At 51.6% G+C, this 57,038-nt stretch carries 58 protein-coding genes, 3 tRNA genes and 2 pseudogenes (1 of these 63 only partly in view); 16 read left to right on the forward strand and 47 right to left on the reverse strand.

The window, feature by feature from the left end; translation table 11 throughout:
* Positions 1–92: 92 nt before the first annotated feature.
* The 4 genes and pseudogenes from ACJHWT_RS07360 to fklB form a co-directional block, all read right to left on the reverse strand.
* Positions 93–1,160 carry a hypothetical protein gene (locus ACJHWT_RS07360; RefSeq protein WP_065203307.1) on the reverse strand — a complete coding sequence of 356 codons (1,068 nt, stop codon included), beginning with the start codon at positions 1,158–1,160 and terminating at the stop codon, positions 93–95.
* Positions 1,161–1,264: 104 nt separating this feature from the next.
* A pseudogene (locus tag ACJHWT_RS07365) lies at positions 1,265–1,693 on the reverse strand (hypothetical protein); the annotation flags it as partial.
* A gap of 134 nt (positions 1,694–1,827) precedes the next feature.
* Positions 1,828–3,231: a D-serine/D-alanine/glycine transporter gene (gene cycA / locus ACJHWT_RS07370; RefSeq protein WP_000228376.1), complete on the reverse strand. Its 1,404-nt coding sequence runs from the start codon at positions 3,229–3,231 to the stop codon at positions 1,828–1,830.
* A gap of 308 nt (positions 3,232–3,539) precedes the next feature.
* The gene (gene fklB, locus ACJHWT_RS07375; RefSeq protein WP_000211225.1) at positions 3,540–4,160 is read right to left on the reverse strand and encodes an FKBP-type peptidyl-prolyl cis-trans isomerase; all 621 of its coding nucleotides are present in this window, start codon (positions 4,158–4,160) and stop codon (positions 3,540–3,542) included.
* 217 nt (positions 4,161–4,377) lie between these two features.
* Between fklB and ytfB the strand changes: the two genes are divergently transcribed.
* The gene (ytfB, locus tag ACJHWT_RS07380; protein ID WP_001119479.1) at positions 4,378–5,016 is read left to right on the forward strand and encodes a cell division protein YtfB; all 639 of its coding nucleotides are present in this window, start codon (positions 4,378–4,380) and stop codon (positions 5,014–5,016) included.
* On the opposite strand, the gene ACJHWT_RS07385 is transcribed toward ytfB, so the two are convergent.
* A complete protein-coding gene (locus ACJHWT_RS07385; protein WP_001317585.1) occupies positions 5,000–5,647 on the reverse strand; it encodes a TetR/AcrR family transcriptional regulator in 648 nt (215 codons plus the stop codon). The two genes, ytfB and ACJHWT_RS07385, sit on opposite strands and share 17 nt — an antisense overlap.
* 212 nt (positions 5,648–5,859) lie before the next feature.
* Between ACJHWT_RS07385 and ACJHWT_RS07390 the strand changes: the two genes are divergently transcribed.
* The 6 genes from ACJHWT_RS07390 (at position 5,860) to ACJHWT_RS07415 (ending at position 13,279) form a co-directional block, all read left to right on the forward strand.
* Positions 5,860–6,651: a 3-ketoacyl-ACP reductase gene (locus ACJHWT_RS07390; RefSeq protein ID WP_000843404.1), complete on the forward strand. Its 792-nt coding sequence runs from the start codon at positions 5,860–5,862 to the stop codon at positions 6,649–6,651.
* 9 nt (positions 6,652–6,660) lie between these two features.
* A complete protein-coding gene (locus tag ACJHWT_RS07395; protein WP_001205231.1) occupies positions 6,661–7,503 on the forward strand; it encodes a sugar phosphate isomerase/epimerase family protein in 843 nt (280 codons plus the stop codon).
* A 9-nt stretch (positions 7,504–7,512) separates the two neighbouring features.
* A complete protein-coding gene (locus tag ACJHWT_RS07400; RefSeq protein ID WP_001283557.1) occupies positions 7,513–8,289 on the forward strand; it encodes an enoyl-CoA hydratase/isomerase family protein in 777 nt (258 codons plus the stop codon).
* A gap of 9 nt (positions 8,290–8,298) precedes the next feature.
* On the forward strand, positions 8,299–9,840 hold the full coding sequence (locus tag ACJHWT_RS07405; RefSeq protein WP_001228949.1) for an acyl CoA:acetate/3-ketoacid CoA transferase: 1,542 nt from the start codon (positions 8,299–8,301) through the stop codon (positions 9,838–9,840).
* Complete coding sequence (locus ACJHWT_RS07410) at positions 9,837–11,909, forward strand: FAD-binding protein (RefSeq protein ID WP_065203308.1); 2,073 nt, start codon at positions 9,837–9,839, stop codon at positions 11,907–11,909. Before ACJHWT_RS07405 ends, ACJHWT_RS07410 begins: the two co-directional genes overlap by 4 nt.
* 92 nt (positions 11,910–12,001) lie before the next feature.
* Positions 12,002–13,279 (forward strand): MFS transporter, encoded by a 1,278-nt coding sequence (locus ACJHWT_RS07415; RefSeq protein ID WP_001033622.1) that lies wholly within the window; start codon positions 12,002–12,004, stop codon positions 13,277–13,279.
* 137 nt (positions 13,280–13,416) lie between these two features.
* On the opposite strand, the pseudogene ACJHWT_RS07420 reads toward ACJHWT_RS07415, so the two are convergent.
* The 6 genes and pseudogenes from ACJHWT_RS07420 to rpsF all read right to left on the reverse strand — a co-directional run bounded on the left by ACJHWT_RS07420 (position 13,417) and on the right by rpsF (position 17,019).
* Positions 13,417–14,684: pseudogene (locus tag ACJHWT_RS07420) on the reverse strand (type II toxin-antitoxin system HipA family toxin).
* Positions 14,685–14,686: 2 nt separating this feature from the next.
* Positions 14,687–15,178 carry a helix-turn-helix domain-containing protein gene (locus ACJHWT_RS07425; RefSeq protein ID WP_000516891.1) on the reverse strand — a complete coding sequence of 164 codons (492 nt, stop codon included), beginning with the start codon at positions 15,176–15,178 and terminating at the stop codon, positions 14,687–14,689.
* A 401-nt stretch (positions 15,179–15,579) separates the two neighbouring features.
* Positions 15,580–16,029, reverse strand: a complete 450-nt coding sequence (rplI, locus tag ACJHWT_RS07430; RefSeq protein WP_001196062.1) for a 50S ribosomal protein L9 — start codon at positions 16,027–16,029, stop codon at positions 15,580–15,582.
* 41 nt (positions 16,030–16,070) lie between these two features.
* A complete protein-coding gene (gene rpsR / locus ACJHWT_RS07435) occupies positions 16,071–16,298 on the reverse strand; it encodes a 30S ribosomal protein S18 (protein WP_000135199.1) in 228 nt (75 codons plus the stop codon).
* Between the two features lie 4 nt (positions 16,299–16,302).
* The gene (gene priB, locus ACJHWT_RS07440; RefSeq protein WP_001296681.1) at positions 16,303–16,617 is read right to left on the reverse strand and encodes a primosomal replication protein N; all 315 of its coding nucleotides are present in this window, start codon (positions 16,615–16,617) and stop codon (positions 16,303–16,305) included.
* 6 nt (positions 16,618–16,623) lie between these two features.
* Positions 16,624–17,019 carry a 30S ribosomal protein S6 gene (rpsF, locus tag ACJHWT_RS07445; protein ID WP_001216676.1) on the reverse strand — a complete coding sequence of 132 codons (396 nt, stop codon included), beginning with the start codon at positions 17,017–17,019 and terminating at the stop codon, positions 16,624–16,626.
* Between the two features lie 327 nt (positions 17,020–17,346).
* On the opposite strand from rpsF, the gene yjfY reads away from it, so the two are divergent.
* Positions 17,347–17,622, forward strand: a complete 276-nt coding sequence (yjfY, locus tag ACJHWT_RS07450; RefSeq protein ID WP_065203309.1) for a DUF1471 family protein YjfY — start codon at positions 17,347–17,349, stop codon at positions 17,620–17,622.
* 128 nt (positions 17,623–17,750) lie between these two features.
* Here yjfY and ulaF read toward each other — a convergent pair whose 3' ends face one another.
* Genes ulaF through ulaA form a run of 6 tightly spaced genes read right to left on the reverse strand, consistent with a single transcriptional unit; the run spans position 17,751 to position 22,157 of the window.
* Entirely contained in the window at positions 17,751–18,437 is a 687-nt protein-coding gene (ulaF, locus tag ACJHWT_RS07455) for an L-ribulose-5-phosphate 4-epimerase UlaF (protein ID WP_001170804.1), read from the reverse strand.
* A complete protein-coding gene (gene ulaE, locus ACJHWT_RS07460; protein WP_000949490.1) occupies positions 18,437–19,291 on the reverse strand; it encodes an L-ribulose-5-phosphate 3-epimerase UlaE in 855 nt (284 codons plus the stop codon). Before ulaE ends, ulaF begins: the two co-directional genes overlap by 1 nt.
* A 9-nt stretch (positions 19,292–19,300) precedes the next feature.
* Complete coding sequence (gene ulaD / locus ACJHWT_RS07465) at positions 19,301–19,951, reverse strand: 3-keto-L-gulonate-6-phosphate decarboxylase UlaD (protein WP_000056749.1); 651 nt, start codon at positions 19,949–19,951, stop codon at positions 19,301–19,303.
* 13 nt (positions 19,952–19,964) lie between these two features.
* Positions 19,965–20,429, reverse strand: a complete 465-nt coding sequence (ulaC, locus tag ACJHWT_RS07470; protein ID WP_000776505.1) for a PTS ascorbate transporter subunit IIA — start codon at positions 20,427–20,429, stop codon at positions 19,965–19,967.
* 9 nt (positions 20,430–20,438) lie between these two features.
* Entirely contained in the window at positions 20,439–20,744 is a 306-nt protein-coding gene (ulaB, locus tag ACJHWT_RS07475) for a PTS ascorbate transporter subunit IIB (protein ID WP_000218362.1), read from the reverse strand.
* A 15-nt stretch (positions 20,745–20,759) separates the two neighbouring features.
* Positions 20,760–22,157 (reverse strand): PTS ascorbate transporter subunit IIC, encoded by a 1,398-nt coding sequence (ulaA, locus tag ACJHWT_RS07480; RefSeq protein ID WP_000404886.1) that lies wholly within the window; start codon positions 22,155–22,157, stop codon positions 20,760–20,762.
* 354 nt (positions 22,158–22,511) lie between these two features.
* On the opposite strand from ulaA, the gene ulaG reads away from it, so the two are divergent.
* Together ulaG and ulaR are read left to right on the forward strand one after the other, a co-directional pair.
* Positions 22,512–23,576, forward strand: coding sequence for an L-ascorbate 6-phosphate lactonase (gene ulaG, locus ACJHWT_RS07485; RefSeq protein ID WP_001317584.1), 1,065 nt, complete (start codon positions 22,512–22,514; stop codon positions 23,574–23,576).
* A 107-nt stretch (positions 23,577–23,683) separates the two neighbouring features.
* Positions 23,684–24,439, forward strand: coding sequence for an HTH-type transcriptional regulator UlaR (gene ulaR / locus ACJHWT_RS07490; RefSeq protein WP_000133631.1), 756 nt, complete (start codon positions 23,684–23,686; stop codon positions 24,437–24,439).
* On the opposite strand, the gene yjfP is transcribed toward ulaR, so the two are convergent.
* Positions 24,436–25,185 (reverse strand): esterase, encoded by a 750-nt coding sequence (yjfP, locus tag ACJHWT_RS07495; RefSeq protein WP_000569686.1) that lies wholly within the window; start codon positions 25,183–25,185, stop codon positions 24,436–24,438. The genes ulaR and yjfP overlap by 4 nt on opposite strands.
* 181 nt (positions 25,186–25,366) lie before the next feature.
* Between yjfP and bsmA the strand changes: the two genes are divergently transcribed.
* A complete protein-coding gene (gene bsmA / locus ACJHWT_RS07500) occupies positions 25,367–25,696 on the forward strand; it encodes a biofilm peroxide resistance protein BsmA (protein WP_000254636.1) in 330 nt (109 codons plus the stop codon).
* 148 nt (positions 25,697–25,844) lie between these two features.
* A complete protein-coding gene (yjfN, locus tag ACJHWT_RS07505) occupies positions 25,845–26,120 on the forward strand; it encodes a DUF1471 family protease activator YjfN (RefSeq protein WP_001696457.1) in 276 nt (91 codons plus the stop codon).
* 107 nt (positions 26,121–26,227) lie between these two features.
* Here the strand turns inward: yjfN and ACJHWT_RS07510 are convergent, their stop codons facing one another.
* From ACJHWT_RS07510 to nnr, 21 genes are all read right to left on the reverse strand, one after another.
* Positions 26,228–27,853: an isovaleryl-CoA dehydrogenase gene (locus tag ACJHWT_RS07510; RefSeq protein ID WP_001317582.1), complete on the reverse strand. Its 1,626-nt coding sequence runs from the start codon at positions 27,851–27,853 to the stop codon at positions 26,228–26,230.
* Positions 27,854–27,936: 83 nt separating this feature from the next.
* Positions 27,937–29,100, reverse strand: coding sequence for a glutathionylspermidine synthase family protein (locus ACJHWT_RS07515; RefSeq protein WP_000943967.1), 1,164 nt, complete (start codon positions 29,098–29,100; stop codon positions 27,937–27,939).
* Between the two features lie 2 nt (positions 29,101–29,102).
* Positions 29,103–29,741, reverse strand: coding sequence for a DUF1190 domain-containing protein (locus ACJHWT_RS07520; protein ID WP_000101636.1), 639 nt, complete (start codon positions 29,739–29,741; stop codon positions 29,103–29,105).
* Between the two features lie 9 nt (positions 29,742–29,750).
* Positions 29,751–30,149 carry a DUF350 domain-containing protein gene (locus ACJHWT_RS07525; RefSeq protein WP_000547742.1) on the reverse strand — a complete coding sequence of 133 codons (399 nt, stop codon included), beginning with the start codon at positions 30,147–30,149 and terminating at the stop codon, positions 29,751–29,753.
* Positions 30,150–30,166: 17 nt separating this feature from the next.
* The gene (locus ACJHWT_RS07530) at positions 30,167–30,826 is read right to left on the reverse strand and encodes a YjfK family protein (protein WP_000012565.1); all 660 of its coding nucleotides are present in this window, start codon (positions 30,824–30,826) and stop codon (positions 30,167–30,169) included.
* A 49-nt stretch (positions 30,827–30,875) separates the two neighbouring features.
* Positions 30,876–31,574, reverse strand: coding sequence for a PspA/IM30 family protein (locus tag ACJHWT_RS07535; protein ID WP_000511955.1), 699 nt, complete (start codon positions 31,572–31,574; stop codon positions 30,876–30,878).
* 18 nt (positions 31,575–31,592) lie between these two features.
* Positions 31,593–31,994 carry a YjfI family protein gene (locus tag ACJHWT_RS07540; protein WP_000220125.1) on the reverse strand — a complete coding sequence of 134 codons (402 nt, stop codon included), beginning with the start codon at positions 31,992–31,994 and terminating at the stop codon, positions 31,593–31,595.
* Positions 31,995–32,120: 126 nt separating this feature from the next.
* Positions 32,121–32,852, reverse strand: coding sequence for a 23S rRNA (guanosine(2251)-2'-O)-methyltransferase RlmB (gene rlmB, locus ACJHWT_RS07545; protein WP_001293282.1), 732 nt, complete (start codon positions 32,850–32,852; stop codon positions 32,121–32,123).
* Positions 32,853–32,942: 90 nt separating this feature from the next.
* Positions 32,943–35,384: a ribonuclease R gene (gene rnr / locus ACJHWT_RS07550; protein WP_000076289.1), complete on the reverse strand. Its 2,442-nt coding sequence runs from the start codon at positions 35,382–35,384 to the stop codon at positions 32,943–32,945.
* A 38-nt stretch (positions 35,385–35,422) separates the two neighbouring features.
* Positions 35,423–35,848, reverse strand: a complete 426-nt coding sequence (gene nsrR, locus ACJHWT_RS07555; protein ID WP_001177639.1) for a nitric oxide-sensing transcriptional repressor NsrR — start codon at positions 35,846–35,848, stop codon at positions 35,423–35,425.
* Positions 35,849–36,052: 204 nt separating this feature from the next.
* Positions 36,053–37,351, reverse strand: a complete 1,299-nt coding sequence (gene purA, locus ACJHWT_RS07560; RefSeq protein ID WP_000527955.1) for an adenylosuccinate synthase — start codon at positions 37,349–37,351, stop codon at positions 36,053–36,055.
* 103 nt (positions 37,352–37,454) lie between these two features.
* On the reverse strand, positions 37,455–37,652 hold the full coding sequence (locus ACJHWT_RS07565) for a DUF2065 domain-containing protein (RefSeq protein ID WP_001089295.1): 198 nt from the start codon (positions 37,650–37,652) through the stop codon (positions 37,455–37,457).
* A gap of 81 nt (positions 37,653–37,733) precedes the next feature.
* Positions 37,734–38,738, reverse strand: coding sequence for a protease modulator HflC (gene hflC, locus ACJHWT_RS07570; protein WP_001232414.1), 1,005 nt, complete (start codon positions 38,736–38,738; stop codon positions 37,734–37,736).
* A 2-nt stretch (positions 38,739–38,740) separates the two neighbouring features.
* Entirely contained in the window at positions 38,741–40,000 is a 1,260-nt protein-coding gene (hflK, locus tag ACJHWT_RS07575) for an FtsH protease activity modulator HflK (protein ID WP_000312479.1), read from the reverse strand.
* Positions 40,001–40,085: 85 nt separating this feature from the next.
* Positions 40,086–41,366 (reverse strand): ribosome rescue GTPase HflX, encoded by a 1,281-nt coding sequence (gene hflX / locus ACJHWT_RS07580; RefSeq protein WP_000460360.1) that lies wholly within the window; start codon positions 41,364–41,366, stop codon positions 40,086–40,088.
* A gap of 76 nt (positions 41,367–41,442) precedes the next feature.
* A complete protein-coding gene (gene hfq, locus ACJHWT_RS07585; RefSeq protein WP_001051883.1) occupies positions 41,443–41,751 on the reverse strand; it encodes an RNA chaperone Hfq in 309 nt (102 codons plus the stop codon).
* A gap of 85 nt (positions 41,752–41,836) precedes the next feature.
* A complete protein-coding gene (gene miaA, locus ACJHWT_RS07590; RefSeq protein WP_001280339.1) occupies positions 41,837–42,787 on the reverse strand; it encodes a tRNA (adenosine(37)-N6)-dimethylallyltransferase MiaA in 951 nt (316 codons plus the stop codon).
* Positions 42,780–44,627 carry a DNA mismatch repair endonuclease MutL gene (mutL, locus tag ACJHWT_RS07595; RefSeq protein ID WP_001122460.1) on the reverse strand — a complete coding sequence of 616 codons (1,848 nt, stop codon included), beginning with the start codon at positions 44,625–44,627 and terminating at the stop codon, positions 42,780–42,782. The genes miaA and mutL overlap by 8 nt, the downstream gene beginning before the upstream one ends.
* A gap of 9 nt (positions 44,628–44,636) precedes the next feature.
* Positions 44,637–45,974, reverse strand: coding sequence for an N-acetylmuramoyl-L-alanine amidase AmiB (amiB, locus tag ACJHWT_RS07600; protein WP_000990273.1), 1,338 nt, complete (start codon positions 45,972–45,974; stop codon positions 44,637–44,639).
* An 18-nt stretch (positions 45,975–45,992) separates the two neighbouring features.
* Complete coding sequence (gene tsaE, locus ACJHWT_RS07605; RefSeq protein ID WP_000981977.1) at positions 45,993–46,454, reverse strand: tRNA (adenosine(37)-N6)-threonylcarbamoyltransferase complex ATPase subunit type 1 TsaE; 462 nt, start codon at positions 46,452–46,454, stop codon at positions 45,993–45,995.
* Positions 46,426–47,973 carry a bifunctional ADP-dependent NAD(P)H-hydrate dehydratase/NAD(P)H-hydrate epimerase gene (gene nnr / locus ACJHWT_RS07610; RefSeq protein WP_001317581.1) on the reverse strand — a complete coding sequence of 516 codons (1,548 nt, stop codon included), beginning with the start codon at positions 47,971–47,973 and terminating at the stop codon, positions 46,426–46,428. Before nnr ends, tsaE begins: the two co-directional genes overlap by 29 nt.
* On the opposite strand from nnr, the gene queG reads away from it, so the two are divergent.
* The gene (gene queG / locus ACJHWT_RS07615; RefSeq protein WP_001294246.1) at positions 47,972–49,111 is read left to right on the forward strand and encodes a tRNA epoxyqueuosine(34) reductase QueG; all 1,140 of its coding nucleotides are present in this window, start codon (positions 47,972–47,974) and stop codon (positions 49,109–49,111) included. The two genes, nnr and queG, sit on opposite strands and share 2 nt — an antisense overlap.
* Here queG and ACJHWT_RS07620 read toward each other — a convergent pair.
* The 5 genes from ACJHWT_RS07620 to orn all read right to left on the reverse strand — a co-directional run bounded on the left by ACJHWT_RS07620 (position 49,094) and on the right by orn (position 50,556).
* The gene (locus ACJHWT_RS07620; protein ID WP_010723271.1) at positions 49,094–49,147 is read right to left on the reverse strand and encodes a hypothetical protein; all 54 of its coding nucleotides are present in this window, start codon (positions 49,145–49,147) and stop codon (positions 49,094–49,096) included. The genes queG and ACJHWT_RS07620 overlap by 18 nt on opposite strands.
* Before the next feature lie 233 nt (positions 49,148–49,380).
* Positions 49,381–49,456, reverse strand: a tRNA-Gly gene (locus tag ACJHWT_RS07625).
* Between the two features lie 35 nt (positions 49,457–49,491).
* Positions 49,492–49,567: transfer RNA gene (locus ACJHWT_RS07630), tRNA-Gly, on the reverse strand.
* 157 nt (positions 49,568–49,724) lie between these two features.
* Positions 49,725–49,800: transfer RNA gene (locus tag ACJHWT_RS07635), tRNA-Gly, on the reverse strand.
* Positions 49,801–50,010: 210 nt separating this feature from the next.
* A complete protein-coding gene (orn, locus tag ACJHWT_RS07640) occupies positions 50,011–50,556 on the reverse strand; it encodes an oligoribonuclease (RefSeq protein ID WP_001295188.1) in 546 nt (181 codons plus the stop codon).
* Positions 50,557–50,650: 94 nt separating this feature from the next.
* Between orn and rsgA the strand changes: the two genes are divergently transcribed.
* From rsgA to mscM, 3 genes are all read left to right on the forward strand, one after another.
* Positions 50,651–51,703: a small ribosomal subunit biogenesis GTPase RsgA gene (rsgA, locus tag ACJHWT_RS07645; RefSeq protein WP_000041976.1), complete on the forward strand. Its 1,053-nt coding sequence runs from the start codon at positions 50,651–50,653 to the stop codon at positions 51,701–51,703.
* A gap of 96 nt (positions 51,704–51,799) precedes the next feature.
* The gene (gene asd, locus ACJHWT_RS07650) at positions 51,800–52,768 is read left to right on the forward strand and encodes an archaetidylserine decarboxylase (protein ID WP_000934906.1); all 969 of its coding nucleotides are present in this window, start codon (positions 51,800–51,802) and stop codon (positions 52,766–52,768) included.
* Between the two features lie 21 nt (positions 52,769–52,789).
* Positions 52,790–56,113: a miniconductance mechanosensitive channel MscM gene (gene mscM, locus ACJHWT_RS07655; protein ID WP_001236793.1), complete on the forward strand. Its 3,324-nt coding sequence runs from the start codon at positions 52,790–52,792 to the stop codon at positions 56,111–56,113.
* A 30-nt stretch (positions 56,114–56,143) separates the two neighbouring features.
* Here the strand turns inward: mscM and ACJHWT_RS07660 are convergent, their stop codons facing one another.
* From ACJHWT_RS07660 to yjeM, 3 genes are all read right to left on the reverse strand, one after another.
* Positions 56,144–56,458 (reverse strand): YjeO family protein, encoded by a 315-nt coding sequence (locus ACJHWT_RS07660; protein WP_001276173.1) that lies wholly within the window; start codon positions 56,456–56,458, stop codon positions 56,144–56,146.
* Entirely contained in the window at positions 56,455–56,769 is a 315-nt protein-coding gene (gene yjeN / locus ACJHWT_RS07665; RefSeq protein WP_000340723.1) for a protein YjeN, read from the reverse strand. Before yjeN ends, ACJHWT_RS07660 begins: the two co-directional genes overlap by 4 nt.
* A gap of 62 nt (positions 56,770–56,831) precedes the next feature.
* A protein-coding gene (gene yjeM, locus ACJHWT_RS07670) for a glutamate/gamma-aminobutyrate family transporter YjeM (protein WP_001317580.1) crosses the window boundary here: on the reverse strand, positions 56,832–57,038 show its end. Its footprint extends 1,296 nt past the window's final position; only the last 207 of its 1,503 coding nucleotides appear in the window; the start codon falls outside the window, past its right edge; it ends in the stop codon at positions 56,832–56,834.

Raw genomic sequence — 57,038 nt, forward strand, 5'->3', positions numbered from 1 at the left:
TTTTCATTAATATAATTACTTATTCATCGCTCCTGTATAAGCCAGAATAAAATCACCCATTCCCTAGTTTTTACGTGTACATCCAGCTACCGCTACGCTTCCACCCACACCGACCCGCCATCATGGCGGTTCATCAGCGACCACAGCACATGGAATTTCTCGCCTCTTTTATACTCCCCCTCCATTTTCCTGTCCGTCCATTCTGGCATCTGCTCTCCCTGCTCCAGTGTCACCGTCGCTTGTCTACCTTCTACAAAAATCGACCACTCCCCGCTATGAGGACAAGCTTCACCGCTAAAGGCCGCTATCCGCTGCCAGTCTGTAACATACTGCGCTTCGCGCTGTGGCCAGTTGTACAACTCCTCCGGCATGCCCTGTGGGAAAAATCCCTCCGGCGGCACATTGATAAATCGGTTTGCCACCCGCCGTATACGTTTCCAATTGCATTTTGCCCACGCCCCGCTTTCCCAGTAATATTCTTGTATCCCAGCCTCGTTGACATACTTCGTTCGTACCCGCCCCTGCCAAGCCTCGGGAATATGTTCACTCCGGTACAACAGTTGGGCGCTGGCATCTGGGATATCCGGCAGATACAGGCCAGCCACCGTTACCGGGTCATCCTCACGCAGGTATACGCTACTATCCAGCTCATACAACGGTAATTGCATCGGCAGGGCCAGCGGGCCGTGCAGACTTTCCTCATAATAATAAGTCAGTTCGCCGTCATACCAGTATCCGCCCGAGGTACGTCTGATTAAATTATTATAATGTGCACCTCGCCATTTCAGTCTGTCATACTGTTTTTGCGCGGCGAGTGACATCCAGTCCGACGGATAATCAATTAGTCCTTTCATATCACTGCTAATATTGCCCCCGGATTGCAGTACCCGCAGGTCCCCCTGCTGTAGCTGAATAAAGTCATACTGTACCGACTTTAAAGTACTGCGGATATTGGGCAACACTCGCCCGCCCCAGACGACGTCAATCTGCTCGCACAGCGGACGACGGCGCACATCCAGCGGCATGGCCTTGCTCCACTCTGCCACCTGTCGCTCGCACAGCTCGACAAACTCCTGCCACCCCTCAAAACGACGCCGATAATATTCCGGCGACATTATTCTTTCCAGCAACCAGCACTCCTGTGGATGTAATATAGCCACTTTATCTCCTGATTTATTAATTAATTGTCTATTGATACTTTTATTTCGGTACATAAATATTTGTTTGCAACTGAGACACAGCTATATACATATCCACTTCATCTATCATCGGTACGCTGACCGTCAAAATAGACGCTGCGTTTATCGGCAGCGAAAGCGCCGAATGCCTGAAAACTGGCGGCATCAACATTAGGTTCACCGGATGGATTTTTCAGGACTTTGCCTGCCCAAAGGACAGAACGTCCATCGGTGAGTCAGGTATGCTGGCAATCCCCCTCATCATCGCAATCGAACTTATCGGGATTAAAATCGGACAGTAACCGGGAATCTTGTTTATTGGCTAAATTGGCAATGCGCCAGAGGCGGGACAAATTAACGTCCGGCAGTTCGGAGAGGATCTCATCTTTTTTCCCCTTCTGTTCGGCAACGTAAACAGTGCCTTTCTCCTGCTGGCGGTAATAAAAATCCGCGCCCCAGGAAGGTGAAATGGAGAGAGGTAATGCGGCGATTAATAACCAACTGCGCTTAACCATAATGAACTCTGCAATGAGTGGCAAAGATTCACGGTAAGCCCGCGCCTGGGGGGATGTCGATGACGGTAAGTTTTTTTAGGAATGTATAAAGACAAAGGCACCCGCAGGTGCCTTTCAGAGTGATAAACGCGGCATTACTTCGCCATGCGTTTTTTACCAATAAACAACCAGCCCAGCCCCAGCAAGATAAACCATAACGGGGTAACTATCAGCGCCTGGCGAGTGTCATCTTCCAGTGTCAGCAGCACGATCACGAACACAAAGAACGCCATACATACCCAGCACATCAGCTTACCGAGCGGCATCTTGTAGATTGATTTCTCATGCAGGTGCGGACGCTGTTTGCGATACACCAGGTACGAGCAAAGGATAATCGTCCAGACGAACATAAACAGGATCGCGGAAACCGTCGTGATCATCGTGAACGCACCAATCACGCTGGGATTCACATACAACATCACCACGCCGCCGAGCAGACAGATGCAGGAGAAGGTCAGCCCTTTCGCGGGTACTGCGCGCTTAGAGAGTTTAGCGAACGCTTTCGGTGCCACACCTTCCTGCGCCAGACCAAACAGCATACGGCTGGTAGAGAAGACGCCACTGTTAGCGGAAGACGCCGCAGACGTCAGCACCACAAAGTTAATCACGCTTGCGGCAGCAGGCAGACCTACCAATACAAACAGTTCAACAAACGGGCTTTTCTCCGCGACCACCGAACTCCACGGCGTCACAGACATAATCACAATCAGCGCGAAGACGTAGAACATAATGATACGGATCGGAATGGAGTTAATCGCGCGTGGCAGTGATTTCTCCGGATCTTTGGTTTCCGCAGCTGTTGTACCTACCAGCTCAATCCCCACGAAAGCGAAAACCGCTATCTGGAATCCGGCAAAGAAGCCACTTAAACCTTTCGGGAACCAGCCGCCATCATTCCACAAATGCGTGAATGACGCTTCCACGCCAGTCGGTGACTGGAAGTGCATCATCACCATGATCAAACCAACGACAATCAGTGACACGATGGCGACAATTTTGATCATCGCAAACCAGAACTCCATCTCACCGAACATTTTTACCGTGGCGAGGTTTAGAACCAGTAACAGAATGATCACGGATAACGAAGCAACCCAGTCAGAAAGCCCAGGGAACCAGAATTGCGCATATGCGGTAATGGCAACGACATCTGCCATCCCGGTTACTACCCAACAGAACCAGTAGGTCCAACCAGTAAAATACCCTGCCCACGGCCCCAGTAGATCGGAAGCGAAGTCACTAAAAGATTTGTATTCCAGATTCGAAAGCAGCAATTCCCCCATTGCTCGCATCACGAAAAAGAGCATAAAACCGATGATCATATAAACGAAGATGATCGACGGTCCGGCAAGACTGATTGTTTTACCGGAACCCATAAACAGCCCCGTACCAATGGCCCCACCAATGGCAATAAGCTGGATATGTCGGTTTGTGAGATTGCGCCGTAGCGACTGTTCAGCCGGAGCCTGTTCTTCGGCAACGACTTTTACCTGATCTACCATGTTTTTTTCTTCCTGTACCTGTCTGTGTTGTTCAGGCTCTGCGGCCTTTTGTACGTCTATGATACGACGAATCTGTATCGGGACTCATCGATATTAGGTAAGAATAAGCGGGATGAATACTAAGATTTAAATATTATGTTAATTACATGTTGAATTTGAGGGTCATATCACTCTGGTAACGCGAAACAGCTCACAAAAATAACCGCAACAGAGCCATTTGCAACATAAAATATCGACAGTAAGCAAATTCTAGTTTTTACGCTCTGTTGTCCATTCCCCTCAAATCTGAGGGGAACAGAATGCGCTGCTTAGAGGATTTCCAGCAGTTCGACTTCAAACACCAGGGTGCTGAACGGAGGGATGGACGCGCCTGCGCCACGCTCGCCATATGCCAGTTCCTGCGGGATAGTCAGTTCCCATTTAGAACCTACCGGCATCAGAGTCAGTGCTTCAATCCAGCCAGGGATCACGCCATTAACCGGGAATTCAGCTGGCTCGCCGCGAGCAACGGAGCTGTCAAACACGGTGCCGTCGATCAGTTTTCCGGTGTAATGAACACGAACGCGGTCGGTACGTGCCGGAATTGCGCCTTCACCCTGGTTGATCACGCGGAATTGCAGGCCAGATTCGGTGCTATTTACACCTTCTTTTTTGGCGTTTTCTTCCAGGTATTTCACACCTTCAGCAGCCATCGCCTGGAAACGCTGACGACGAACGGCATCGGCGCGTTCGTGGATTTCACGCAGCGCGCGGTGCACCACATCAACCGGAACAGCCGGATGTTTGCCTTCCAGCGCATCGGCAATGCCTGCAACCAGTGCTTCTGGCAGCAGCCCTTCCAGGCCAGATTCACTCAGTTGTTGCCCTACCTGCAAACCAATGCCGTAGCTTGCTTGCGCTTCGATGGTGTCAAAAGTTGGGGTGGTCATCGTATTTCCTTTCTTAGGGTATAAAGTAGCGGGCAGCATATCAGCCACACTTCTTTGGGTAAAACTTTGTCGCGGGAATGATGACAAATCCCGGGGAAAAAGAAACAATAGCAATATCCCGTATGAATATAATAAAGGCGGGTTTACCACGGACATCATAGCGTTAGCTTATTCATAGGCTATGATTGAGGAACAAGACGCGGAGCAGGAGGAAACCATGCCCGGGCGCTTTGAACTAAAACCAACCCTGGAGAAAGTCTGGCACGCGCCGGACAATTTTCGCTTCATGGACCCGCTGCCGCCGATGCATCGTCGGGGGATCATTATTGCCGCCATTGTATTGGTGGTCGGATTTCTGCTTCCATCTGATGATACGCCCAACGCGCCGGTGGTGACGCGTGAAGCACAGTTAGATATTCAGTCGCAATCACAACCACCGACAGAAGAACAGCTGCGGGCGCAATTAGTTACGCCACAAAATGATCCTGATCAGGTGGCTCCGGTCGCTCCAGAACCAATACAGGAAGGCCAGCCAGAAGAACAGCCGCAAACCACCCAAACGCAACCATTCCAGTCAGATAGCGGAATTGATAATCAATGGCGCTCCTATCGTGTCGAACCAGGTAAAACGATGGCGCAACTGTTCCGCGACCACGGACTGCCCGCTACCGATGTCTATGCCATGGCGCAGGTAGAAGGCGCGGATAAGCCACTGAGTAATTTGCAAAACGGGCAGATGGTGAAAATCCGCCAGAACGCCAGCGGCGTGGTGACGGGCTTAACCATTGATACGGGGAATAATCAACAGGTCCTGTTTACCCGCCAGCCGGATGGCAGTTTTATTCGTGCGCGGTAGATGAAGGGTCAACCAAAAGCCAGCTAAGGATTGTCTCTTTGATGACCTTACGTCTGGCTTCCAGTGCCTGGGGTGAAACCATACTGATGTGATAAACCAGGCCAAGCGTATGCTGGTTGATCAAATAATATCCCCCAAGCGCAGCAATATTAATATTCACCTGCAATGGGTCGATATCTGGCTTAAAAATATTGTGTTTCTTCCCTTCATCCAATAAGGATTCCATTAACTGCAAGTGCGCATGGTTAATTTCTAAGAGACGCTGTGATTTTGCATAATGCACACCTTTACTTTGATTTTCACTATGCACAATTTTTAAAAACCAGGGATTAGAAATATAATAATCCCATGTAAAATCGATTATTTTCTCAATGGCTTTCTGTGGCGGAAGATCTGAGAAATCAAGGGCCTTTTCTTTTTGTCGAATATCGTTCCAGGTATATTCCAGTACTTCGATAAATAAATTTTCTTTATTACCAAAGTGGTGATAAACCGTCTGTTTACTGCACCCCGCGGCCTTGACGATATTATCGACTCTGGCCCCTTCGTAACCATATTCGGCAAATTCATTAACCGCGCATAACAGCAGCTTTTCTTTCAGGCTCTGTACGTTGCTGGTATCAAGATACATAACGCTTCCCCACGACCTCTTCGTGGTGACTATCATAACCTGATTTGATTTCAGCTTCAGAAAAAAGGGCAAAAACTTGTACTTTCATCAGGTTATCAAATGTCCTGTGATCGCCATCGCATATCAACCAACTAGATGGTTGATCTTTTTATCCTCCAGTCGCAAGCTAATCATCACTAAGGAAACAAAATTCAAAAAAAGAGAGCTATTGTATGAAATCCACTCGTCCTGTTGCCGTGATTACCGGAGCCGCACGTGGTATTGGAAAGGGCTGTGCGCTGGAGCTTGCGCGTGGCGGATTTAATCTGCTGATTAATGATCGTCCGGATACCGATAGCGTAGAAAAATTACATGCCACACAACAAGAATGTCTGGCGGAAGGCGTGGAAGTGATTTGCTTCCCTGCTGATGTTGGCGATCTCTCCCTGCATGAAGAGATGCTCGACGCAGCGCAAAACCAGTGGGGACGTCTGGACTGCCTGCTCAACAACGCAGGCATTTCAGTGAAAAAACGCGGTGATCTTCTCGACCTCGAACCAGACAGCTTCGACCAAAATATTGCCATTAACACCCGCGCACCGTTCTTCCTCGCTCAGGCATTCAGTAAGCGCTTACTGGCACAGCCGAAACCGGAAGCAGAACTGCCGCACCGCTCGATTATTTTCGTCAGTTCCATCAACGCCATCATGCTGGCGATGAATCGCGGCGAATATACCATTGCCAAAACTGCCGTCTCTGCCGCTGCTCGTCTGTTTGCTGCTCGCCTTTGTAATGAACAAATTGGCGTTTATGAAGTGCGTCCTGGTCTCATCAAAACCGATATGACTATTCCGGCAACGGCCTATTACGACGAACTGATTGCCAAAGGTCTGGTGCCGTGGGGACGTTGGGGTTATCCGGCTGATATTGCTTCCACTGTCCGCGCGATGGCGGAAGGTAAACTGATTTACACCTGTGGTCAGGCGGTCGCCATCGACGGCGGCTTAAGTATGCCGCGCTTCTGAGGCTGAATCATGAGAGATCTGTTACAACGCCCGGATTTATTCAGTATCAATACCGCGACACTGGGCTATAAAACGCCGCTGCCCGCCATTATTGATGCCTGCGCCGCACGCGGTATTGGCGCCATTGCCCCCTGGCGCAGGGAGTTGCAGGGTGAAGATCTCCAGCAAATCGCCCGCCAGCTTGCTGCCAGTAACATAAACGTTTCCGGTTTGTGCCGTAGCACCTACTACACCGCACCGACGCTGGCGGAGCGCAAACTGGCGATTGACGATAACCGCCGGGCGCTGGACGACGCCGCTGTACTGAACGCCGCCTGTTATATGCAGGTGGTTGGCGGTCTGCCAATGGGAACAAAAGATCTGTATGAAGCGCGGGAACAAGTGAAACAAGGGATTCGCCAGTTACTGCCACATTCGAAAGAGGTCGGCGTGCCGATTGCGCTGGAGCCGCTACACCCGATGACCGCAGCCGATCGTTCCTGTTTGTGCACGTTACGTCAGGCGCTGGACTGGTGTGATGAACTCGATCCCGATGGCGAATTTGGCCTCGGCGTGGCGGTAGATGTCTACCATGTCTGGTGGGACCCGGATCTCGCCAGTCAGATCCTGCGTGCCGGAAAACGCATCCTCGCGTTTCATGTTTCCGACTGGTTAGTGCCGACCACCGATCTGGTCAATGACCGTGGAATGCCGGGAGATGGTGTCATCAATATTCCGTCAATTCGTCGGCTGGTTGAAAACGCCGGATTTAATGGCGCTATTGAACTGGAAATATTCTCACCGTACTGGTGGCAGAAAGATATTAACAGCACGCTGGATATTAGCGTCGATCGCATCGCACATTATTGTTAAGGAATAATCATGAGTGACCAACCCGTTCTGTTCAGCAGAGCGGCGGCTTCTTGCCGCCTGACATTGAACCGTGAAGATAAATGTCATGCTATTAATGAAGAAATGATCGAATCTCTCGACCATTATTTAAATGAAATTGAAAACGACACCACATTACGATTAGTCGAATTAACGGCAACCGGCGATAAATTCTTTTGTGCGGGCGGCGATATTAAATCGTGGTCGGCCTATTCGCCATTAGATATGGGCAGAAAATGGATTAAACGCGGTAACGAGGTTTTTAATCGCCTGCGCAACTTACCCCAATTAACCGTTGCGAATCTCAACGGTCATACCATCGGTGGCGGTATTGAACTTGCCTTGTGCTGCGATATTCGTATCGCTCGCCCCGGCGCGAAATTCTCTAACCCGGAAGTGATGCTCGGCATGGTGCCTGGCTGGATGGGCATTGAACGCGTGCTTAATCAGGTTGGCCCGGTGGTCGGTCGCCAGATGCTGATGCTGGGTAAACGCCTGACGGCGCAGGAAGCTCAGGTGGCGAATTTAATTGATGAAGTGGTAGAAAAAGAACAGGTGGAAAGCTGGATGGCGAACCAGTTAGCGCAGCTGGAAAAATGTGGTCCGGTGGCACTGGCACATATTAAGCAACTGATTCTGGCGCTGGAAAATAAACACGCCGATTACTCCCACCAGTTACTGGCTGGATTAATGTCCGCCACTCAGGATTGCCAACAGGCGACGCACGCATTTGCCGAAAAAGCCGGCGTGAGCTTCCACAATCAATAAGGAAATTGTATGCGTAAGTTATCAACCGCCGAGACACTGGCGGCGCAAATTCAGGACGGCGCAACCATTGCCATTAGCGGCAACGGCGGCGGCATGGTGGAAGCTGACCATATTCTGGCCGCCATTGAAGCGCGCTTTCTGCAAACCGGACACCCGCGCGATCTGACATTAATCCACTCGCTGGGTATTGGCGATCGCGACAGCAAAGGCACTAACCGTTTTGCTCACGCCGAAATGCTCAAACGCATTATTGCCGGACATTTTACCTGGTCGCCCAAGATGCAGGAACTGGTGAAAAGCAATGCTATTGAAGCCTACTGTTTCCCTGGTGGCGTAATTCAGGCACTGCTGCGGGAGATCGGTGCCGGACGTCCGGGGCTTTTTACCCACGTTGGGCTGGGATCGTTTGTTGATCCACGCAATGGTGGCGGTAAGTCGAATGAATGCACGACCGACGACCTGGTAGAACTGATTGAAATCGACGGTGAAACCAAACTCCGCTATCGCCCTTTCAAAGTGGACTACGCGATTTTGCGCGGCACCTATGCCGATCCGCGTGGCAACGTTAGCCTCGAAGAAGAAGCGATTGATATGGATAGCTATTCGATGGCGCTGGCAGCACACAACAGTGGCGGCAAAGTGTTTGTACAGGTGCGCGATGTACTGGAAGCTGGCGCCATTGAACCTCGCAAGGTCAAGCTACCGGGGATTCTGGTCGATGGTATCGTTGAACACCGCGAACAACCGCAAACCTATCTTGGCGGTTACGACCTGACCATCAGCGGTCAGCATCGCCGTCTAAGTTCTAACGACGCTATTGAACTGGTTAGTCATCCGGTGCGTCGCCTGATTGCCCGTCGGGCAGCGCGGGAACTGGCGGCAGGTGCTTCAACCAACTTTGGCTTTGGTATTCCCGGCGGTATTCCTGGGGTTGCACTGCGCGAAGGCGTGCCTTATCAAAGTTTGTGGCTGAGTGTAGAACAGGGTGTACATAACGGCATGATGCTGGATGATGCTCTGTTCGGCTGCGCCCGTAACGCCGATGCCATTATTCCATCACTCGATCAATTCGAATTCTACAGTGGCGGCGGTATCGATATCACCTTCCTCGGCATGGGAGAGATGGATCGGTACGGTAACGTCAACGTATCCCATCTCAATGGCAATCTCATTGGCCCCGGCGGCTTCCTCGAAATTGCGCAAAACGCCCGTAAAGTGGTGTTCTGCGGTACGTTCGACGCTAAAGGCAGCAAGATTGATGTAACGCCTGATGGCCTGCATATCGCCCAGTCAGGTCAAATCCCCAAACTGGTTACCCAGGTGGAAAAAATTACTTTTAGCGCCGCATACGCACAGCAAAGCAGTCAGGAAGTGCTGTATATCACCGAACGTGCGGTATTCCAGTTAACGGCAGAAGGCGTTGAATTAATTGAGATCGCCCCTGGCGTAGAGATTGACCGCGACATTCTGCCGTATATGGCCTTCCGTCCGATTATCAGGCACCCACGCCTGATGGAAAGTAGCCTGTTTACGCCAATGGAGGATGCATGAGTCAGCTTGATGAGGCCATCCTTGATGCACTGACACACGTTACTTTCCCAAAGGGTTTTGCACAGGCAGAACCCGCATGGGTTGTCACGGTAGACGGTGTTGATTACCCACTCTGGAAAACAGATGCCCTGGTAGTCGGCAGTGGTGCAGCCGGGCTACGTGCAGCTGTGGAACTTAAACGCCGCCAGCAAAATGTGTTAATCGCCACCGCCGGGTTATATATGGGGACATCGGCATGTTCTGGCTCTGATAAACAAACACTGTTTACCGCCGCTACCGCGGGCAACGGCGACAACTTCGCCAAACTGGCAGAGGCACTGGCGAGCGGTGGGGCGATGGATCACGACACCGCTTATGTCGAAGCGGTAGGTTCTCTGCACACTCTTGGCGGGTTGCAATATCTTGGTCTGGAATTACCGGAAGATCGCTATGGCGCGATTCTTCGTTATCAAACCGACCATGACGAAGCCGGGCGTGCAACCTCGTGTGGGCCGCGTACCTCAAGGTTAATGGTGAAAGTGCTGCTGGAAGAAGTACAGCGTCTTGCTATCCCAATGTTGACCAGTGCAACAGTGATTAAACTGCTGCATCAGCGTGACGAAAACGGTGAAGACCGTGTGGCGGGGGCAATCCTCGCGACCGGTCATCGCGCCCATAACCCATGGGGGCTGGCAATTGTGACTGCGCCCAATGTGGTACTGGCAACAGGAGGGCCTAGCGAGCTTTATCGCGACAGTGTGTATCCACACAAATGTTTCGGCTCGCTGGGGCTGGCGCTGGAGGAAGGTCTGACGCTAACCAATCTGACTGAAAGCCAGTTTGGTATCGGCACACCGCGCAGCACGTTTCCGTGGAATTTGTCCGGCACCTATGTGCAGGTGATCCCGTATATCTATTCCGTGGATGCCGAGGGCAACGAGTATAACTTCCTCGCGGATTACTATCGCACCACCCAAGAGCTGGCTTCAAACATTTTCCGTAAAGGCTATCAGTGGCCGTTCCACGCCACGCGGGTAATGGATTTTGGCTCCAGCTTGTTAGATATGGCGGTGGCGCAAGAGCAGCAACATGGTCGCCAGGTGTTTATGGATTTCAATCGCAATCCTGAAGTGGTGCCGGGTGACCTGCCCTTCTCATTAGATCGACTGGACGACGACGTTCGCGCGTATCTGGAAAATAACGACGCTCTGGCACCATCGCCCATCGAACGACTGCAACGAATGAATCCGCTGTCTATCTCGCTGTATAAGATGCACGGTTACGATCTCACCACGCAGCCATTGCAGTTTGCCATGAATAATCAGCATATGAATGGCGGCATTGAAGTGGATATCTGGGGACAAACATCTCTGCCCGGTTGTTTTGCTGTGGGGGAAGTTGCTGGCACACACGGCGTCACCCGACCTGGCGGTGCGGCATTGAATGCCGGGCAGGTTTTTGCTGTTCGTCTGGCACGTTTTATTGGTTGCACGCAAAAGCGGAATATTGATGGAGATATAGCACAGCTGGCAGCTCCGGCACTGGCTTCTATAAGAGAGATCATTACTCAGGCGCACGATAACGGAACCGGGATGCCGTTGTCGGTTGTGAGGGAAAAAATTCAGGCACGAATGTCTGACCATGCGGGATTTATTTGTCATGCCGATAAAGTCCGACGCGCCACTCGTGATGCCCTGCTATTGAGTGAATTTGTGCAACGGCATGGATTGGCAATCAAACATGTGGGTGAAGTTGCCGAGCTGTTTATGTGGCGGCATATGGCGCTGACTTCTGCCGCGGTATTAACACAATTAACGCATTATATTGATGCTGGTGGTGGTAGCCGTGGGGCGCGTATGGTTATAGATCCACAAGGCAAATGCCTACCACAAACTCGTCGCGGCGCAAAAGAAGAATGGCGTTTTCGCTCTGAACTCGCTGAAGACAAAAATCACAAATTAACAATTCAATATTCGCAAGGTTCTTTTATTACCGAAGTAAAGTCTTTACGTATTCAACCGTGTATTAACGGTATTTACTTTGAAAAAAACTGGCCAGACTTTTTAAAGGGAGACATTTACACACAATAATTTCCAATATTTCCTCTGTACCTGATTTTTATTGCCTATTACATGGAAATACCAACAACCAGGGTTTATTAATATAATTAAAAGGTTTAAAAATGAATAAAATAAAGAATTATCGATGGTATATGATTGCCCTCGTATGCTTTATCACTGTAATCAATTATCTGGACAGAACGGCGTTAGGTATTGCGGCTCCAACGATTATGGAGACAACCGGAATAACCAAAGAACAATATTCATGGATTGTCAGTGCATTCCAGTTGGCCTATACATTAGGGCAACCGGTAATGGGCTTCTTTATTGATACCGTGGGTCTGAAGTTAAGTTTTGCGATATGTGCCGCAATTTGGGGCCTGGCGACAATGGGCCATGCACTAACCGGAACGTGGTCTGGTCTGGCATTTATGCGCGCCCTGATGGGTTTCAGCGAAGCGTCGGCAATTCCGGCGGGTGTAAAAACCGCATCAACATGGTTCCCGGCAAAAGAGCGTGGCGTGGCGACAGGTGTTTTCAATATGGGCACCTCACTCGGCGCGATGCTTGCTCCACCGTTGATTGCCTGGTGCATTATGTTTCATAGCTGGCAATTTGCGTTTATTGTTTCAGGTAGCCTTGCTTTGCTCGCGGCTTTATTTTGGTTCTTTTGTTATAAAGATCCGAAAGATGCCAAACGCCTTTCTGATGAAGAGCGCCACTATATTGAATCAGGACAAGAACAGCATCTTAAAACAGATAAGAAAGAAAAAACGTCAATCAAGCATATCCTCAGCCAACGTAATTTCTGGGGGATTGGCATCGCGCGTTTTCTCGCAGACCCGGCATGGGGAACCATTAACTTCTGGGTGCCGATTTTCTTCGTCGAAACGCTGCATTTTAGCCTGAAAGAAATTGCCATGTTCGTCTGGCTGCCTTTCCTGCTGGGCGATCTCGGCTGTTTAGCCAGTGGTTTTGTCGCGAAGTTCTTCCACGATCGCGGCGTGAGTTTAATTAACTCACGAAGAATTACCTTCACTATTGCAGCCGTCATTATGATGACGATTGGCCTGGTGAGTATTGTCGAAAATCCCTACATTGCCGTATTACTGATTAGTATTGGCGCGTTCTCGCATCAATGCCTTTCTACTGTAGCAGCAACTCTGGGTGGCGATCTGTTCAAAAAAGACGAAGTAGCTACCGCAGTGGGTATGGCAGGAGCCTGTGCGTGGAGCGGTCAGTTGATTTTCAACCTGTTCATCGGGGCATTCGTTCACATTATCGGCTTCGCGCCGTTCTTTATTGCCCTGGCTTTCTTTGACATTATTGGCGCCATTGCGCTGTGGATGCTTATCAAAGTTAAAGACGAAGAACTACAAGTACAGTTAGCGACAAGCTAATTATTTTACATAGAAACGCTATAATTTAGCTTTGTAGCGTTTCTATTTTTCTCATAAATTAAACGTCTCTTCCAAAACGTTCAGTATCTACTGGCATTGCTTCGCAAATTTATGATTTAGATATCAAAATAACTATTCTAAATTGCCCCCCTGAATGCCTCTGCCATTAACTCTTGCTCACGACCAGGTAATCGAAGACGCTCGGCAATGATTCGCCACTGACTGACAATCCCTCTAAAATTAGCAATAATGTCATCTGCTTCTGTCAAACCAAGTCGAAAATACTCCGCAACTTCTCGAGCTAATTCCAAATCAAGTGCATTATCATTTCTGTAATATTGAGTTTTAGACCGTCAGACCTGGCAACAGGATTCAAATCATATGCCTCAGAAAGCCGCCAACCTTTTCCCGGTATCAAGATATATCCATGATTACGTAAATGGTCATCGGTATTAGAAACAAGAATATTAAAAACAATCCTGGACCAGAGTTCCTTAAGGTCAGTATTAGTCTGCGCTCCATGTCTGATAAGAACATCTGCTAATTCCAGATAACTCACACCTGTAGAGGCATCTTCACCATCCTGATGCCTGGTTAGTGTCATAGCCGAAGCAAAATGCAGACGCCTTCCCGCATTAGTGCGGTCAAAACGACGAACCATAAAACAATGGTAATTGCTGGCAAATTTATGCGCCTGAGCAGGTGCAACATTCAGTCCACAGCCAACAGCAAGTGCATTAACGACCATTTCCCATCCACCAACATCATACTCATCTTTTACACTGGGAAATTTAGCGATGTAGAGATGCCCAGCTTCATCAACAACACTGGCTTTCGGACGTGCCCCCCCTAATGATCCCCCCGGAGCGATTAGCATTCTTAACCATTTTTGCCCCATTAGCTCTTTATTATCAGGATCTTCTTCAATTGCCCGGCTAGCCCTTTCCAGACTCGCTATTTCGGTAAATGGTGGGGCTGCAACATCAATGCGATTATCAAGAAACTCTCCAGCGTCTTCACGTTTGTATCGAAGAGCCCCAACCCGATAAAGATCATGAACACCTAGTAGATAATCAGACTCATAAAGGTGGGAGTCTTTATCACATAACCCGTCTCGAATATCCCTCTCAAAACGACGCTTCATTAGCATACGCCCCCAACGATCCGGGCAGGAATCACTAAATGCACCAAATTTATCCTTTGGAGGAATTGGGTACTGTGCTCCCTCATACAACATTATTTCAGGATCTAACTGAATGAAATTAAGTGAAGGATCTGCAAGCGCCTTTTTATCGTACTCAAACTCAAATATCTCACGCGTCCGAGTGCGGCGACTGTGTAAATAACCAATCCGCTCCGGACCATCCAGGCCTTCCCAATCCGCATACACTCCGATTAATGCCATAATTAATTTCCTTTTAACGGTTTTTTTATCGGTTTTAATAGTGCTGCAAGAGAGGTTGATGTTTCTCCTGTAATAGATGGCGTCGAGCCTTCTGCCAGTGCTGTTAAATCCGTGGTGAGATGACCTTCTTTCTCGTGCCTCATCTGCAATGAGGCTGTCTGAGAACCTTCTTCATTCTTACTTGATGCACGAGAAAGCCCTCTTTTTTTAATCAAACGGGAATCCTGGAGCTGACGCCCTAAGTCGTCTTCAGCTGCAAGCTTATTTAAATCCGTTTCCAGGCCCAAAACCTGCATCACAGACAAATATGCCCCTATCGTGACCCCTGCACTTCCTGACTCCAGAGAGCGCAATGTTATTGGCGACATCCCAGCACGTTCAGCAACTTGCTTTGCGGTAAGCCTGCGTCGTAAACGAGCAAGTTTCAGCCGCTCACCAAATTCACTAAGCATCTGATTCGTATAAGGGAGTAACGGTGCTGTTTTTTTACCCATAGTGATAATATTTTATCTTTTTATGGCTATGATAGCCATAATATTAGCATTTATTGGATTGAACGCACCTGCAAAGCGTTCAAGATTACGAAAGTGATGGTATTTTATCTTTTTATATATAAAAACAATAAAATAACAGCACATTCATATATAACATATTGTTTTTATTATCATACAAGTGAGACGATCGCTGTATTGATGCTTTTGTCGTGTTTTACGCGTAAAAAACATGACACGAACTACCAGCGGCGAGGCTGGGGGCCAGGTATGGGTACTGCGAACTTTTTATAAAAGGAATAGCAAGAGATTTATGGAGGGAACGTCTGTTTCTGCGGTTTTTATCACTTAAAAGCAAAACGCCGACCACTGGTCGGCGTTTTTACGTCTCGTTGAATAACGAATTATTCAGCTACTACGTTTACGATCACTTTCGCGAATACTTCGCTGTGAACCTGGAAGCTCACTTCGTGTTCGCCAGTGGTACGCAGAACGCCGTTCGGCAGACGAACTTCGCTCTTAGCCACTTCAACGCCAGCTGCAGTTACAGCGTCAGCGATGTCGCGAGTACCGATGGAACCGAACAGTTTACCTTCGTCGCCAGCTTTAGACGCGATGGTAACAGTTTCCAGTGCATTGATTTTCTCAGCGCGAGCATTAGCTGCTGCCAGAACTTCAGCCAGTTTAGCTTCCAGTTCAGCGCGACGTGCTTCGAAGAATTCAATGTTTTTCTTGGTAGCTGGAACAGCTTTACCCTGCGGTACCAGGAAGTTACGAGCATAGCCCGCTTTAACGTTTACCTGATCACCCAGGCTACCCAGGTTTGCTACTTTATCAAGCAGAATAACTTGCATTACCTTATCCTCTCAAAGTCGTATTAATGGACCGTGACCGATTACTGATGGCGATCAGTGTACGGCAGCAGGGACAGGTAGCGAGCGCGTTTGATAGCGCGAGCCAGCTGACGCTGGTATTTTGCACGGGTACCGGTGATACGGCTTGGGACAATCTTACCGCTTTCGGTGATGTAGTTTTTCAGCGTAGCGATATCTTTATAGTCGATCTCTTGAACGCCTTCCGCGGTGAAACGGCAGAACTTGCGACGACGGAAATAACGTGCCATATGGCTAGTCTCCAGAATCTATCAATTCAATCTGCTCGGCATGCAAAACCATTTTGCTCAGTCCGTTCTTTGCCTTATGGCATGAAATGAACCCCTGAACGGTTATGCGACTGCCGACCGTTATACTGTGAGTAATGGCCTGGTTTTCGTGTCCGCTAACAATAACGGGCATTTGGCACCATGCCTGCCGGTGAAAGCCGGCTTCCTCCTGCACAGAACGATGCTCAAGCACGAACTGGCAGTGAGGAATTCCTGATGGACTGACCTTTCGAAGGGGAGTCCTGCACACGGTGCCGGACAACACCAGACGGTTGGTCATCAGAAATTACTCTTCAGAATCCCCAGCTTCAGCATCATCAGCGGTTTCGTTTGCGAAATCATCGCGACGCTCACGGCGCTCGTCTTTCGCTTTAACCATCGGAGATGCTTCGGTAACAGCGTGCTTGGTACGCATAACCATGCTGCGGATAACGGCATCGTTGAAGCGGAAGGTAGTTTCCAGCTCATCGATCACTTCCTGCGGAGCTTCAACGTTCATCAGAACGTAGTGTGCTTTGTGCAGTTTGTTGATCGGGTAAGCCAGCTGACGGCGGCCCCAGTCTTCCAGACGGTGGATCTTGCCTTCTGCACCAGTGATGGCAGCAGTGTAGCGCTCGATCATGCCCGGAACCTGTTCGCTCTGGTCAGGATGGACCATAAAAACGATTTCGTAATGACGCATCGAATTGCTCCTTACGGATTATTCAGCCTCCTGTCTGGGTCAGCCGAATCCCGGGGAGGCAAGGAACGTGTTAAAGGTCGGCTGAAAAATGACGCGTTATAGTACTGACATACCCCGCTAAACTCAAGGCCAGCCGACAAATAAATCTCATCCTTCACCAAATCGTACTAACACGCTGATTTGAAGTTCATCACACTTCATCATGGTGTTTTTTTGAACAACTGCATCAGAAATGGTCACCATCCACTTCTTTATCATTGATTAAAATTAAATCAGAAGATCACCACAAGAGGAGAGCACACAAAGTCAGCCGTCGAGGAGGTATCTATGTTCAGCCGTGTTTTAGCCATTCTGGCTGTGCTTTTGCTAAGTGCAAATACATGGGCAGCCATTGAAATTAATAACCACCAGGCCAGAAATATGGACGATGTGCAAAGCTTAGGCGTGATTTATATCAATCATAATTTCGCCACTGAAAGCGAAGCGCGTCAGGCATTAAATGAAGAGACAGATGCGCAGGGCGCAACGTACTACCACGTGATTCTGATGCGGGAACCGGGGAGTAACGGCAATATGCACGCCAGCGCGGATATTTATCGCTAGCACCAGGTATAACCAACGAAACATTGCCATAGTTTGCTTTGCCCCCTTTTCAGGGGGCTTTTTTTGAAAAACGGCTGCGGACTTAGACCAGTTATCTCCCGAAGAAGGAAATCTCCGCAGCGCGTGTTTTACTTCTGCCCGTAATAGGCGTTGGGACCGTGCTTACGCATGAAGTGTTTATTCATGAGATAGCTGTCGATGTGATTCAGTTGCGGGTTAATGCCGCGGGCAATCCACGCCATTTTCGCCACTTCTTCCATCACCACCGCGTTATGCACCGCATCGTGAGCATCTTTCCCCCAGGCGAATGGCCCGTGCTGATACACCACAATTCCCGGCGTATGCAGCGGCTCGGCGTCACCCAGCGTTTCGATAATCACTTTGCCAGTGTTTAGCTCGTATTCCCCCTGCACTTCTTCTTCGCTTAACCCGCGCGTACAGGGGATATCGCCAAAGAAGTAGTCAGCGTGCGTGGTGCCTAATGCCGGGATAGCCAGCCCCGCCTGCGCCCATGCGGTGGCATGCGTGGAATGGGTATGGACAATGCCGCCAAGCGACGGATAACGGCGGTAGAGTTCAAGATGCGTCGCGGTGTCGGAAGACGGACGATACTCCCCTTCCACCACCTTGCCGCTCATATCAACCACCACCATATCGTCTGCTTTCATGGTTTCGTAGGCAACGCCGCTGGGCTTGATCACCACCAGCCCGCGTTCGCGGTCAATGGCGCTGACGTTGCCCCAGGTAAAGGTCACCAGCCCGTAGCGCGGCAGATCCATATTGGCTTCAAATACCTGCTGTTTTAGCTTTTGCATTATGCCGCCTCCACCATGCCGGCTTTGGCCATGCGCGCTTTCACCCAATCACGCGCTTTCGCCACTTCTGCCGCCGGGTCTTCCGCCGTTTCGCTCCACATCTCAATCAGGTACGGCCCGCAATAACCACTCTGTTTGAGCGTTTCGAAGCAACGTTCGAAATCCACTACACCTTCGCCAAACGGGACGTTTTTGAAGACGCCTGGTTTGGTGTCTTTCACATGCACCGCGACGATATGCCCGATCCCGGCCTGCAACTCCATCTGCACGTCGTTGTCCCACGCCGACAAGTTGCCGATATCCGGGTAGAGCTGGAACCACGGGTTGTTAAGATAGTGCGCGTAACCCAGCGCCTTGCTGATGGAGTTCATCAACGGGTAATCCATGATCTCCATCGCCAGCGTCACCTGCGCGCGGCTTGCCATCTCAACGCTCTCTTTCAGGCCGTCACGGAAACGACGACGCGTTTCGTTATTGGCTTCCTGATAGTAAACGTCGTAGCCCGCCAGTTGGATCACGCGAATACCGACATCCTGGGCGAACTGGATAGCTTTGCGCATAATCTCCAGCCCCTGCGCCCGCACTGCGTCATCTTCGCTGCCCAGCGGGAAACGACGATGAGCAGAAAGGCACATGGACGGCACGCGCACGCCGGTTTCAACAATCGCGTTCACCAGCGCCAGACGCTGCTCGCGGCTCCAGTCGAGGCGCGACAGGCGATCGTCCGTTTCATCTACCGAAATCTCGACAAAATCGAAGCCTAACGTTTTTGCCAGTTGCAGCCGTTCCAGCCAGCACTCCCCGGCGGGGAGCGCTTTTTCATAGATGCCAAGCGGGATTTGTTTGGACAACATATCCGCTCCTTAGCCCCACAGTTCAGCGATGGAACGTTTGAACTGACGTGCGGCCTCCACCGGAGAAGCGGCATCACGAATGCTGCGACCAGCGATAAACACATGAATCGGAATGCCTTTAAACAACGGCAGATCTTCCAGCGCCAGACCACCGGTGACGGTGACTTTGAAGCCCATATCGGAAAGACGTTTGATCGCGGTAATGTCCGCTTCGCCCCACGCCACACCTGCGGCCTGTGCGTCACGGCTGCGGTGATAAACCACCTGCCCAATGCCTGCGTCGCGCCACTGTTGCGCCTGTTCCCAGGTCCAGTAACCGGTCAGTTCGATCTGCACGTCGCCGTTAAACTCTTTTGCCACGTCCAGCGCACCTTTAGCTGTGTTGATATCCGCACAGCAAATCACGGTCACCCAGTCAGCGTTAGCTTCGAAGCACATACGAGAAAGGATTTTGCCCGCATCGGCAATTTTGGCGTCTGCCAGTACGATTTTGTGCGGGTAAAGCGCTTTCAGATCGCGAACCGCACGCACGCCTTCGCCCACGCACAGAATGGTACCCACTTCGATAATGTCGACTTCTTCGGCAATCAGGCGAGTGGTTTCATAGGCGCTATCCATAGTCTGGTTGTCCAGCGCGACCTGCAACATCGGTAATGACATTTTCAATTCCTTCTTAAGCTGCCGCGTTGGTGCGGTCAATGAGATCCAGTACTTCCTGCTCGGTACGGCAGGCACGTAAACGGTCGAAATTCTCTTCATCTTCAAACAGATTGACGATCTGCATGATGCCCACTTCCTGGTGAGTGTTGGCATCGACCGCCGCCATGGTGATGAGGATATCCACCGGATCGTTATCTTCGTGGTTGAACTCCAGCGGCTTTTTCAGCGTCACCAGCGCAAAACCGGTTTTCTTAACGCCCTCTTCCGGGCGACCGTGCGGCATTGCCAGGCCGGGTGCGAGCACAAAGTACGGACCGTGCTGTTCAACCGCATCCAGAATCGCCTGGTAGTAACGCGGCTCGACAACATCCGCCGCCACCAGCAGGTCAACGCCGATTTTTACTGCGTCCTGCCATGTCTCAGCTTCAGCCTGCAGGCGGATGGATTTATTCTCCGCCAGCGAATCACGTAATTTCATGGCGCGTCCTTACTTCACGTCCTGCGGAAAATGCTCTTTGATCACTTCCAGCAATTTCGGGCCAAAGTCGGCAGGAGAGAGCATATTGCGCACGCCAACCACATATTTGTTGCCGGTCACAGTGATTTCGCCCGCAATATGGGTAGAAGCGATGATGATATCCGCGCCGCTCAACTCGCTTTTGTATTCGCCAACCGCGCAGCTGTTTACCGTGTGGTCAATGTTCGACTGGGTTAAAAACTGGTCCACTTTCATTTTCATGATCATGGAACTGCCTTGTCCGTTGCCACACACAGCCAGAATACGTACGGTCATAATCAAAACTCCTTATTAAGCAGACTGTTCTGCCAGTTGTTTTTCTGCATCTTCTTCTGCGCGCAGTGCGCGGCCAGCGAAGAACATATAAGCCAGTGCAATTACAATGATGACAGCCATAAAGGCGATACCGATGGAGAAGAAGCCCTGCATCATCGGCGGTGCCAGAATCGACCAGTCCGCCATGCCCATCCAGGCGCTCATACCGGTGAGTTTCACCGCCCAGACGCAACCAAAGATTTCGATCATCCCCATCACCAGGCAAATCTTCAGCGCCGCGCGCCAGCCGCCGAAGTGGTTAGCGAACACGCCGATAGTGGCGTTGGAGAAGAACATCGGGATAAAGCCTGGAATAATCAGGATTGAAGAGCCACAGGCGACCAGGATGCCAACCGCAATCAGTTGCCCGATGGTGCCCCACATAAAACCCCAGACCACGGCGTTCGGCGCGAAGCTATAAATAGCCGCACAGTCAATCGCCAGAACCGCACCCGGGATCAGGCGCTGGGAGATACCGTTGAATGCTTCAGAGAGTTCCGCCACAAACATGCGCACGCCCTGAGTGATGATGAAAATCGCTACCGCGAAGGAGAAACCGGTTTGCAGGATGTAGACCGTCCAGTTCACTTTACCCGCCATCGCTTGTACGGTGTCGATACCAAAGGAGAGCAGAATGGCACCAAAGAAGATAGTCATGACAATCGCCGTGGAGACGATGTTGTCGTGGAAAATATTCAGCCAGCCAGGCAGTTTGAGGTCTTCAACGCTTTCCTCTTTTTTGCCGAGGAACGGTGCGACTTTATAAGCAATCCATGATGCGAACTGCTGCTGGTGACCAATGGAGAAACCACAGCCGTCGGTGACTTCCTGTGTCGGCTTGTACATCATGTTGGAGGTAATGCCCCAGTAGAGCGAAACCAGAATCGCGGTGCAGATAATGGTCGTCCACATGGAGTAGCCGAAGATAAACAGCGTAACGGCAATCAGCCCCGCCTGCTGGAACATGATGTGACCAGTCAGCATGATGGTACGAATACCGGTAATGCGACGCAGCAGCACGTAACAGATGTTCAGCGCCAGCGCTAACAACACCGCGTAACCCACCCAGCTATAGGCATCGCCCATGCGTTCAATGGTTGCCATCATCGACGCGTAAGTATCGGAAATTGCGCCGTTAATGCCGTAGACTTCGGACATTTTCGCCACCACCGGTTTGAAGGTGCTGGTCAGGATGCCGGACCCTGCCTGCAACAACATGAAACCAATTATGGTTTTAATCGTACCTTTAATAATAACGCTGACACTTTTGCGCAGTAGGATGTAACCCAGACAGGTCACAATACCCAGCAACAACGGGGCATTGGTCATGACCTGGTTAAAAAACACGGTAAAGATGTTGTAGAGGATCTCCATAACGATCTCCTGAAGAAGAGGTAACCGGGTATTTCGTACACCCGGAATGTTGTGCTCTCACTCTAATTTTCAAAAGTAATCACAACAAGATTATTTATGATTAAATGTGACGTCGCACGCAAATAATTCCATATAAACAGAATGGGATTCACATAATGAAATATTTATTCATTTAAATTCATTTAGTTAATTGCATTACACATTCAATTTAATCTTTCCACACTCAAAATCCACAATAACTCTCCTGCTAAAAAGTCAAAAAATGGTCATTGCCTTCCTGAAAAAATAGTGTCAGGATTAATCAAAACCAATCACATATTGATTCGAATTGAACTATCACGAAGGTAAATGGCGATGAGTAAAGTGAAAAGTATCACCCGTGAGTCCTGGATCCTGAGCACTTTCCCGGAGTGGGGTAGCTGGCTGAATGAAGAAATTGAGCAAGAGCAGGTCGCCCCTGGCACTTTCGCAATGTGGTGGCTCGGCTGTACCGGGATCTGGTTGAAATCGGAAGGTGGCACCAACGTTTGCGTTGATTTCTGGTGCGGTACTGGCAAACAAAGTCACGGTAACCCGTTCATGAAACAGGGTCACCAGATGCAGCGCATGGCTGGCGTGAAAAAACTGCAGCCAAACCTGCGCACCACCCCGTTTGTTCTTGATCCGTTTGCGATTCGCCAGATCGACGCGGTACTGGCAACTCACGATCACAACGATCATATCGACGTCAACGTCGCTGCTGCCGTGATGCAGAACTGTGCTGATGACGTACCGTTTATCGGACCGAAAACCTGCGTGGATTTATGGATTGGCTGGGGAGTACCGAAAGAGCGTTGCATCGTGGTCAAACCAGGCGATGTGGTAAAAGTGAAAGACATTGAAATTCATGCCCTTGACGCGTTCGATCGTACTGCACTGATCACCCTACCAGCGGATCAAAAAGCGGCTGGCGTGCTGCCAGACGGCATGGACGATCGCGCAGTAAACTATCTGTTCAAAACACCGGGCGGTTCTCTGTATCACAGCGGCGATTCCCACTACTCTAACTACTATGCAAAACATGGCAACGAGCATCAGATCGACGTGGCTTTAGGTTCATACGGCGAAAACCCACGCGGTATTACCGACAAAATGACCAGTGCTGATATCTTGCGTATGGGCGAAGCGCTGAATGCTAAAGTAGTGATCCCGTTCCACCACGATATCTGGTCAAACTTCCAGGCCGATCCGCAAGAGATCCGCGTGCTGTGGGAGATGAAAAAAGATCGCCTGAAGTATGGCTTCAAGCCGTTTATCTGGCAGGTCGGCGGCAAATTTACCTGGCCGCTGGATAAAGACAACTTCGAGTACCACTATCCGCGTGGTTTCGATGATTGCTTCACTATTGAACCAGATCTGCCGTTCAAGTCGTTCCTGTAATCTGTCGCTTGTACCGGATAGCGTGGAGATGCTCGCGCTATCCGGCATAGTATTTCCTGGCTATTTCAAATATCATCTAAAAAAATCAAATTTTATCGGAATAGCTCATGACTGAAGCACAAAGACATCAAATCCTCCTGGAAATGCTCGCACAATTGGGCTTTGTGACCGTTGAGAAAGTCGTTGAGCGTCTGGGAATTTCGCCTGCCACTGCACGACGCGATATCAATAAACTTGACGAAAGCGGCAAACTGAAAAAAGTGCGCAATGGCGCAGAAGCTATTACCCAACAGCGCCCGCGCTGGACGCCGATGAATCTGCATCAAGCGCAGAATCACGATGAAAAAGTACGTATTGCTAAAGCGGCCTCGCAGCTGGTTAATCCGGGCGAAAGCGTAGTCATCAACTGCGGCTCCACCGCGTTTCTGCTTGGGCGGGAAATGTGTGGCAAGCCAGTGCAAATCATCACTAATTATCTACCGCTGGCAAATTACCTGATCGATCAGGAGCATGACAGCGTGATCATTATGGGCGGACAGTACAACAAAAGTCAGTCCATCACTTTAAGCCCGCAAGGCAGCGAAAACAGTCTCTATGCCGGGCACTGGATGTTTACCAGCGGCAAAGGGCTGACAGCAGAAGGGTTGTATAAAACCGATATGCTGACGGCAATGGCAGAGCAGAAGATGCTAAGCGTGGTAGGGAAACTGGTGGTACTGGTTGATAGCAGTAAGATCGGCGAACGCGCGGGAATGCTTTTTAGCCGTGCCGATCAAATCGATATGCTGATCACCGGCAAAAATGCTAACCCGGAAATCCTGCAACAACTGGAAGCGCAAGGGGTCAGCATTCTGCGTGTTTAAAGATGCTGGCGGAAAAATGTCACGGCAGCATCTAACGCCTCAGGCGTAATGCGGTGACGCACGCCTGGCTGCCATGAACAGGTTAGCAGTTTATCCCGTCCCGTCTCGCTTAAGGCCTGCTGCAAACGTAGTGATTCGTCGGCAGGCACGACGTCATCGTCAAGGCCATGCCACAGCAGTAGAGGTCTGTCACCAAGTTGTTCCAGGTGGTTTGTCGCTTCCCACTCTGCCAGCGGCGCGACAATGTTATTGAATTCATTCTGCTGTGCTGCCGTTTCAGATATCAGCGGTGGAAACAGTGAACGGGCGAGCGATGTAAAATAGCCCGATCCCATCATGCTGGCGGTACATTTCACCGTGGGGTGGCGAGCGGTAATTCCCAGTGCCGTCATCGCGCCCATCGACGCGCCACCGACTGCCAGACGGTCATCAAGCAGCCAGTTTTCTTCGGCTATTGCCGCACGTAAAGTAGTGAATTCCTGCATACTTTGTAGCAAGATTTGCCAGAATTGATTTAACCGCCGCGCTGCGTCGCCACTAAAACGACTACCGTGATCGGGCGCATCCGGCATGATCACCCGCAAACCAGCCTGCGCCAGCGCAACGGCAAAATAGCTATACACCAGACTGGACGAAGTAAAGCCGTGATAAAAAATCGCGCACGGTAACGGGGTATCTTTTTGCCCGACAGGATAAGCATGAAGAACGGGAATATCTGCCAGCTCGCGTGATTCTATTTCAATCATCTGTCTCTCCTTTTTGTCTGGTATGACATGAAGAAATCCTTAGCACAAGTTTCTGCTGGCGGTATTAGTTCATAATGTTGAGAAGTGGGTTACGCTTTCATCACGTTTTCATTCGAAAATCGCGTACCAGGTAACAATTCGGGAACATTCCCCCAAAGTTAAATTAATAAGGCACTACACTATGGTTAGCAGGAAACGTAATAGCGTTATTTACCGGTTTGCCAGTTTATTATTGGTGTTGATGTTAAGTGCCTGTAGCGCACTGCAAGGTACGCCACAGCCAGCACCGCCAGTAACCGACCATCCGCAAGAGATTCGCCGCGACCAGACGCAAGGGTTACAGCGAATAGGTAGCGTAAGCACGATGGTTCGGGGTTCTCCGGATGACGCATTAGCAGAAATCAGAGCGAAAGCTGTCGCTGCAAAAGCTGATTATTACGTTGTCGTCATGGTGGACGAAACCATCGTCACAGGACAGTGGTATTCACAAGCCATTTTGTACCGTAAATAAATCAGACAACTTACATAGTCAGCTTTACATTGCTTTGCGTCCCTATGCGTTTACCTGTGCACAATAAATTACCGGCTGGAAGCCTGGGCGTTTATTACCGCGATGGAATGCCCTGCAACATGTGGGGAAACGAAAAATGGAGCTGACGATGAAACAATTCCTTGCCTCACCCTCGCTGCAATTAGTGACTTATCCTGCGAGCGCCACGGCACAGTCTGCAGAATTCGCCAGTGCTGACTGCGTGACAGGCCTGAATGAAATAGGTCAGATCTCAGTTAGCAATATTTCAGGGGATCCGCAGGACGTGGAACGTATCGTGGCGTTAAAGGCTGATGAACAAGGTGCGTCATGGTACCGCATTATTACCATGTACGAAGACCAGCAGCCTGATAACTGGCGCGTACAGGCGATCCTGTATGCGTGAGTGTCATCTACAGCAAATGAACAATGCCGGATGCGGCGCGAGCGCCTTGTCCGGCTAACAATTTTCACATATTTCATTGAGTTAATCGAAACCAGCGTCGTATACACTTACAAACACACTCCTCCCGTCGCCCGCAGCAATAAATCATTCTGGATCTGCTCTGACAACCGTACGCCGCCGCGCGTATCTAACATCACCTGACACCACGCCTGCGCCATTGGCGGAGAGGCATATTTCAACATTTGCGCACCGCAGCCCAGCAGGAATAGCTGATGAGTAATCTCTCGCCCCAGTTCTTCAGCAGGCTTACGCAGCTGCTGCTGTAAACGACGAACCGCGCGATCAAAATAGCGATCCTGCCCTTTCACTTCCACAAATGCTTCCGACAATAAGTCGTATACACCCGCTTGCTTATTGAGCACGCGCAGTACATCCAGGCACATAATATTACCGGAACCTTCCCAAATACTGTTTACCGGCATCTCCCGGTAAAGCCGCGGCAGCTCGCTCTCCTCGCAATAACCAATGCCACCCAGCACCTCCATCGCTTCGGCCACAAACGGCATACCTCGTTTGCAGATCACAAATTTCGCCGCAGGCGTAAATAAACGCGCCCACAGGGCTTCTTTGGCATCGGCACGCCGGTCCCAGGCTCGCGCAAGACGAAACAGCAACGCCGTTTGCCCTTCAAGCTGAAGTGCCATGCGACTTAAGACATGACGCATAAGGGGCTGTTGGATCAATGGATTACCAAAAACATGGCGTTGATGTGCATGATAAATCGCTAGCGAAAATGCACGGCGCATCATGGCATGGCTACCCAGGGCGCAATCAAAACGCGTCATCCCACCCATTTTCAGGATCAGACGAACTCCTTCCCCTTCCTGCCCCAACAACCAGCCAATGGCATCCTGAAACTCCACTTCGCAGCTGGCGTTAGAGCGATTACCCAGCTTATCTTTCAGCCGCTCGAGGCGAATCGCGTTGCGTTGCCCGTCAGGCAAAAAGCGCGGCACAAAAAAGCAGGACAAACCGCCCGTAGTCTGCGCCAGCACCAGATGCGCATCGCTTTGCGGCACCGAGAAAAACCATTTATGCCCCACCAGCCGATAAGAGCCATCTTCCAGGCGCTCTGCGCGGGTGGTGTTGCTCATGACATCGGAACCGCCCTGCTTTTCCGTCATTCCCATGCCAATCAACAAACCGCGTTTTTGCCCACCTGGCAATAAGTGAGAATCGTAGCGATCGCTCAACAGCGGCGTGGTCCAGTCCTGAAACGGCGCGGGTAACATCTGTAACAGCAATGGCGTGGCGGCAAAGGTCATCGTTATCGGACATAACGACCCTGCCTCAACCTGTGCGTGCAACATAAAACGTGCCGCGCGCGCCACAAATGCGCCGGAGCGAGCGTCTTCTTCCCAGGCAAGATTGTGCACCCGATTGGTACATAGCGCCTGCATCAGCAGGTGCCAGGCGGGGTGAAAACGCACATCGTCCAGACGCCGCCCCTGGGCATCGTAGCGCAATAATTCAGGCGGATTCACATTCGCCAGCCGCCCCAGTTCAAGGGATTCAGCCGTCCCTAACTGCTGACCAATACTGGCTAGAAAATCGCTATCCCAGCCAGCACCTTCACGCGTTACCGCTTCGCAGAGCGCGCCATCAGACAGGTATAAGTTGCTGTTATTTAATGGTATAGGTTGATTAAAAACGGTGTGAGTTTGCCAGTGCACTGTGTCTCCCTCCATCAATGGCAGTCACCATTAGTATGGTCACTGCCATGGATTCATGACAGAAAGAGATTGCTAAAACATTCTTATCCAGCAATGTAATGCGGAACGAAACGTGAGGTGTCTTTGGTGATCAGCGTGTTATCTTCACGGATCCCCATTCCGCACGCTTCATCATCGACAATCCAGCTACCGATGAGTGTGTAGCTATCGCCAAATCGCGGCAGAGGTTGAAACGCCTGGTAGATCATCGGTTCATCGGCGTAATCACCATCAGCGTGGTCAACAACGTTATTCTGACCGTCGAAAATGGTGACGTTTCCGCCTTCGCGCGAGTAAATCGGTTTACGCACATAGCTTTCGCCAGCGGCAATCTGCGGTTTTTCACCATCGAACCAGGATGCAAGAAGGTTAGGATGACCAGGGAAGAAGCGCCAAAGCAGCGGCATTAGCCCTTTATTACTCAAGATACTTTTCCATAACGGCTCCACCCATTGCTCGCGACGCTTGCGCAGCAGCGGACCGTTATCGTCACGCATCATCCACTCCAGCGGATACAGCTTAAATGCACGCTGGATGACATTATCATCAAGATCGGTCAGCACACCGCCGACGCCCAAACCGAGATCTTCAATGTAGATAAACCGCGACTCCTGCCCTGCCTGCTCGGCGCAGTCCTGCAAGTACAGCACGGTACTCCTGTCTTCGTCGGTGTCCTGACAGCAGCAAAAATAAAACGGTTCCCGACTGTAAAGCTCGCTAAAGCGTGAAATCAGGCGCTCCTGAATGGCATTGTACTGATCGGCATCGCGCGGAATAACGCCGCTGCGCCGGGCATCTTCCAGCCACAACCACTGGAAATAAGCCGACTCGTACAATGAAGTTGGCGTATCGGCGTTGTACTCCAGCAACTTAACCGGTGCATTACCACACCAGGCAAAATCCATACGGCCATACAACGAAGGATCGCGTGCGCGCCAGCTTTCGGCGATCACATCCCAGTACAACGGCGGGATCGCCAGTTGCGTCAGGATCTCTTCGTCTTTAACCGCGCGATCCACCACCTCAAGGCACATCTGATGCAGTTCCGCAGTCGGTTTTTCGATCTGCTCTTCAATCTGGCGCAGAGTAAAACGGTAAGCTCGACTCTCGTCCCAATAGATTTCATTGTCGATGATATGAAAGTCGAAACCGTTGTCAGCGGCGATCTGGTCCAGATCCCGCCGTACAGGAACGTTGTGTCTCAGCATGATTAGCCTCCCCAATGCCCACGGGCGCTGGAAGAACGACCATAGCCGCCGCGGGAAACGGTTGACACTTTTTTGGTGGTAAAGCCGCCCGAAGAGTAAGACTCTTTTTTGCCAGAACCGGAGCGCCAGGAGTAATCACCAGAAGTGTTGCGCCAGACGGGGCGCGAAGCAAATGAGGATCCGCCGCTGTTATAGACGAACGGCTCATCGCGATCTTTACGAATAACCCGGCTTAACAAAAATCCAGAAACGACCGGGATCCAACTCTGTTCAACATTGTCGTAGTAGCAATTTTCGTACTTAGACTGACAATTCTGCTGAGTCATATTCTTCGGAACATCGGCATAAAACGCCGCTTTGGCGTTGTTCCAGCCACGCGCGCAAATGTCTGCATTATTACCGTCATCAATACAATCCTGCACAGTCGCGTAAAACGTTCCGTCGCCGTCGTTATCGACATCGCCACTATCGCCACAACCTTTCAATACGAAAAAAGCGGCACCGCCCATTAGCGCCAACGTTAAGTATTTTTGTGCGTAGCGATTGCGGCGCGGCTCAAAAGGATTATGCGGTCTACCAATGCGACTGATTGCCCCATGTCCGATATTTTTGTTATTTCTGGATTTGCGTTTTCTGGCCATGATCGTCCATTACCATGTCATACAAGCTGCGTTAAAAATACCGCCAGCCAGCGCGGCGGTTCCCATAAACATTCCTGCTGCGGTATTGTGATTAATAATTTTTTCGCTTAATGCGGGCATATAAAGCCTGACGCCAGCAAAAACGAGTAATTGAATCACCAGAGCAATCCCGCCCCATGCGAAATAGTCTGGAATACTCACCGCATTGATTGCCGCACTGGATAAGGGGATCACGTACCCCAACAATGTTCCGCTGAACGCCAGTGCCGCCGCGGTGTTATTATTTTTGATTAACTGCCATTCGTTGTGCGGTGTAATTTTGGAGTAGATAAACAGAAAAATAATCACCATAGCCACGCCAATAAAAAAATAAGCGCTAAAGGCAAGAAATGAATCCAGTATATGCATCGTAAACGTCCTTGTAATTAACCAATAATATGAAGTGATGTCAGCGGGATATCGACCCCCAGCGCGCGCGAAAATAACCACTCCGGCTCGCCGAGATCATTAAAAGATTCCTCACCATTTAACAGCAGATATTCGTAAGTATCTTCGGTCACTTGCCGTTGATAGCCCATGGTAAAATTATGGACCTCCCATTTGGCATGGTTTTGATTTTCTACTTTTTCCAGCATGTAGACGGGTTCGATATTTCCCGGTTCTTCGCTATTAAAAAATCGCTGCCAGCGTTTTTCCTGCCAGTTTAAGGTCATTGCCCCCATCGCTTTGGCATTGATCGCCTCGCGCCAGTGACTCTCTTTACTGATACCGTAGCTCTCTTCATAGACAAAGAGCTTGATATCATCAATGTCATCAATATCTTCGCCGCCAGTGGTATTGATTTGCAGAAACTCATCGCCTGAAGTGTAGTAGCGGAAAATCTGGCTACCGCCGCCCAGATCGATGCGGCTGACAGCGGCTACCGTAAATTCCTCACCCGGCAGCGCAATCAGCAATTCATCTTCCAGCAAACGAAACGCTAACGTGTCGAGCGTAAAGCCACTATTGAGATGAAGTCCCAGAGGACCGCGAGCGATAGCAGGCTTATTATCCTTGCCAAACAGACGCTGGAAAAAACCAGACATATTTTATCCTTAAAATAGTTGCCAGCCTTGCAGTGAGGCTGGCAAAAAATTACTCGCCCTGTTGGCGTTGCAGTCTTGCTAATACATCCTGGGCGCTACTTTTATTGCTACCGCCAATTCCGGCTTCCGCCAGCTTTTCATCAAGATCGCGACCGTCTGCGACTTTTTCCAACTGTGCGGCAGCATCCAGGCGAGCCTGACGTTCGGCCTGACGCGTTTGCAGGCGTTTTAAGGATTCTGCCGCTGTCGAAACGCTGGAAGATGCGCCAACGGTAGAGGTCGTTACAGCCTGTTGTGCACGCTGCATGGCTTCAGTAGCTTTAACGACTTCCATTTGCTGCTCAAACTGAGCGATACGCTGCGCTGTCGCTGTAACTGCTTTTTCCACGCCATCACGAGAGACTTCCAGATTCGACAACACTTGCTCTTCAGCGGTAATGAGATTCTCAAGGCGCGCGATTTCTTCAGCAACTTCGTTAATCAACGACGGATTAACGTTCTTGCTTAACGCTTCCAGCGCACGAGCTTCCAGACTGGCTTTGCGCTCACGTAAATCTTTCAGCTTATCGTGACTTAATTTCACCCGCGCCAGCAGATCAACGCGAGATTTTCCGGCTTTATCGAGTTCAGCTTTAGCGTCACGAATATGCTGTTCCAGCATGCGCACGCCCTGGGTTTCTTCAATGGATTCTTCCGCCTGGGAGATAAACGATTTCCCCAGCGTAAATAAACTTTTTAAAATCCCCATAAATACCCGTCCTTGTAATTAGTGTGAATATTCTTCTGTAATTTCAGCCAGATCCAATGCGTTATCTACCAGCGAGGTTATCTCAAGCAGGATATCTTCAAGAGAAGATTTAAGCGATAACGCACCGAAAACAATGTAATACTCTTCCTGTTGCACGCTGGAGATCCCTACCGATGACAATGGCATCATCTTCTGATTTCTTAATAAGAAGGTATTAAATTCATCTGTATTGCTGATACAACTTACCGGACAAATAAAGGTTTCGATAATCATTTGGCGGGAAGTAAATAGAATATTGATTTGCAAATCGCCATAATCATTCATTTTAATAATTAATGCGTTCTCGCTATTTGTTACATCAATATTTTGTTCAGGTACAGTTTGCAGCGCCGTCGCCAGCGCCAACGGATTCCATGTCATATATTATTCCATATAAATTAAGTTTAAATATTAATAAAATGAATATTTGCAGTACGTAATTATCTTACCAGCTATAGACAAAAAAAAACCATCCAAATCTGGATGGCTTTTCATAATTCAGAGGAACTAGCTGCGCTGACGAACCGCTTCAAATAAGCAAATTCCGGTTGCAACCGAAACGTTCAGGGAAGAAACACTTCCTGCCATTGGGATGCTGATCAACTCATCGCAATGTTCACGGGTCAGGCGACGCATACCTTCACCTTCCGCGCCCATCACCAGCGCCAGGCGTCCGGTCATTTTGCTCTGATAGAGTGTATGATCCGCCTCGCCTGCCGTACCGACGATCCAGATATTCTCTTCCTGCAACATACGCATGGTGCGCGCCAGATTAGTCACCCGAATCAGCGGAACGCTTTCTGCCGCACCACAGGCCACTTTTTTCGCCGTGGCGTTGAGCTGTGCGGAGCGATCTTTCGGCACAATCACCGCATGAACACCAGCGGCGTCCGCGCTACGCAGGCACGCGCCGAGGTTGTGCGGATCGGTTACGCCGTCGAGGATCAGCAGGAACGGTTGATCGAGCGAAGCGATCAGATCCGGCAGATCGTTTTCCTGATACTGCCGTCCTGGCTTCACACGAGCGATAATGCCCTGATGCACGGCACCGTCGCTTTTCTCGTCGAGATATTGGCGGTTTGCCAACTGGATAACCACGCCCTGAGACTCAAGGGCGTGAATCAGCGGTAACAGACGTTTATCTTCACGGCCTTTTAAAATAAAGACTTCCTGAAAACGTTCAGGGGCGCGCTCCAGCAGGGCCTGCACTGCGTGGATGCCGTAAATCATTTCGCTCATTAATGTACTCGTTATTTACGTTTTGCCGGGAGCGCCACGCTTGCCCGGCCTACGGATAATTCACCCTCTTCTGTTTGAAGAGGGTAATGATCACTCTGCCACTTTTTTCTTCGCCGCACGCTTCGCTTTGGTCGCTGCGGCTATTTTCTGCGTTTTCGCCGATGGCTTTTTCGCTTTTCTCGCGTCTTTCTTCGCTGCTTTCGGCTTCGGTTTTTTCTCGCCGCGGAAGGCGCTGTCTGGCTCAAAGTTGACCTTTTTGCCGACCTGACGCCGCTTGCCGCCTTTTTTGCCTGCATCGCCTTTTTTCGCTTTCTCGCGCGCCGTTTTACCGACGTTGCGCGGTGCGCGTTCGCTGGAGATCAGGCTAAAGTCGATTTTGCGCTCGTCCATATTAACCGCTTCGACGCGAACTTCCACGCGATCGCCCAGGCGATAAGTCTGGCCGCTGGATTCGCCCATCAGGCGTTGCCCCACCTGGTCAAAGCGATAGTAGTCATTGTCCAGCGAAGAGACATGGACCAGACCATCAATGAACAAGTCATCCAGGCGAACAAAGAAGCCAAAACCAGTGACGCTGGAAATTACGCCTTTAAAGACGTTACCTACCTGGTCGAGCATGAAGTCACACTTCAGCCAGTCAGCCACATCGCGCGTTGCTTCGTCGGCACGACGTTCCGCCATCGAACAGTGCTGACCCAGTTGCAGCATCTCTTCCATCGAATAATGGTAGCCGCCGGTTTCAGTGGTATTCCCCTGATGCCCCTGCTCTTTCGCCAACAGATACTTAATGGCGCGGTGCAGCGTCAGGTCAGGATAACGACGAATCGGCGAAGTAAAGTGCGCATAGGACTGCAATGCCAGACCGAAGTGACCACGGTTTTCCGGATCGTAAATCGCTTGTTTCATCGAGCGCAACAGCATGGTTTGCAGCATTTCTGCGTCAGGACGGTCAGCAACCGATTCCAGCAGTTCCGCGTAGTCACGCGGTTCCGGCTTGTTACCGCCAGGCAATTCCAGCCCCAGTTCCGCCAGCACTGAACGGAAAGAGGTTATTGCTTCAGTGCTCGGCTTGTCGTGAATACGGAACAGTGCCGGTTCTTTGGCCTTCTCAACGAAACGCGCCGCCGAGATATTCGCCAGAATCATGCACTCTTCAATTAACTTGTGTGCGTCGTTACGCTGGGTCTGTTCGATACGCTCAATACGGCGTTCAGCGTTGAAAATGAACTTCGCTTCTTCGCTCTCAAACGAGATCCCGCCGCGTTCTTCACGGGCTTTATCCAGCACTTTATAGAGGTTATGCAGCTCTTCGAGGTGCTTAACCAGCGGGGCGTACTGCTCGCGCAGATCCTGATCGCCCTGCAGAATATGCCAGACTTTGGTGTAGGTCAGACGCGCGTGAGAGCTCATCACCGCTTCATAGAATTTGTAGCCCGTCAGGCGACCTTTCGACGAAATGGTCATCTCACACACCATACACAGGCGGTCTACCTGCGGGTTGAGCGAGCACAGGCCGTTAGAGAGCACTTCCGGCAGCATCGGGATAACCTGCGAAGGGAAGTACACCGACGTACCACGGTTACGCGCTTCTCTGTCCAGCGGTGTTGGCGGACGCACATAGTAACTGACGTCGGCAATTGCGACCCATAAACGCCAGCCGCCGCCGCGTTTTTTCTCACAGTAAACTGCATCGTCAAAGTCACGGGCGTCTTCGCCATCAATGGTGACCAGCGGTAAATCGCGCAGATCGACACGGCCCGCTTTTGCTTCTTCCGGCACTTCTTCTTTCAGCCCGGCAACCTGTTGCTCAACAGCCTGCGGCCAGATGTACGGAATTTCATGGGTACGCAGAGCAATATCAACCGCCATGCCGGTGCCCATATTATCGCCCAGCACTTCGACGATTTTACCCACCGCTTTGGTACGGCGAGTCGGGCGTTGAGTCAGTTCAACCACCACCACAAAGCCCATCCGCGCGCCCATGATCTGATCGGGAGGGATTAAGATATCGAAGCTCAGACGGCTATCGTCAGGAACCACAAAGCCGACGCCCGCTTCGGTGAAGTAGCGACCAACAATCTGGCTGGTTTTTGGCACCAGTACGCGGACAATACGCGCTTCACGACGACCTTTACGGTCAGCGCCCAGCGGCTGAGCCAGCACCTGATCGCCATGAATGCAGGTTTTCATCTGCTCGCTGGAGAGATACAAATCATCTTTACGCCCTTCAACTCGCAGAAAGCCGTAGCCATCACGGTGGCCAATAACGGTACCTTTCACCAGGTCGAGGCGTTCCGGCAGCGCATAGCACTGACGGCGAGTGAAGACCAGTTGACCATCGCGCTCCATCGCGCGCAGGCGGCGACGCAGGCCTTCAAGCTGCTCTTCGCCTTCAATGTGCAGTTCTACCGCCAGCTCATCACGGCTGGCCGGTTTTTCACGTTTGGTTAAATGTTCGAGGATAAATTCCCGACTAGGGATGGGATTCGCGTATTTTTCAGCTTCGCGTTCCTGGAAAGGATCTTGTGACATCTCGGTTCCTCCGTTGTCATCTCTGATGAAGATTTTCGTCACTCCACCAGCAATAATTTATAAAGCGGTTGATTCTCTTCAACCAAATCGGCAAGCGTGTAGTTATCCAGTTCCGTAAGAAAACTTTGCACGGCCTTAGAAAGCGCCTGTTTCAACCGACAGGCAGGTGTAATGTGGCAAAACTCACTGCTGCAATTCACCAGCGATAAGGGCTCCAGCTCGCGCACCACATCACCAATACGTATTGCACTCGCCGGTTTACCCAAGCGAATGCCGCCATTTTTTCCACGAACAGCAGTCACGTAGCCGGCACGACTAAGTTGATTGATTATTTTGACCATATGATTACGGGAGACGCCATAGACGTCAGTCACTTCAGAAATACTGGTCATCCGCCCTTCTGGCAATGACGCCATGTAGATCAGCGCACGTAATCCGTAATCAGTGAAACTCGTTAACTGCACATCAACCTCAAAAGGGAAATCGGGGAAAAATACATTTATATTGATGATAAACCAGCCACAAGCTGTGTCGCTAATTTATTTCAGTTCGGGGAAGGAAAAAAGCGAGGATTTAACACTGTGTCGGATAGCGTAATGGCTTAACCGACACAGCAATGTATCACACTGTTAGCCCGGCAGGCAAAATATCTGCCAGGCGTACCAGAATTACGCGTCGAACGGGTCGCGCAGAATCATGGTTTCAGTACGATCCGGACCAGTAGAGATGATATCGATCGGCACACCGGTCAGCTCTTCAATGCGCTTGATGTAGTTCAGTGCCGCCTGCGGCAGGCCGCTACGATCTTTCACGCCGAAGGTGGATTCAGACCAGCCCGGCATGGTTTCGTAAATCGGCTCTACACCTTTCCAGTCGTCAGCTGCCAGCGGAGTGGTAGTCACTTCACGACCATCCGGCATACGGTAAGCCACGCAGAGTTTAACCTCTTTCAGGCCATCCAGAACGTCCAGTTTAGTCAGGCAGAAGCCAGACAGAGAGTTCAGCTGTACCGCACGACGAACGGCAACGGTGTCCAGCCAGCCGGTACGACGACGACGACCCGTAGTTGCGCCGAATTCGTTACCCTGCTTGCAGAGGAACTCGCCAGTTTCATCAAACAGTTCGGTCGGGAACGGACCTGCACCCACACGAGTGGAGTAAGCTTTGAGGATACCCAGAACGTAATCAACATAACGCGGGCCTAGGCCGGAACCGGTCGCCACGCCACCAGCAGTGGTGTTGGAAGAAGTTACGTACGGATATGTACCGTGGTCGATATCCAGCAGCGTACCCTGCGCACCTTCAAACATGACGAAATCGCCACGCTGACGCGCCTGGTCAAGCAGGTCAGAAACGTCAACAACCATAGAAGTCAGGATGTCGGCAACAGCCATCGTATCATCCAGAACTTTCTGGTAATCAACCGCTTCAGCTTTGTAGTAGTTAACCAACTGGAAGTTGTGATATTCCATCACTTCTTTCAGTTTTTCAGCGAAGGTTTCTTTGTCGAAAAGGTCGCCAACACGCAGACCGCGACGTGCCACTTTATCTTCATAAGCAGGCCCGATACCTCGACCGGTGGTGCCGATCGCTTTCGCGCCACGCGCTTTCTCACGCGCGTTATCCAGCGCAACGTGATAATCAAGGATTAGCGGACATGCTTCAGACAGCAGCAGACGCTCACGAACGGGGATGCCACGGTCTTCCAGTTCTTTCATCTCTTTCATCAGCGCGGCCGGAGACAGCACAACACCGTTACCGATGATGCTGGTTACATTCTCGCGGAGAATACCTGATGGAATAAGATGGAGAACGGTTTTTTCACCGTTGATTACGAGAGTATGGCCTGCGTTGTGACCGCCCTGGTAGCGTACAACATATTTAGCCCGTTCAGTCAGAAGATCGACGATCTTACCTTTACCTTCGTCACCCCATTGGGTGCCCAGTACGACGACGTTGTTACCCATTTTTCAAAATCACCGTTTGCTTAAAAATGGATTCTACCATCGCTTTTTCAGAGTTACAGCACTTTTTGCACTCAAAAATGACCTCGATCAGTCTGTTTTTTGTTCAGCCAATCGTTTTCCTCAACATGTAGTAGACCACAACGCCCGCAACCACAAGTCCACCGCCAAAACGACGTAAAATATTATCGGGCAAATTGGTCATCGCAGAGATCATCTTCTTCCATGCCTTCGGGTAAAGCATCGGCCCTAAACCTTCCAGTACCAAAACCAGGGCAAGCGCCAGCCAGATTGTCGAATTCATTCATTATCCTTATAGAAAAAGAAAACCACCGACATCCCTGAGGATGCGGTGGCTTTATTGACCTGTACCGCAGTCGTTATATTAACGCGTTGCGGAAGTCGGCGTCTTCATGTAGCGGAAGAAATCGCTATCCGGGCTCATGACCATCACGTCCTGATTGCCAGAGAAGCTGTTCTCATAAGCACGCAGGCTACGGATAAATGCGTAGAAGTCCGGATCTTTACTGAATGCATCAGCAAACAGTTTGGCTGCTTCTGCATCGCCTTCACCACGCATGATGCGGCCCTGACGCTCAGCTTCAGCCAGCGTTCTGGTCACTTCATAGTCGGCAGTCGCGCGCAGTTTTTCCGCTTCTTCCTGACCTTGTGAACGGTGACGACGCGCTACCGCTTCACGCTCGGCGCGCATACGGTTGTAGATCGCTTCAGACACTTCGGTCGGCAGGTTGATCTGCTTAATACGCACATCGACAACTTCAATACCCAGCGCCGCCATACTGTTCGGGTTGATGACCGGAACTTTGCCCATCGTCTCAGCCGTTACGCGCTCTGCCGCTTCGGCAATGGCGTTATCTGCTGCCGGGGTAGTAACTTCATCTTCTGTACCCGCAGAACCGGAGTTCAGCGCGTCACGTACTTCGAGGGTCAGACGACCACGGGAATCGGTGACGATGTCTTTCACGTCCAGGCGACCAATTTCAGAACGCAGACGGTCAGAGAACTTACGTTTCAACAGCACTTCCGCTTGCGAAATGTCGCCACCGCCCGTTGCCAGGTAGTAACGGCTGAAATCGCTGATGCGCCATTTGATGTAAGAGTCGACGATCAGGTCTTTCTTCTCTTTGGTCACAAAGCGGTCGGCCTGGTTGTCCATGGTCTGAATACGTGCGTCGAGCATTTTCACCGTTTCAATGAACGGTATCTTGAAATGCAGACCCGGCTCATAAACCAGAGGTTTGTTGTCATCGTCACGCAGTACCTTACCAAAACGCAGCGTAATACCGCGCTCACCTTCTTTGACGACAAAGACAGACATGTAAAGCACTACCAGCACGATGATGATAATCGCGATAACTGACTTACGCATCGTTATTCCCCCTGACGCTGGTAGTCGTTACGCTGCGCGTTGGCGCGGCGTTGGTCCATAATATCGCCCTGACTGGTGGACGACGTGTTGCTTGCTCCACTGGTTGTGGAGGAAGAGGCTGGCGGCAGACGCAGCAGATTGCTGGCACCGTTATCGCTCTTCGCCGCAGGGGCGTTACCACCTTTCAGCATCTGGTCTAACGGCAGAACCATCAAGTTGCCACCTTTATCGTTAACCAGCACTTTGCGGGTGTTGCCCAACACTTTTTCCATCGTCTCGATATACAGACGCTCGCGAGTAATTTCCGGCGCGGCTTTATATTCCGGCAGAAGTTTAGCAAAGCGCGCCACTTCACCCTGAGCTTCCAGGATGGTCTGGGCCTTGTACGCACGCGCCTCTTCGAGGATACGTTGCGCCTGACCGTTCGCACGCGGCTGAACTTCGTTGGTATACGCTTCTGCTTCACGAATGTATTGCTGTTCGTTTTCACGCGCGGCAATCGCATCGTCAAACGCCGCTTTTACTTCTTCCGGCGGACGAGCTGCCTGGAAGTTGACGTCCAGCAGCGTGATACCCATGTCATACGGACGAATCGTCTCTTCCAGTTCGCGCTGAGTATCGCTACGAATCACGGTACGACCTTCCGTCAGAATGCGGTCCATGGTGTATTTACCGATAACCCCACGCAGGGCGCTGTCGGTAGCCTGACGCAGGCTGTCATCCGGGCTGGTCACGCTATACAGATATTTTTCCGGATCGGTGACGCGGTACTGCACGTTCATCTCAACGCGCACTACGTTCTCGTCCGACGTCAGCATCACACCAGAAGCGGCCAGTTCACGCACGGCTTCCACGTTCACCGGTTTGACTTCGTCGATAAACGTCGGTTTCCAGTTCAGACCCGGCTCAACCAGATGGCTGAATTTACCAAAGCGTGTTACCACGCCACGTTCGGCTTCTTTAATGGTATAGAAACCACTGGCCGCCCAGATAATGACAATCGCTGCCGCTGCGATGGTAACGACACGACCGCCAAGCTGCGGGCGCGGGCCTTGCGATGAACTGCCACCGCCAGATCCGGTGCCTTTACCGCCGCCCAGACCACCGAGCTTTTTGCTCAGTTTGCGGAAGATATCATCTAAATCAGGTGGCCCTTGATCGCGACCGCCTTTGTTTCCATTTCCCTCAGAGTTGCCGCCAGGTTTGCTGCTTCCCCACGGGTCGCGGTCTTGTCCGTTATTACCGGGCTGATTCCACGCCATGTTTGTGCTCCATATTTGTTATGCGGTGATCCCTGTTGTCTTTCGACGCCAGAGGATATGACTCCACGCTTCAGACGCTACGCCGTTAGATCAGGTAATCGATCAACGCCGGTTCTTGTTTACAGAGGCGACGCCAGTCAACGATCGGCATACGAACTTGCAGACTTACGCTGCCGTCCTCCTCCATCCACTCTTTTTCTATTGCCTGAAGCTGATAAAAACGACTTCTCAGACGCCCTTCCTGCGGTGGCAGACGCAATGTATGCTGCGCCACCTCGCCGGAAAGCCGCTCCGTCAAAGCCTGAAAAAGCTGTGGTATCCCCGCTCCGGTCTGTGCGGAAAGCCAGACACGGATCGGTTTGTTCTCTTCGTCCCGATCAATACGCGGTTCGAAATCTTCCAGCATATCGATCTTGTTCATCACCAGCAGGGTTGGGATCTCGTGAGCGTCGATCTCTTCAAGAACCGTATTCACCGCTTCGATGTTTTCTTGTACACGCACATCCGCCGCATCAATGACGTGCAGCAGCAATGTGGCTTGCCGCGTCTCTTGTAACGTGGCTTTAAATGCCGCCACCAGATCGTGCGGCAGGTGGCGAATAAACCCTACGGTATCTGCCAACACGGTTTCACCGACATCTGCGACGTCAATACGCCGCAACGTCGGGTCGAGGGTGGCAAACAACTGGTCTGCCGCGTAGACCCGCGCTTCGGTGATGCGATTGAAAAGGGTAGATTTACCGGCGTTGGTATATCCCACCAGCGAAACAGTAGGAACGTCGGCTTTGATACGCGATTGCCGCCCCTGCTCACGCTGCTTTTCAACTCTTTCCAGGCGCGACTGTATCTGCACGATGCGATTACGCAACAAACGACGGTCGGTTTCGAGCTGGGTTTCACCCGGACCACGCAAACCAATCCCGCCTTTCTGTCTTTCAAGGTGGGTCCAGCCACGCACCAGGCGCGTAGCCAGATGGCGCAGCTGCGCCAGCTCAACCTGCAACTTACCCTCATGGGTACGCGCACGTTGGGCGAAAATATCTAAAATAAGGCCGGTGCGGTCGATGACACGACACTCGCACAAACGCTCCAGGTTACGCTCTTGCGCCGGGCTCAGGGCATGGTCAAAAAGAACGACCGAAGCACCCGTCGCTTTGACAGCTTCCGCAATTTCAACTGCTTTACCTTCACCTACAAAATACTTTGGGTGCGGCGCTTTACGGCTACCGGTAATCACCTGCAATGCTTCGACACCGGCGGAAGAGACCAGAGATTCAAACTCCTGGAGATCTTCCATATCTTTGTCTTGCGTAAAATAGATGTGTACCAGTACCGCCTGCTCACCAGCATCATAACGGTCAAACAAGCGTATAACCCTCTAAATAGATCAGCGGGGAACGCAGGATCGCTGGCTCCCCGTGTAAAAAAAACAGCCCGAAACCTTATTCGGTTTCTTCGCTGTCCTGTTGCGCGGAAGTATTCTGCGCGCTGCTACCATGATGGTAGTTACTGCTGGTACCGCCACCGGCGTTGTTACTGTGATGAGAAACCGGGCGAGACGGGACAACAGTAGAAATCGCGTGCTTGTAAACCATCTGGCTGACCGTGTTTTTCAACAGGATCACGAACTGATCAAAAGACTCGATTTGCCCTTGCAGCTTAATACCATTCACCAAATAAATAGAAACTGGAACACGTTCCCGACGCAGTGCGTTCAGGAACGGATCTTGTAAAGATTGCCCCTTAGCCATTCTCTCTTTTCCTTATATGCTTATTTGTACTTTGAACCTTTCGATTCTGAAAAAATTGCGCACGATACGTCTCAATTGTACACATTCAGCCTGCGATAGCACCAACAACCTGTAATACTTCGTCACGCGCTTGTTCTGGTTTTTCACTGTCAAGCCAGTGAACCCCTTCCCAACCACGCAGCCAGGTTATCTGCCGCTTCGCCAACTGTCTCGTGGCGCAAACACCTCGATAAACCATTTCATCGTATGAGATTTCGCCTTCAAGGTAAGACCACATCTGGCGATAACCCACGCAACGAATGGAAGGCAAGTCCGTATGCAAATCTCCTCGGGCAAAAAGCGCCCGGACTTCTGCTTCAAAACCTGAAGCCAACATCTGATGAAAACGCTGCTCAATTCGTTGATGGAGCAGTTCACGGCTCGCCGGGGCGATGGCGAACTGATGCACCTGATACGGTAGAGCGTCTCCTGACGTTTGCGTCAGTTCCGTTAAAGTTTTACCCGAAATGAAAAAAACTTCCAGTGCCCGGGAAAGCCTTTGTGGATCATTTGGATGAATCCTTGCTGCCGCAACCGGATCGATCTCCTGAAGTTGACGATGCAATGACTCCCAACCTTGCTCTGCCGCCTGTTGCTCAATTCTGGCCCGCACTTCCGGGTCCGCCGACGGTAGCGGCGACAACCCTTCCAGCAATGCCTTGAAATACAACATCGTACCGCCCACTAACAGTGGGATCCGCCCCGCCGCGGTGATATCGGCCATTTCCGCCAGCGCATCGCGGCGAAAATCAGCAGCCGAGTAAGCCTGCGACGGATCGCGAATATCCAGCAATCGGTGCGGCGCGGCGAGTAACTCTTCAGCGTTCGGCTTCGCCGTCCCGATATCCATCCCTTTGTAAATAAGGGCAGAATCAACGCTTATCAACTCTACTGGTAAAATTTTACGCAGCTCAATGGCTAACGCCGTTTTACCGGAGGCCGTCGGCCCCATCAAAAAAATCGCCTTAGGCAGGCTCGCCTTACTGATATCACTCATCTTTCAGGGCTTTTATCGCCGGATGTAAATCAACAGATTGTAACAGACCACCCGGCGGCGTTTTCACAAGTTGCGGACATAACCGTTCCACGTCCGCCAGCAGGGTTATGGCCTGCGCCATTGACCACTGCGCATGTTCGCTCATCAGATTTCGTGCAATCCACTGCGCAATATTGCCAGGTTCGAATACGGACTGCTTCGCCAGGTAGCCTATCAGTTCAGGAATCAAGATTTGTAAATTTTGTTGGCGTAAGGGTAAAGGCACGGCCCTGATGGTCACATGCTGCGCATCGGACTGGAAATCAATACCCAATTCCGCCAGGGCAGACTGCGCTTTTTCTAATGCCGATTTTTCTTCACCAGAAACTTTTAGCCGCAGCGGAATCAGCAACGGCTGGGCGCAAACTGGCGCTTCACCCGGCGTCAGTTGCGCCTGACGCAGCCAACGTTCTGCCACTGGCAAGGCTAAAAGTGAAATGTTGCCGTCGCGCTCCAGCAACGCACAGTCGGAATGGACGATAGTCAGTACCCGACCAAAACTCTGACTGTTCGCCGCAAGTGCAGGTTCCTGCGGTTCTGGCGCTTTTGGTTTTTGCATCGGCGCGGGCGTTTGCAAAAGCTGGCGATACACTTCACCTTGCTGTTTCTGGTAACCTGGCTGCGCATTCGGCCAAGGGGCAGCCGGACGACTGCCTGAGGCGGGCGCAGGAGTGTAACGCGGAGCTACTGGCTCACGAACTGCCGGTTCAGCAAAATGATTGCGCCCCGCCGCCACGCGGTTTTCCGGGATGGCGCGCGGTGCAGGTTGTGGTTCATCGTCCAGCGGTAGCGGCGTTTCCAGTTGCTGTTGTAGCACGCTCAGCACGCCCTGATAGATAAAATCATGCACCAGACGCGACTGATGGAAACGCACTTCGTGTTTGGCAGGGTGCACGTTGACGTCCACCTGATGTGGGTCGATCTCCAGATACAGCACAAATGCCGGTTGCTGATCGGCCCCCAGTTTGTCTTCACAGGCCTGGCGGATCGCGTGATTGATCAGGCGATCGCGCATCATGCGACCATTCACATAGCAATACTGAATTTCCGCCAGTGCGGGCGTGGTGTGATTCGGATCTGCCACCCAGCCGCGCAGCGTAAGATCGCCGTGTTGCCATTCAATCGCCAGCGCTTGTTCGAGAAAAGCGGTGCCGCAAATCGCGCCTAAGCGCCGTTCTTTTTGCCCGCCTTCCGGCACTGCGCGGTACTGACGCACAATTTTACCGTTATGCGACAGGTTGATCGTGACGTCGAAACGCGCCAGCGCAATGCGGCGAATAATTTCATCGATATGGTTAAATTCGGTTTTCTCGGTGCGCAGGAATTTGCGCCGCGCCGGGGTGTTGTAGAACAGATCCAGCACCTCCAGCGTCGTTCCCACCGGATGCGCCGCCGGTTTAACCGTTACGTCCATATCGCGCCCTTCGGCATAGGCCTGCCAGGCTTCCTGCTGTTCTGCGATGCGTGAAGTGAGCGTCAGGCGCGAAACCGAACTGATACTCGCCAGCGCCTCACCGCGAAAGCCAAGGCTGATAATGGCTTCGAGATCGTCCAGAGAGGCGATTTTACTGGTGGCATGACGAGCCAGCGCCAGCGCCAGCTCATCTTTTTTGATACCGCAGCCGTTATCACGAATGCGGATAAGTTTCGCCCCACCGCGTTCGATATCAATATCGATACGCGTCGCACCTGCATCGAGGCTGTTTTCCACCAGTTCTTTGACTACCGACGCAGGTCGCTCGACCACCTCACCTGCGGCAATCTGGTTCGCCAGTTGTGGCGGTAAGACCTGAATTGGCATCAATCGTCCTTAGTTTGGCAGCGTGCGATCTGGCGTCGTCACCGTACTGGCAGTTTGTGCCGTTGCACCCTGCGGCGCAGATTGCATCGGATGCGCAAGGAAATAATTACGCAGGCCTTTGTAAATGGCTTCTGCCAGCTGTTGTTGGTAATCGTCGCTCGCCAGCAAACGTTCTTCGCTGTTGTTGCTGATAAAACCGGTTTCGACCAGTACTGATGGGATATCCGGCGAACGCAGAACGCCAAGGCTGGCGTGTTCTGGTCGACGTTTATGTATTTCGCCAATGCGTTGCAACTGACTGATCATACTGGTCGCTACATCATACCCTACACGCTGGGAATGACCGAACTGTAAATCCAGCACCGCCTGGCTTAAATAGGGGTCAGACTGGCTGTTCGCCAGCACATCGCCCGCTCCGCCCAATAGCTCCGACTGTTTCTCATGCTGTTCCAGCCAGCTTGCCATCTCGCTGTTTGCACGACGGTTAGAGAGCACCCATACGGAAGCGCCAGTCGCACTGCGGTTTGGTGCGGCATCAGCGTGAATCGACACGAGGAAATTGGCGTTTTGCTTACGTGCCACATCGCTGCGCCCCATCACCGAGATAAAGTAATCCCCGTCACGGGTTAAAACGCCTTTAAACATTGGATCGTCATTGAGTAAAGTACGCAATTTACGCGCGATGGCGATGGTGACATTTTTCTCCCGCGTGCCACCAGGGCCGATAGCGCCAGGATCCTGACCGCCGTGTCCGGCATCAATAGCGATGATAATTTTATCGCCAGTGTTAGCCGTCGCGCGCGCTGCCGGACGCGTTACCGTATTACTGCTGATAACACCTGTAGTGCGGTTACTTTCCGTTTTAAACGGATTGCGCGCCGGTTCGCTGACGCGCGGTGCGACAACCGCAGGCGTTTCAACGCGTTTAGCAACCACAGGCGGCGAAGGAGGCGGTGGCGGCACATCGGCGTTAATCGTAAAGACGACAGTGTAATTGCTGCCATTCTGCCGCTTCACCGCTTCGGTTTTACCGTTTTCGGTTAGATCGACCACCAGCCGTAGCGTTTGTGCATCTTTAGGCGTTCCGGAGCGAATCGCCTTCACCAGATTATTGCCGCTAAACAACAACGGCAGTCCCTGAATCACGCCCGTTTGTTTGATATCGAGCGCCACGGTGCGTTTGCTTTGATGGCTAAACGCATAATCAGGATCGCCAATAAAACTCAACGTTATCCGCGCCTGCTGATTGCCGTTAGAAACCTGAATATCAGAGAGCGTCGCGGCACCCACCGGCGCGCACAGCAGCAGCAACGTCGCTACCAACCAATTTCTGATGCGATACATCATCCCGCCACCTTTCAAAGGTTAACCGGCTAAACGCGCCAGCAACAATTCACCCGCAGAGGAAACCGCACTCACGCGCGCCTCACGGCCTTGTGCCTGATAATCAATGTGTATTTCGACATCCGGGTCAGGAAGAACACCTGTACCTTGTTGTGGCCACTCCACCAGGCAGATGGCATCGTTGGCAAAATAATCGCGGATCCCCATAAACTCCAGCTCCTCGGGATCGGCAAGGCGGTACAAATCAAAGTGATAAACCATTAAATTGTCGAGCGTATAGGGTTCGACCAGCGTATAAGTGGGGCTTTTGACATTACCCTGATGGCCCAAAGCCTGCAAAAAGCCCCGGCTAAAGGTGGTTTTACCTGCGCCTAAATCGCCATACAGATAGATTACGGTTGCGCCATCGCAGGCTTTCGCTACCCGCTCGCCCAGGTCTAATGTTGCCTGCTCATCAGGGAGCGGAATTACTCGATTCATCATGGTTTTTATCAGTCACTTCCGGGTTAACAATACGCTGTAGCGTGGAAAAGAGATCGGTTGCCAGCATCCCGCGCGTTCCAAAACGCGCCGCCAGTACGTCAGCTGCCGCACCGTGCGCGACACAGCCCGCACAGGCTGCATCATACGGCGACAGTTTTTGCCCAAGCAATGCGCCAATAATACCAGAGAGCACATCGCCCATGCCGCCGCTCGCCATGCCTGCATTCCCGGCATCAATAATGCCTAAAGCGTCAGGATGGGCGGCGACCACGGTTCCGGCACCTTTCAGCACCGCTACGCCGCCATAACGTTGTACCAGACGTTTGGCGCAATGTAAGCGGTCACTTTCAATTTCAGCGACGGAACAGCCTAACAACCGTGCGGCCTCGCCAGGATGTGGCGTGATCACGCGATTGTGACGCTTATCGGGATTGATTGCCAGCAGGTTCAATGCATCGGCATCCCACAACATCGGTTTGCGAAAATTCTCAACTTTTTGCAGGGCTTTTTTCCCCCACTCTTGCTGGCCCAGACCGGGACCAATCACCACCACATCGGCCCATTTCAGGCTTTCGGTAAGAGAGTCCATAGTCAGTTCATGCACCATCAATTCTGGTCGTGCAGTCAGCAGCGGCGCAATGTTCTCACTGCGGGTCAGTACTCGGACTAAACCAGCACCAGCACGTAGCGCCGCTTCCCCCGTCATACGAATAGCCCCCGCCGTGCCGTGATCGCCACCGATAATCACCAGCCGCCCGTGATCGCCTTTATGCGAAGTCGGGCGACGCGGTATCAGCCACTGAGAAAGTTGTTCTGCCGAAAACCGCTGAATTTTCGTCTCCTGACCTGCCAGCCAGCTATCCAGCCCCAGTGAGTCAAAATGCAGTTGTCCGGTAACATCCCGCGCTTTTCCAGTGAGCAAGCCTGGTTTCAGCGCAATAAAAGTGATGGTGTGATCAGCGTTGATTACCGCGCCTGGCGTAGCGCCGGTTTCAGCCAGCAGGCCGGAAGGGATATCAACCGCCACAATCGGCGCAGGGTGAGTATTAGCGTGGTCGATTAACTGGCTAATGGATTCGCGGGGCGCTTGCTGCAAGCCGGTGCCGAGCAGCGCATCAACAATCAGATCTACCGATTCGGGCCAGACAATATTCGAAGCATGGATCTCGCCTCCCGCGTTTAACCATGCTTCGCGTGCCAGCGCGGCCTCTTCCGGCAACGGTTTGTCACTTTCCTGGGCCAGCAGCGTGACATCAATACCGATCGCTTTGGCCAGCCGCGCGACCACGTAGCCATCGCCGCCGTTATTACCATGACCGCACAGCACAAGCCAGTGGCGGGCGTCAGGATAAGCCGAACGACACACCTGGAATGCGGCTTCGCCAGCGCGAAGCATCAGCTCATAGAGTGTGAGCCCCAGCGCATCTGCCGCCTCGCGTTCTCCGCGGCGGATATCGTCGGCGTACCAGACGGTGTGTGGTATACTTACGGGGTTTTTCTTCATTGTATGGTCCGTCATGTCAGAGCCCCTCGATCTCAATCAGTTAGCGCAAAATATTAAACAGTGGGGGCTGGAACTGGGCTTTCAGCAGGTAGGTATTACCGATACCGATCTCAGCGAGTCCGAGCCCAAACTGCAAGCATGGCTGGACAAACAATACCACGGCGAAATGGACTGGATGGCGCGTCACGGTATGCTGCGCGCTCGCCCCCATGAGTTATTGCCCGGTACGCTGCGCGTGATCAGCGTGCGGATGAATTACCTTCCTGCTAACGCCGCATTTGCCAGCACGCTGAAAAACCCTAAGCTCGGCTATGTGAGCCGTTATGCGCTGGGCCGTGACTACCACAAACTTCTGCGCAACCGACTCAAAAAGCTGGGCGAGATGATTCAGCAACATTGTGTTTCGCTGAATTTTAGACCGTTTGTCGATTCTGCGCCTATTCTCGAGCGCCCGTTAGCTGAAAAAGCAGGACTTGGCTGGACAGGTAAGCACTCACTTATCCTCAATCGCGAGGCCGGTTCGTTCTTCTTTTTAGGCGAATTGCTGGTCGATATTCCTCTGCCCGTGGATCAACCAGTCGAGGAAGGATGCGGTAAATGCGTGGCCTGTATGACGATTTGCCCGACCGGAGCCATCGTCGAGCCATATACCGTCGATGCTCGCCGCTGTATCTCTTATCTCACCATCGAACTGGAGGGGGCGATCCCGGAAGAGTTGCGACCGTTAATGGGAAATCGTATTTATGGTTGCGATGACTGCCAGCTTATCTGCCCGTGGAATCGCTATTCGCAACTCACTACAGAAGACGATTTCAGCCCGCGTAAGCCGCTACACGCACCGGAACTCATTGAGTTATTCGCCTGGAGTGAAGAGAAGTTTTTAAAAGTCACGGAAGGTTCGGCGATTCGCCGTATAGGTCACCTGCGTTGGCTGCGTAATATTGCCGTAGCCTTAGGCAATGCGCCCTGGGATGAAACGATTCTGGCGGCGCTGGAGAGTCGTAAAGGTGAGCACCCACTTCTCGATGAGCACATAGCGTGGGCGATTGCGCAGCAAATCGAGAGGCGAAATGCGTGCATAGTCGAAGTGCAATTACCGAAAAAACAGCGTCTGGTTCGGGTGATTGAAAAAGGGTTACCGCGTGACGCCTGATTCATCCACAGCTTGTGAATAAAAATAAAAACGCATTGCAATTCAAGACGAATAAAATCGTCAAGTGATCGACTCGACAAAACGAAATCTTAATTTTTAACTTATCTATCAATAGGTTAAAAAAATACTATTCACCGTGCGAAGTTTCTTTGAAATTAAGATTACGGCCTGAGGCTGTGGATAACTCTGTTTACAAGAGTTTGTCAGAGACAATAAAAACCAGCAATAACGCATCGCGTCGCTGTGGATATTTTATTGAGAGAAGAATTTGGAGCGGGAAACGAGACTCGAACTCGCGACCCCGACCTTGGCAAGGTCGTGCTCTACCAACTGAGCTATTCCCGCTTGGGTGGTCTGTGCTTTACAGCACTTTCAAATTTTGGAGCGGGAAACGAGACTCGAACTCGCGACCCCGACCTTGGCAAGGTCGTGCTCTACCAACTGAGCTATTCCCGCTTAATCTTCGTCTTTCGAACCGCTACTGCCTTGGCTGCCTTCACTCACCTTAGTCACTTACTTTTGTAAGCTCCCAAGGATTCGTTCAGTTGCCGCCTTGTCGCAATTCGAAATACTGCGATTGGGTGGTCTGTGCTTTGCAGCACTTTTCAAATTTTGGAGCGGGAAACGAGACTCGAACTCGCGACCCCGACCTTGGCAAGGTCGTGCTCTACCAACTGAGCTATTCCCGCGTACTACTTAATTTTGCTTTCGTAATTTTCGCATTTCTGCGTCGTTACGGGAGGCGCATTATACGAGAAATCTTTCCCTCTGCAACCCCCCTAAAAAATTTTTTTTGAGTTTTTATCTCAAGTGCTGAAATTATCAGCAAGACGTTCAATTTAGCGTCAAAATCACGCCGCCGCAAGTGGATTCCGGCGCTTACGTGACCAGGAAAAATTTTACAGCTTGATAAAATGCTCGCGGTAGTAAGCCAGTTCTGCCACCGACTCACGGATATCATCCATCGCCTGATGCGTCCCCTGCTTGGTAAAACCATCAAGAATTTCCGGCTTCCAGCGGCGCGCCAGCTCTTTCAGGGTGCTGACATCGAGATAACGGTAGTGGAAGTAGGCTTCCAGCTCCGGCATATATTTAAACAGGAAGCGACGATCCTGGCCGATGCTGTTACCGCAAATCGGCGATTTTCCCGCAGGCACCCACTGTTTTAAGAATTCGAGCGTTGCCAGTTCAGCTTCACGATCGCCCATCGTGCTCGCTTTCACGCGCTCCACCAGCCCGCTGGCGGTATGGGTGCGCACGTTCCAGTCATCCATCAGCGCCAGCTGTTCATCAGACTGGTGTACTGCAATGGTCGGCCCTTCTGCCAGAATATTCAGGTTGGCATCGGTCACCAGCGTGGCAATCTCAATAATGCGATCGCGCTCGGGATCCAGACCGGTCATCTCAAGATCGATCCAAATCAGGTTGTTTTCATTGGCACTCATGCTATTTTCCACCCATTCACAGTGACTATATTGATCCACAATTGCGTGTATCATAGATGTTTTGCCCATCAGGGGCGACCAGGAGTCTGTACGATTGAGTAAAAATAAACTCTCCAAAGGCCAGCAGCGCCGCGTGAACGCCAATCACCAGCGTCGTCTTAAAACGTCTAAGGAGAAGCCCGACTACGACGACAATCTGTTTGGCGAGCCTGATGAAGGTATCGTCATCAGCCGCTTTGGTATGCACGCTGATGTGGAATCCGCCGATGGCGACGTTCACCGCTGCAATATTCGCCGTACCATCCGTTCGTTGGTGACCGGCGACCGCGTAGTCTGGCGTCCGGGTAAACCAGCGGCGGAAGGCGTAAATGTCAAAGGGATCGTGGAAGCGGTGCATGAGCGCACCTCAGTGTTGACGCGCCCGGATTTTTACGACGGTGTGAAACCTATTGCTGCCAACATCGACCAGATTGTCATTGTCTCCGCCATTTTGCCGGAGCTGTCGCTCAATATTATCGACCGTTACCTGGTGGCCTGCGAAACCTTGCAGATTGAGCCGATTATTGTGCTCAACAAGATAGACCTGCTGGACGACGAAGGCATGGAGTTCGTCAACGAGCAGATGGATATCTACCGCAATATCGGTTATCGCGTATTGATGGTTTCCAGTCATACTCAGGATGGGCTGAAACCGCTGGAAGAGGCGTTGACCGGGCGCATCAGCATTTTTGCCGGGCAGTCTGGCGTTGGCAAATCCAGCCTGCTGAACGCATTGCTGGGTCTGCAAAAAGAGATCCTGACCAACGATGTCTCTGACAACTCGGGTCTCGGTCAGCACACCACGACCGCCGCTCGGCTGTATCACTTCCCGCACGGCGGTGATGTGATTGACTCCCCAGGAGTGCGTGAGTTCGGCCTCTGGCACCTGGAGCCGGAACAAATCACTCAGGGCTTTGTCGAATTCCATGACTACTTAGGTCTGTGTAAATATCGCGATTGCAAACACGATACCGATCCGGGCTGCGCTATCCGGGAAGCGGTTGAGGAAGGAAAAATCGCGGAAACCCGTTTCGAAAACTATCACCGTATTCTGGAAAGCATGGCGCAGGTAAAAACGCGTAAAAACTTTTCTGATACGGATGACTGACAATTAAGCTAACCGTCGTTAGAATCGTCCCCTTTTTTTCAGGATCCGGCATGTAGGCCGGATCAGGAACGACAAAACAATGGCCTGGAGGCTACCTTGTTAAATTCATTTAAACTTTCGCTACAGTACATTCTGCCGAAACTATGGCTTACTCGCCTGGCGGGTTGGGGCGCAAGCAAGCGGGCAGGATGGCTGACAAAACTGGTTATCGATCTGTTCGTTAAATACTACAAGGTCGATATGAAAGAGGCGCAAAAGCCGGACACCGCCAGCTACCGCACCTTTAACGAATTCTTTGTCCGTCCGCTGCGTGACGAAGTACGCCCAATCGATACCGATCCGAATGTACTGGTTATGCCTGCCGATGGCGTTATCAGCCAGTTGGGTAAAATCGAAGAAGATAAAATCCTGCAAGCCAAAGGCCACAACTACAGCCTCGACGCCCTGCTGGCAGGCAACTATCTGATGGCGGACCTGTTCCGCAACGGTACGTTTGTGACCACTTACCTCTCCCCGCGTGACTACCACCGCGTACACATGCCGTGCAACGGTATTCTGCGTGAGATGATCTACGTGCCGGGCGATCTCTTTTCCGTTAACCATCTCACCGCTCAGAACGTGCCGAATCTGTTTGCCCGTAACGAACGCGTGATCTGCCTGTTCGATACCGAATTTGGCCCAATGGCGCAGATTCTGGTCGGGGCGACGATTGTAGGCAGCATTGAGACGGTCTGGGCGGGCACCATTACGCCGCCGCGCGAAGGTATCATCAAGCGCTGGACCTGGCCTGCCGGGGAAAACGACGGTTCTGTGGCACTGCTGAAAGGCCAGGAAATGGGTCGCTTTAAACTCGGTTCCACCGTTATCAACCTGTTTGCACCGGGTAAAGTGAATCTGGTTGAGCAACTGGAAAGCCTGTCTGTTACGAAAATTGGCCAGCCGCTGGCAGTATCTACCGAAATCTTTGTTACGCCAGACGCTGAACCCTCCCCGCTTCCTGCTGAAGAGATCGAAGCAGAACACGACGCCAGCCCATTGGTTGACGACAAAAAAGACCAGGTCTAATCCATCAAAGGAAACGCTGACGTGCGCCTGATTATCACTTTTCTGATGGCCTGGTGCCTCAGTTGGGGGGCGTACGCCGCGACGGCCCCCGATAGCAAACAAATCTCACAAGAACTGGAGCAGGCAAAAGCGGCGAAACCCGCGCAACCGGAAGTCGTAGAGGCGCTCCAGTCTGCCTTAAATGCGCTTGAGGAACGGAAAGGTTCCCTTGAGCGCATCAAGCAATATCAAGAAGTCATTGATAATTATCCGAAACTCTCCGCTACTCTGCGCGCGCAATTAAACAACATGCGTGACGAGCCGCGCAGCGTGTCACCGGGAATGTCTACCGACGCGCTGAATCAGGAAATTCTCCAGGTCAGTAGCCAGTTGCTGGATAAAAGCCGTCAGGCCCAGCAAGAGCAGGAACGCGCCCGCGAGATTGCCGATTCGCTGAATCAACTGCCGCAACAGCAAACCGATGCCCGCCGTCAGTTAAATGAAATCGAGCGCCGCCTGGGGACGCTTACCGGCAATTCCCCGCTCAATCAGGCACAAAATTTCGCGTTGCAGTCTGACTCCGCACGCCTGAAAGCGCTCGTCGATGAACTGGAACTCGCGCAGCTGTCCGCCAATAACCGCCAGGAATTAGCGCGCTTACGCTCAGAGCTGGCGGAAAAAGAGAGCCAGCAACTGGATGCGTATTTGCAGGCCTTACGTAATCAGTTGAACAGCCAACGTCAGCTTGAGGCGGAGCGGGCGCTGGAAAGTACCGAATTACTGGCAGAAAACAGTGCCGATTTGCCGAAAGATATCGTCGCGCAATTCAAAATTAACCGCGAACTATCGGCAGCGCTGAATCAACAGGCGCAGCGGATGGATCTCGTTGCCTCGCAACAGCGTCAGGCTGCCAGCCAGACGTTACAGGTCCGGCAGGCGTTGAATACGCTGCGTGAACAGTCGCAATGGCTGGGATCGTCCAACCTGCTCGGTGAAGCGTTGCGGGCGCAGGTGGCACGGCTACCGGAAATGCCAAAACCACAACAGCTTGATACCGAAATGGCGCAGTTGCGTGTGCAACGGTTACGTTATGAGGATCTGCTAAATAAACAGCCGCTGCTACGGCAAATCCATCAGGCCGACGGTCAGCCGCTGACCGCCGAGCAAAACCGTATTCTGGAAGCACAGCTACGCACTCAGCGTGAGTTGCTGAACTCATTGTTGCAGGGTGGAGACACGCTACTACTGGAACTGACCAAGCTGAAAGTCTCCAACGGGCAACTGGAGGATGCGCTGAAAGAGGTGAATGAAGCGACGCACCGCTATCTGTTCTGGACCTCTGACGTGCGCCCGATGACCATCGCCTGGCCGCTGGAAATCGCCCAGGATCTGCGTCGTCTCATTTCGCTGGACACCTTCAGTCAGTTGGGCAAAGCCAGTGTAATGATGCTGACCAGTAAAGAGACGATTTTGCCGCTGTTTGGCGCGTTGATTCTGGTCGGTTGCAGTATTTACTCGCGCCGCTATTTCACCCGTTTTCTTGAACGTTCGGCGGCGAAAGTCGGCAAAGTGACTCAGGATCACTTCTGGCTGACGTTACGCACTCTTTTCTGGTCGATTCTCGTCGCGTCACCGCTGCCTGTGCTGTGGATGACGCTGGGTTACGGCTTGCGCGAGGCGTGGCCTTATCCGCTGGCGGTCGCGATTGGTGATGGCGTAACAGCCACCGTGCCGCTGCTGTGGGTAGTGATGATTTGCGCCACCTTTGCCCGCCCGAACGGCTTGTTTATCGCTCATTTTGGCTGGCCGCGCGAACGGGTTTCCCGTGGGATGCGCTACTACCTGATGAGCATCGGGCTTATTGTGCCGCTGATTATGGCGCTGATGATGTTCGATAACCTCGACGACCGTGAATTCTCCGGTTCGCTGGGACGGCTTTGCTTTATCCTCATTTGCGGTGCGCTGGCGGTGGTCACTCTCAGTCTGAAAAAGGCCGGGATCCCGCTGTATCTCAACAAAGAAGGCAGCGGCGACAACATTACCAACCATATGCTGTGGAACATGATGATTGGCGCACCGCTGGTTGCCATTCTGGCGTCGGCGGTGGGTTATCTGGCAACGGCGCAGGCGCTGTTAGCGAGGCTTGAAACCTCGGTTGCCATCTGGTTCTTGCTACTGGTGGTTTATCACGTTATCCGCCGCTGGATGCTGATCCAGCGCCGCAGGCTGGCGTTTGACCGGGCGAAGCATCGCCGGGCAGAGATGTTAGCGCAGCGTGCGCGTGGCGAAGAGGAAGCGCATCATCACAGTAGCCCGGAAGGAGCAATTGAAGTCGATGAAAGCGAAGTCGATCTCGATGCCATCAGTGCGCAATCCTTGCGGCTGGTGCGCTCAATTTTGATGTTGATCGCCCTGCTTTCGGTCATTGTGCTGTGGTCAGAAATCCATTCCGCTTTCGGCTTCCTCGAAAATATTTCGCTGTGGGATGTCACTTCCACGGTACAGGGCGTAGAAAGCCTGGAGCCGATTACCCTCGGTGCGGTGCTGATTGCCATTCTGGTGTTTATCATCACCACGCAGCTGGTGCGCAACCTGCCCGCGCTGCTGGAACTGGCGATTCTGCAGCACCTGGATTTAACGCCGGGTACGGGCTACGCCATCACCACCATCACCAAATATCTGCTGATGCTGATTGGCGGGCTGGTCGGCTTCTCGATGATTGGTATTGAGTGGTCGAAATTGCAGTGGCTGGTCGCCGCGCTCGGTGTTGGTCTCGGTTTTGGTTTGCAGGAAATTTTCGCCAACTTTATCTCTGGCCTGATTATCCTGTTCGAAAAACCGATTCGCATTGGCGATACGGTAACGATCCGCGATCTTACCGGTAGTGTGACGAAAATTAACACCCGCGCCACCACCATCAGCGACTGGGACCGCAAAGAAATTATCGTGCCGAACAAGGCGTTTATTACCGAGCAGTTTATCAACTGGTCGCTCTCTGACTCGGTCACGCGCGTGGTGTTGACGATTCCGGCCCCTGCCGATGCCAACAGTGAAGAAGTGACGGAAATCCTGCTCACCGCAGCGCGTCGCTGCTCGCTGGTGATCGACAACCCGGCGCCGGAAGTCTTCCTGGTGGATCTGCAACAGGGGATTCAAATTTTCGAGCTGCGTATTTACGCCGCTGAGATGGGTCACCGTATGCCACTACGCCATGAGATTCACCAGCTAATTCTGGCAGGATTCCATGCCCACGGTATCGATATGCCATTCCCGCCCTTCCAGATGCGTCTGGAAAGCCTGAATGGTAAACAAACGGGGAGAACATTAACTTCTGCGGGCAAAGGTCGTCAGGCGGGAAGTTTGTAAGGTCTTTGTGGCCGGATGAACCCATCCGGCTTATAAGCAAAACTGATAGCGCAGAAAAAACTGCCACAGCCAATAGCCGAAAATAGCCAGCGCGGTGGCGTACATAAACCAGCCGCGTTTTTTTCGCCACAAAGCGAACCAGAGAAAAGGGAAAAAGAGCGGTAACGTCATTATCACACCGACATCACGGGTATCGTCATCTTCGAGATACATCAGCACATCGCAGACGTTATTAATCCCGCGTCCATCAATCATCCACTCTTTGTCCAGCGCGGAAGTGATGGTTATCCAGAGGAACGCCACAATAAACCAGATGCAGCACAAGATAAACATGCGCGCACTCATGAGATAATCGGTCGCTTAATTTCGCTATAGCGCATACGAAACAAATCGCCGTATCCCACTAATTCTCCGCGAAAAACCAGACATCTAATAAGATAAGCGCAATAGATATCCGGCAGGTTTCCCCACCGCGGACCATCGCGCTCTTTGAGGGTATTAATAGTGTTACCCACCACCATCGCTACTTTGCGGGTGTGGCGGGTATCGACAAAAGAGAGGACCGTTTGCTCTATTTCCGCCACATCCCCGGCAGAAAATTGCAGCTCCCTGATTTCATCTTCGGTTATCACTGGATCCCGACTAGCGTCGTCCATAACGTCTTCCTTTCCAGACAACTCATCGCCGGAGAGACGATGAGTTGCAGGATTTCATATGATCAGTCGAGAGCTAACTCAGGTTTGTTCGCCATGCGACTGCAATAGTTCTGGTAAATCGCCATCGCTAACAGCGAGAAGAAGACAGGGCCGCCAATCATCCACAATGTGCTGTCCCAGTCTCCAGCTTCAACCACAGGTTGAATGATGGTGAAGACGTTCGCAAATGTCACCACCAGTACGACAACCACTGTTGCAATCATTGCCGA

Origin of the sequence: Escherichia sp. WS338 (assembly GCF_046486405.1) — a bacterium.
GTDB classification, from domain to species: domain Bacteria; phylum Pseudomonadota; class Gammaproteobacteria; order Enterobacterales; family Enterobacteriaceae; genus Escherichia; species Escherichia coli.

Coding starts and splice junctions, on each gene's coding strand:
- amiB (WP_000990273.1), bottom strand. CDS start 45,974: ATGATGTATCGCATCAGAAATTGGTTGGTAGCGACGTTGCTGCTGCTG.
- rpsR (WP_000135199.1), bottom strand. CDS start 16,298: ATGGCACGTTATTTCCGTCGTCGCAAGTTCTGCCGTTTCACCGCGGAA.
- ACJHWT_RS07515 (WP_000943967.1), bottom strand. CDS start 29,100: ATGCTGAGACACAACGTTCCTGTACGGCGGGATCTGGACCAGATCGCC.
- orn (WP_001295188.1), bottom strand. CDS start 50,556: ATGAGTGCCAATGAAAACAACCTGATTTGGATCGATCTTGAGATGACC.
- hfq (WP_001051883.1), bottom strand. CDS start 41,751: ATGGCTAAGGGGCAATCTTTACAAGATCCGTTCCTGAACGCACTGCGT.
- ACJHWT_RS07660 (WP_001276173.1), bottom strand. CDS start 56,458: ATGAGTGCGCGCATGTTTATCTTGTGCTGCATCTGGTTTATTGTGGCG.
- ACJHWT_RS07385 (WP_001317585.1), bottom strand. CDS start 5,647: ATGTATCTTGATACCAGCAACGTACAGAGCCTGAAAGAAAAGCTGCTG.
- fklB (WP_000211225.1), bottom strand. CDS start 4,160: ATGACCACCCCAACTTTTGACACCATCGAAGCGCAAGCAAGCTACGGC.
- yjfY (WP_065203309.1), top strand. CDS start 17,347: ATGTTCAGCCGTGTTTTAGCCATTCTGGCTGTGCTTTTGCTAAGTGCA.
- ulaA (WP_000404886.1), bottom strand. CDS start 22,157: ATGGAGATCCTCTACAACATCTTTACCGTGTTTTTTAACCAGGTCATG.
- ulaR (WP_000133631.1), top strand. CDS start 23,684: ATGACTGAAGCACAAAGACATCAAATCCTCCTGGAAATGCTCGCACAA.
- ACJHWT_RS07535 (WP_000511955.1), bottom strand. CDS start 31,574: ATGGGGATTTTAAAAAGTTTATTTACGCTGGGGAAATCGTTTATCTCC.
- purA (WP_000527955.1), bottom strand. CDS start 37,351: ATGGGTAACAACGTCGTCGTACTGGGCACCCAATGGGGTGACGAAGGT.
- ACJHWT_RS07395 (WP_001205231.1), top strand. CDS start 6,661: ATGAGAGATCTGTTACAACGCCCGGATTTATTCAGTATCAATACCGCG.
- miaA (WP_001280339.1), bottom strand. CDS start 42,787: ATGAGTGATATCAGTAAGGCGAGCCTGCCTAAGGCGATTTTTTTGATG.
- ACJHWT_RS07410 (WP_065203308.1), top strand. CDS start 9,837: ATGAGTCAGCTTGATGAGGCCATCCTTGATGCACTGACACACGTTACT.
- ACJHWT_RS07400 (WP_001283557.1), top strand. CDS start 7,513: ATGAGTGACCAACCCGTTCTGTTCAGCAGAGCGGCGGCTTCTTGCCGC.
- rpsF (WP_001216676.1), bottom strand. CDS start 17,019: ATGCGTCATTACGAAATCGTTTTTATGGTCCATCCTGACCAGAGCGAA.
- nnr (WP_001317581.1), bottom strand. CDS start 47,973: ATGACGGACCATACAATGAAGAAAAACCCCGTAAGTATACCACACACC.
- ulaE (WP_000949490.1), bottom strand. CDS start 19,291: ATGTTGTCCAAACAAATCCCGCTTGGCATCTATGAAAAAGCGCTCCCC.
- tsaE (WP_000981977.1), bottom strand. CDS start 46,454: ATGATGAATCGAGTAATTCCGCTCCCTGATGAGCAGGCAACATTAGAC.
- ACJHWT_RS07530 (WP_000012565.1), bottom strand. CDS start 30,826: ATGTCTGGTTTTTTCCAGCGTCTGTTTGGCAAGGATAATAAGCCTGCT.
- ACJHWT_RS07405 (WP_001228949.1), top strand. CDS start 8,299: ATGCGTAAGTTATCAACCGCCGAGACACTGGCGGCGCAAATTCAGGAC.
- ACJHWT_RS07540 (WP_000220125.1), bottom strand. CDS start 31,994: ATGACATGGAATCCGTTGGCGCTGGCGACGGCGCTGCAAACTGTACCT.
- ulaD (WP_000056749.1), bottom strand. CDS start 19,951: ATGTCATTACCGATGTTGCAGGTCGCGCTGGACAACCAGACTATGGAT.
- rlmB (WP_001293282.1), bottom strand. CDS start 32,852: ATGAGCGAAATGATTTACGGCATCCACGCAGTGCAGGCCCTGCTGGAG.
- ACJHWT_RS07525 (WP_000547742.1), bottom strand. CDS start 30,149: ATGCATATACTGGATTCATTTCTTGCCTTTAGCGCTTATTTTTTTATT.
- ACJHWT_RS07520 (WP_000101636.1), bottom strand. CDS start 29,741: ATGGCCAGAAAACGCAAATCCAGAAATAACAAAAATATCGGACATGGG.
- ulaC (WP_000776505.1), bottom strand. CDS start 20,429: ATGAAATTACGTGATTCGCTGGCGGAGAATAAATCCATCCGCCTGCAG.
- yjfP (WP_000569686.1), bottom strand. CDS start 25,185: ATGATTGAAATAGAATCACGCGAGCTGGCAGATATTCCCGTTCTTCAT.
- ACJHWT_RS07415 (WP_001033622.1), top strand. CDS start 12,002: ATGAATAAAATAAAGAATTATCGATGGTATATGATTGCCCTCGTATGC.
- cycA (WP_000228376.1), bottom strand. CDS start 3,231: ATGGTAGATCAGGTAAAAGTCGTTGCCGAAGAACAGGCTCCGGCTGAA.
- yjfN (WP_001696457.1), top strand. CDS start 25,845: ATGAAACAATTCCTTGCCTCACCCTCGCTGCAATTAGTGACTTATCCT.
- rplI (WP_001196062.1), bottom strand. CDS start 16,029: ATGCAAGTTATTCTGCTTGATAAAGTAGCAAACCTGGGTAGCCTGGGT.
- queG (WP_001294246.1), top strand. CDS start 47,972: ATGTCAGAGCCCCTCGATCTCAATCAGTTAGCGCAAAATATTAAACAG.
- priB (WP_001296681.1), bottom strand. CDS start 16,617: ATGACCAACCGTCTGGTGTTGTCCGGCACCGTGTGCAGGACTCCCCTT.
- ACJHWT_RS07390 (WP_000843404.1), top strand. CDS start 5,860: ATGAAATCCACTCGTCCTGTTGCCGTGATTACCGGAGCCGCACGTGGT.
- ACJHWT_RS07425 (WP_000516891.1), bottom strand. CDS start 15,178: ATGGGTAAAAAAACAGCACCGTTACTCCCTTATACGAATCAGATGCTT.
- ulaG (WP_001317584.1), top strand. CDS start 22,512: ATGAGTAAAGTGAAAAGTATCACCCGTGAGTCCTGGATCCTGAGCACT.
- ytfB (WP_001119479.1), top strand. CDS start 4,378: ATGCCCGGGCGCTTTGAACTAAAACCAACCCTGGAGAAAGTCTGGCAC.
- mutL (WP_001122460.1), bottom strand. CDS start 44,627: ATGCCAATTCAGGTCTTACCGCCACAACTGGCGAACCAGATTGCCGCA.
- hflK (WP_000312479.1), bottom strand. CDS start 40,000: ATGGCGTGGAATCAGCCCGGTAATAACGGACAAGACCGCGACCCGTGG.
- rnr (WP_000076289.1), bottom strand. CDS start 35,384: ATGTCACAAGATCCTTTCCAGGAACGCGAAGCTGAAAAATACGCGAAT.
- yjeN (WP_000340723.1), bottom strand. CDS start 56,769: ATGGACGACGCTAGTCGGGATCCAGTGATAACCGAAGATGAAATCAGG.
- hflC (WP_001232414.1), bottom strand. CDS start 38,738: ATGCGTAAGTCAGTTATCGCGATTATCATCATCGTGCTGGTAGTGCTT.
- bsmA (WP_000254636.1), top strand. CDS start 25,367: ATGGTTAGCAGGAAACGTAATAGCGTTATTTACCGGTTTGCCAGTTTA.
- ulaB (WP_000218362.1), bottom strand. CDS start 20,744: ATGACCGTACGTATTCTGGCTGTGTGTGGCAACGGACAAGGCAGTTCC.
- ACJHWT_RS07565 (WP_001089295.1), bottom strand. CDS start 37,652: ATGAATTCGACAATCTGGCTGGCGCTTGCCCTGGTTTTGGTACTGGAA.
- ulaF (WP_001170804.1), bottom strand. CDS start 18,437: ATGCAAAAGCTAAAACAGCAGGTATTTGAAGCCAATATGGATCTGCCG.